Below are 56,848 nucleotides of genomic sequence, written 5' to 3' on the forward strand. Positions count from 1 at the left end.
GCGCAAAACGTTACAACCATCACAAAAACGCGAATGATTGATGTGCCGGTTCGTTCCGGTCAGCGCATTTATGCACCAAACTGTGATCTGATTGTTACAAGCCACGTCAGCGCTGGCGCTGAGCTGATTGCAGATGGCAATATTCACGTATACGGTATGATGCGTGGACGTGCGCTCGCGGGTGCAAGTGGCGATCGGGACGCGCAAATATTTTGTACTCACCTGACGGCGGAACTGGTGTCCATCGCAGGTGAATATTGGCTGAGCGACAAGATCCCAGCCGAATTTTATGGCAAAGCGGCTCGCCTGCTTCTGGCAGACGACGCGTTGACCGTTCAACCGTTGAATTGATCCCTTTTTAACAAGGAATTTCTATGGCACGCATTATTGTTGTTACTTCGGGTAAAGGAGGCGTTGGCAAGACCACCTCCAGCGCGGCCATCGCTACTGGTTTGGCCCAGAAGGGAAAGAAAACCGTCGTTATCGACTTCGATATCGGCCTGCGTAACCTCGACCTCATCATGGGATGTGAGCGTCGCGTCGTGTATGACTTCGTGAACGTCATTCAGGGCGATGCCACGCTGAACCAGGCGCTGATTAAAGACAAGCGCACCGAGAACCTCTACATTCTCCCGGCCTCTCAGACGCGTGACAAAGACGCCCTGACCCGTGAAGGGGTAGAAAAGGTGCTCGACGAGCTGAAAAAAATGGAGTTCGATTTCATCGTCTGTGACTCCCCTGCCGGCATCGAAACCGGTGCTCTGATGGCGCTCTACTTCGCTGATGAAGCGATCATCACCACCAACCCTGAAGTTTCATCCGTGCGTGACTCAGACCGTATTCTCGGGATCCTCGCCTCTAAATCCCGTCGTGCGGAAAATGGCGAAGACCCGATTAAAGAACACCTGCTGCTCACCCGCTACAACCCGGGCCGCGTGAACAAAGGTGACATGCTGAGCATGGAAGACGTGCTGGAGATCCTGCGCATTAAGCTGGTGGGCGTTATCCCGGAAGATCAGTCCGTGTTACGCGCCTCTAACCAGGGCGAGCCAGTGATCCTGGATACAATGGCAGATGCAGGTAAAGCTTACGCCGATACCGTTGACCGTCTGCTGGGAGAAGAACGTCCTTTCCGCTTCATTGAAGAAGAGAAGAAAGGTTTCCTCAAACGCCTGTTCGGAGGATAAGTTATGGCATTACTGGACTTTTTTCTCTCGCGGAAAAAGAACACCGCCAACATCGCAAAAGAACGTCTGCAAATTATCGTTGCGGAGCGTCGTCGTAGCGACGCCGAGCCTCACTACCTGCCGCAGCTGCGTAAGGACATCCTGGAAGTGATCTGTAAGTACGTGCAGATTGACCCGGAGATGGTGACGGTGCAGCTGGAACAAAAAGACGGGGATATTTCGATTCTGGAGCTGAACGTGACGCTCCCGGAAGCGGAAGAGTCGCGTCCGTAGGTTTGTGATTTCGTAGCCCCGGTAAGCGCAGGGCCACCGGGGGAATATGCCGGGTTAACGCCCGGCATATTTTTTATCGCGGATAACCTTCCAGCAACGTATTCAGGCGATCGGCCATCAATTCCCCGCGCCATCCCGCCATCATTTCCGGTACGCCATTCTGCGGCTTCAGCTTCCAGTGCCAGTTCAGCAGCTGATTAATCTGACGGCGTGAGGCGAGCAGCTCCGCGCTCAGCTTGCTTTCCGTGGCCACCGTCTGCACCAGCGCTTTGATATCTTTAAACGCTTTGCGATAGCCCGGCATATCCATCAGGTTCAGCAGCGGTTCCGGCAGCGCGTCGTCGGGTAATTCCTGCGCTTTTGCGACCAGCGCCAGCAGGGTTTTGCCGTGGAAACGGATCTCACTGCCCGAAAGCCCAATGCTGTCCAGCTCGCCAAGGCTGCCCGGCATATAGCGCGCCACCGCCCAGAGATGTTCTTCGCGGACGACAAAGTTAACGGCCAGATCGCGCTCGCGCGCTTTACGCAAGCGCCAGTCTGCCAGCAGCTGCAGGCATGCCAGCTGACGCGTGCGCAGCTGCCAGGCGTTGCTGATGTCGCGCCAGGCCTCTTTCGGATCCACCACTTCCTGACGACGCTGCTGGGTCATACGGCACTCATCCAGCGCTGCCGGGAGCCATCCGGAGGCTTCCGCCTCTTTCATCAGCTGTCCGGCGATCGGCAGCAGGTAAAACACGTCAGCCGCCGCATACTCCAGCTGGCGGGCGGTAAGCGGACGCGCCAGCCAGTCGGTACGGGATTCGCTTTTATCCAGGGTCAGGCCCGTATACTCCTCCACCATGGCGGCAAAGCCCCATGAGAGCGGGCGACCGCTGAACGCCGCGAGGATCTGCGTATCAATCAGCGGCTGAGGCATGATGCCAAAGGTATTCAGAAAGACTTCCAGATCTTCACTGCCTGCATGCAGGTATTTCGTGACGGCGGTATCGAGCAGCAGGTCGCGCATCGGCGTCCAGTCGGTAATGCCGAGAGGGTCGATCAGCGACACGTTTTTACCGTCGTACATCTGAATCAACCCCAGCTGCGGATAGTACGTCCGGGTACGGACAAACTCGGTATCCAGGGCAATGGCAGGAAAGTCGCGCGTCACTTCGCACAGCGAAGCCAGCTCGTCGTTGGTCGTGATCATCTGGTAATTCAAATCGGATTCTCTTTTGTTTGCGCCCATAAAAAACGCCGGCTTAACCGGCGTCTGGGCGATTAACGTGTAGCTCAGGCCTTATTGTCTACTTTGGCACGGGCTTCGTCACGTAATTCTCGTCGTAATATCTTCCCGACGTTGGATTTCGGCAGCTCATCGCGGAATTCCACCAGCTTCGGCACTTTATAGCCCGTCAGCTGACGACGACAAAACGTTACCAGCGCTTCCTCGGTGAGAGAAGGATCTTTCTTGACCACAAATATCTTCACCGCTTCACCGCTGCTGCCGGAAGGCACGCCGACCGCTGCCACTTCGAGTACGCCGCTGTGCTGCATGACCACGTCTTCGATCTCATTCGGATAGACGTTGAAGCCGGAGACCAGGATCATATCTTTCTTGCGATCGACAATGCGCAGGAAACCCTCGTCATCCATCACTGCAATGTCACCGGTATGCAGCCAGCCATCTTTGATGATTTCGTCAGTCGCGTCGGGACGCTGCCAGTAGCCCAGCATCACCTGTGGACCTTTGACGCACAGCTCACCCGGCTCACCCGGCGCAACTTCATTATCGTTATCATCGACCAGTTTCGCTTCAGTGGAAGGAACGGGCAGACCAATGCTTCCGCTGTGGTAGTCGATGTCATGCGGGTTAACGCTGACCAGCGGCGCGCATTCCGTCAGGCCATAGCCCTCCAGCAGATACTGACCGGTGAGCTTCACCCAGCGCTCGGCCACCGCCTGCTGAACCGGCATACCGCCGCCCGCAGAGAGGTGCAGCGTGGAGAAGTCCAGCTGCTGGAACTCTTTGTTATTAAGCAGCGCGTTAAACAAGGTATTTACCCCGGTCATGGCGGTGAACGGGTATTTTGCCAGCTCTTTCACCAGCCCCGGGATATCACGCGGGTTGGTAATCAGCACGTTTTGACCGCCCAGCTCAATAAACAGCAGGCAGTTCATGGTCAGTGCGAAAATGTGGTACAGCGGCAGCGCCGTGATGACCAGCTCTTTGCCGGGATGCAGCAGCGGCCCGTAGGTTGCGTTGACCTGCTCAAGGTTCGCCAGCATGTTGCGGTGAGTCAGCATTGCGCCTTTCGCCACGCCGGTGGTGCCACCGGTATACTGCAGGAAGGCGAGATCTTCTGAGACCACTTCCGGCTTGACGTACTGCATCCGATAGCCCGCATGCAGCGCGCGGCGGAAGGAGATAGCGTCCGGCAGATGGTATTTTGGCACCAGACGTTTGACGTATTTGACGACAAAGTTAACCAGCGTGCCTTTGGCGGTAGAGAGCTGATCCCCCATGCGCGTCAGGATGACGTGTTTCACCTGGGTTTTGTCGACCACTTTTTCCAGCGTGTGGGCAAAGTTGGACACAATGACAATCGCGACCGCGCCGCTGTCGTTCAGCTGATGCTCCAGCTCGCGCGGGGTATACAGCGGGTTGACGTTGACGACGATCATCCCGGCACGCAGGATACCGAACAGCGCCACCGGGTATTGCAGCAGGTTCGGCATCATCAGCGCGACGCGATCCCCTTTTTGCAGCCCCAGCCCTTCCTGCAGATACGCCGCAAACGCCCGGCTGCGCTCCTCCAGCTTACGGAACGTCATCACCTCGCCCATATTCACAAATGCGGGCTGGTCCGCGTAGCGCCTTACCGAGTGTTCAAATAATTCCACCAGGGATTGATAACGGTCAGGATTGATCTCAGCAGGAACATCTGCGGGATAACGGTTAAGCCAAACCTTCTTCAATGCATCACCTCTGAAATGAGTGTTCGTCGTCATCACAACCCCGATAATAAACAGTTTGTTAACATTATATTAACTCAGCGTACCAGTTTATTAATTGTTCAGATTTAAGGTTGCGAAGCGCGTCACTCTTTTTTTTCGTTTTATCCGTAAAAAAACAGAGACAGCGGCTGAGCCGCTGTCTCTTTTCTAGCAATAACAGTAAGTTACTCAGTAACGATCGTCTGTACCTGTGCAGGTCCCGGGTTATACCAGCCCCAGCCCGGGTAGCCGTAGCGATAAGGATGCGGACCCCACATCCACGGATCGATCGGCTGCGGCGGCATAATCACCTGCTGGGCCAGCCGCCAGCGCTTGTATCCGTTGACCTGCATGGTCATAAATTTATACGGCGTGTTGCCGATTTTGCCCTGCACGGCGCCGGTAATCGGCCCGACGACGGTCACCAGTTGTCCGCGAAAATCGACCGGATCGAGGAACCCGCTGACGTCCGCATAGATACGTCCCCGGGAGGCCTCGCCCAGTACAGGCCGCGCGCCGCTGTCCAGCGGAACGGTGGCGATCTCCAGGCGGGTTTTCCCCTGCTGGTTTTGTACGTCAATCACCTTACCGCCAAAGCGCGCTTCCTGGCCCACGTACAGCTCAGGCGCATTCATCACCCGAACCAGATCCTGCTGTGGCGTCGGGCTGCTGCCCTTAATCGCATCAGGAACGGAAACGCATCCGCTCAGTGCTATGGCAACCGCGCCTGCCATAATAAGGCGTACTACTTTAGTCTGAACCGCCATGATGCGACTCCTTTTTCTCAGTTCCTGTTACTGAGATTCACTCGCGGCCCGGAAGTTTCTTCCACGCGACGGTGTTTCGCAAATAAACCGGTTCCGCCTGTTCAACAGCCACGGTTTTGCCTGCTGCGAGCAACTGGCTGGCAATCGGAAGCATATCTTCCGCAGCCGGCAGAAGCATGTTGCCGTCCACCAGCGTCAACCCGGTGTCGTTCGCCATCTCAGGCCACGCTGGCCAGCCCGTGCCGACGGTCGCCCACTCGCCGGACAGCTGCTTCAGTCGTTCTGTCACCGCTTCTGGCTTAAGCACGGCTTCCGTCTCTTCACCGTGCCACACGCCCTGCTCGTCACGGGTGTATTCGGCCCAGTAGACTTCGCCCATGCGGGCATCAATCGCTGCCAGGACGCGCGTTGCCCCGGTCATGCGCCATGCGCCCTGCGCCATGGTGGCGAGGGTAGAGACGCCGATCATCGGCAGTTCGGCGCCCAGGGCCAGCCCCTGCGCAATGCCAATCCCGATACGTACGCCCGTAAAGCTGCCGGGGCCGCGGCCAAAGGCCAGCGCGTCGAGGTCGGTTAAGGAGGTGTTGCCCTGGGTTAAAATGGCTTTTACCAGGGGCAGAATGCGTTGGGTGTGTTCCCGGGGGCACTCTTCGAAATGGGCAGAAATAGCACCGTCGTTCAACAGGGCAACAGAGCAAGCCTCTGTCGCGGTATCAATAGCCAGAATTCGCATCGGTCGTCGCGCTCTCGCAAGGGTCAGTCACAAAATGGCGCGCATCTTAGCACACTCCGGAGTAAATTACTCCGCCGTTGGGTTTGCCAGGAAACGCACCGCGCGTTTTATGTCCCGCGTCCGCGGCGCGGGTGGCAGGCTTGCAAGGAAGGTTGCCCCGTAAGGACGCATCACCAGCCGGTTATCGCAGATGACCAGCACGCCGCGGTCGGTGACGTCACGGATTAAGCGCCCTACCCCTTGCTTAAGCGTAATGACCGCATCCGGCAGCTGAACCTCGTCAAACGGATCGCCGCCGCGCAGGCGACAGTCTTCCATCCTCGCCTTCAGCAGCGGATCGTCCGGGGAGGTAAACGGTAGCTTATCAATGATCACCAGCGAAAGCGTGTCGCCGCGCACGTCCACCCCTTCCCAGAAGCTGCTGGTTGCGACCAGCAGGGCATTACCGGCACTAACGAATTGCTGCAGCAACTGGCCTTTGCTGGTTTCACCCTGCAGCAGCACCGGTAGCGTCATGGTGGCGCGGAACTGCTCGGCGAGGTCGCGCATCATGGCGTGGGAGGTGCAGAGCATAAAGCAGCGGCCGTTATTGGCCTCTATCATTGGCTTCAGCATCGCCGCCAGCAGCCGGGCCGCACCCGGCTGGTTGGGAAGCGGCAAATTGCGCGGCACGCAGAGCAGCGCCTGCTTTTCGTAATCGAACGGGCTGGGCAGAAGCAGCGATTCCGCCTGCTCAATGCCGAGGCGCTCGGTGAAGTGGTGCAGATCGTCATTCACCGACAGGGTTGCCGACGTAAAGATCCAGCTGCCCGGCTTCTGCGCCATCACCTCTTTAAATTTATCCGCCACCGTCAGCGGCGTCAGCGCCAGGGTAAAGTGGCGCGAAGTGCACTCGTACCAGTAGCTGTAACCCGGCTGGTTAATCTCTTTCAGCCGTTTGAGCCGCCCGCGATAGAGCGTGGCGCGCTCGAAGGCCGCATCCAGCAGCGCGGAGCGGCCGAGTGACAGTTTTGCCACGTCGTAGCAGAGCTCAAGCGCATCATCGAGCAGCAGCAGCGCACGCTGGATGTTTTTATCCGCCAGCAGCTCGCGCAGGTTACCGCGATAGCCCGGCTCGCCGAGCTGTAAACGGAAATCCTGCGCGCTCTGCGCCAGACGGTCGGCGCACTTCTGCAGTTGCTGGGTATCTTTGAGTTCGGTCCGGTAAGCAATGGTGAAATCTTTCGCCAGATCCTGCAGCTGACGGCTGGAGAGCGACTGACCAAAGTACTGGCTGGCGATGTCCGGCAGCTGGTGGGCTTCGTCGAAGATCATCACGTCCGCTTCCGGGATCAGCTCGCCGAAACCGCTATCCTTGACGACCATATCCGCGAGGAACAGATGGTGGTTCACCACCACCACATCCGCATCCATCGCCGTTTTGCGCGCTTTCACCACGAAGCAGTCTTTATACAGCGGGCAGTCGCTGCCGAGGCAGTTGTCGTTGGTGCTGGTCACCAGCGGCCAGGCGGGAGAGTCTTCCGGCACGCTCGCGCAGGTGCTGATATCGCCCTCTTCGGTCTGGTTCGCCCAGGCGCGAAGGATAATGACGTCGCTCAGGGTTTGCACCGGCAGGTCGCCGCCCGCCAGCGCCTGCTGCTCAAGGCGTTCCAGGCAGAGATAGTTGGAGCGCCCCTTCAGCAGGGCCAGACGGCCTTTATATTTCAGTGCCTTTGCCACGGTGGGCAAATCGCGGCTGTAGAGCTGATCCTGCAGCGCCTTCGAACCGGTGGAAATAATCACCTTCTTTTTCGCCCGCAGCGCCGGCGCCAGGTAAGCATAGGTTTTACCCGTGCCGGTACCGGCTTCGACCACCAGCGGCTGAGCCTTATCGATGGCGCGTGCAACGGCGTGCGCCATCTGTCGCTGAGGCTCACGGGGTTTGAAGCCGGGGATAGCCTGCGCTAATTGACCTTCAGGGGAAAAATCGTCTGCCACGGTGCTCTCTCACTGTATTTTTGCACAGGGATTATGTCAGCCCATCCACTCATGTGCCACCCCAAATAGTGACGACAGATGAACAATATGGCAGTCTTGCCGCCTGACGACGAAAAATAACGAGGAAACGTTTATGACAATTGTGCGCATTGATGCCGAAGCCCGCTGGTCTGATGTGGTGATCCATAACCAGACGCTCTACTACACCGGCGTCCCGGCTAACCTGGACGCGGATGCGTTCGAGCAGACGGCTAATACCCTGGCGCAGATTGACGCGGTGCTGGAAAAACAGGGTAGCGACAAATCCCGCATTCTGGATGCGACGATTTTCCTGGCAAACAAAGATGACTTCGCGGCAATGAACAAAGCCTGGGACGCGTGGGTGGTGGCGGGTCACGCGCCTGTACGTTGCACCGTACAGGCCACGCTGATGAAGCCGGAATACAAGGTAGAGATTAAGATTATCGCGGCGGTTTAAGCCCGATCACTCTTCATCTTCATCCTCGAAACGCGCCACGATCCGCTCGCCGGTATGCGTGGCGCGCAGTTCTTCTGCCACCTGGGAAATCGCCTGTCCGCTGCTCATCCCCTGGGACATCAGTTCCTGAATTCGCTCAACCGCTTTCTGCTGCTGTTCATGGCTCAGAGAAGGTAAACCTGCAAACATCGTCAACTCCTGCTAAATTATTCGCGCTAATTATTTCACGCTGCCCGGTAGTATGCCACACATGAACATGCGCTTCCCCACTGTTATTACCCTGCCCTGGCGGACAGACGCCGCTGAATACTGGTTTGCCCGCCTGAGCCATCTTCCGTTTGCGATGCTGCTGCACTCCGGCCATGCGGACCATCCCTATAGCCGCTTTGATATTCTGGTCGCCGATCCGCTGAAGACGCTGACAACCGATGACCTGTCGCTGACGGACGAGCCGCTGATGCAGCTTCAGCACGACATTGACGCGCTGGGCTTATCTGCCACACCCAACCCGGATCTTCCTTTTCAGGGGGGCGCGCTGGGCCTGTTTGGCTACGATTTGGGTCGCCGTTTCGAAACGCTGCCCGAGCATGCGCAGGTCGATATTCACCTGCCCGACATGGCCGTGGGGCTGTATGACTGGTCGTTAATTGTCGATCACCAGAAAAAAACGGTTTCCCTGCTGAGCCATCGTGACGTGCAGGCGCGTCTGGCCTGGCTTGAGGCGCAACAGGCTGCACCCGCAGAGACGTTCACGCTGACCTCCGGCTGGCGCTCCAACATGAGCGCCGCGGAATATGCCGAAAAATTCGCGCGCGTTCAGGCGTATCTGCAAAGCGGCGACTGCTATCAGGTTAACCTCGCCCAGCGCTTCGAGGCGACCTATCGGGGAGATGAGTGGCAGGCGTTTACCCGTCTTAATGCCAGCAATAAGGCACCGTTCAGCGCCTTTGTGCGTCTGGAACAGGGGGCGATCCTCAGCCTGTCGCCCGAGCGTTTTATTCATCTGGCCGAGGGCACCATTCAAACCCGCCCGATTAAGGGCACGCTTCCACGCCTTGCCGATCCTGATGCCGATCGCCAGCAGGCGGAAAAACTGGCCGCATCGACAAAAGACCGCGCCGAAAACCTGATGATTGTCGATCTGATGCGTAACGACATTGGCCGGGTGGCCGTGCCGGGCAGCGTCCGCGTGCCGGAACTGTTTGTCGTTGAGCCTTTCCCGGCGGTGCATCATCTGGTCAGCACCATTACCGCGCGGCTGCCTGACTCGCGCACGGCCTGCGATCTTCTGCGCGCCGCGTTCCCGGGCGGCTCCATTACCGGTGCGCCGAAGGTGCGGGCAATGGAGATCATTGATGAGCTGGAGCCACACCGCCGCAACGCCTGGTGCGGCAGCATCGGCTATATCAGCCTGTGCGGCACGCTGGATACCAGCATTACCATCCGCACGCTGACCGCCTGCGACGGAAACCTTTACTGTTCGGCCGGGGGCGGCATTGTTGCCGATAGCCAGGTCGATGCGGAATATCAGGAAACCTTTGATAAAGTTAACCGTATCCTGAAACAACTGGAGTAAACACGGGTGGAAAAAGAGGATCTGACGCTGGATGACTTTTTATCTCGCTTTCAGCTACTAAGACCGCAGGTCAACCGCGAAGCGCTGAATCAACGTCAGGCGGCCGTGCTGATCCCGGTTGTGCGTCGCGCGCAGCCGGGCCTGCTGCTCACCCAGCGTTCCGCCCATTTACGCAAGCACGCGGGTCAGGTCGCTTTTCCGGGGGGCGCGGTAGACAGCTCAGACGCCTCGCTGATTGCCGCCGCGCTGCGCGAAGCGCAGGAAGAGGTTGCCATTCCGCCGGAGGCCGTTGAGGTCATCGGCGTGCTGCCGCCCGTCGACAGCGTCACCGGTTTTCAGGTCACGCCGGTGGTCGGCATTATCCCGCCGGGCCTGCAGTATCACGCCAGCGTCGATGAAGTCTCCGCGGTGTTTGAAATGCCGCTGGAAGAAGCCCTCCGACTGAGTCGTTATCACCCGCTGGATATTCAGCGTCGTGGGCATGACCATCGGGTCTGGTTGTCCTGGTATCAGCATTATTTTGTCTGGGGCATGACGGCGGGCATTATTCGTGAGCTGGCGTTGCAAATCGGCCTGAAGCCTTGACTATACTTTACATTCCGCCCTCTTCTGCCAGGTTTGCGATCTGCGTCGCGCTATTAGCAAAACCCATCGTTAACCATTAGTTTAATTCATGTGAATAGTTAAGCCGAGGTCGGTGTTCCCTCTTACACTATGCGCAGTTATAACATCGTTACTGGAACCCCGGTAACCCTGTCAGGAGTGTGAAAGTGATTAGTATATTCGACATGTTCAAAGTGGGAATTGGCCCTTCGTCTTCCCATACTGTTGGCCCGATGAAGGCCGGTAAACAGTTCGTCGATGATCTGGTCGAAAAAGGATTACTGGAAAGCGTTACCCGTGTCGCCGTGGATGTTTACGGCTCGCTGTCATTAACGGGTAAAGGCCACCACACCGATATCGCCATTATTATGGGTCTGGCAGGCAATATGCCAGATACCGTTGATATTGATGCCATCCCGGCATTCATCCGCGACGTGGAAACACGCGGCCGCCTGCTGCTGGCAAACGGCCAGCAGGAAGTTGATTTTCCGCAGGATGACGGCATGCGTTTCCGTAGCGACAACCTGCCGCTGCATGAAAACGGCATGACCATTCACGCTTATAGCGGTGAAAAAGAGATCTACAGCAAAACGTACTACTCCATCGGCGGTGGTTTCATCGTGGATGAAGAGCATTTTGGCAAAGACAGCGTCGGCGACGTCAGCGTACCGTACCCGTTCAAATCGGCGACCGAGATGCTGGGTTACTGCAAACAGACCGGTCTTTCCCTGTCCGGCATGGTGATGCAGAACGAACTGGCCCTGCACAGCAAACAAGAGATTGAAGACTATTTTGCCAACGTCTGGCAAACCATGCGCGCCTGTATCGATCGCGGGATGAACACCGAAGGGGTTCTGCCGGGTCCGCTGCGCGTGCCGCGTCGTGCATCTGCTCTGCGCCGTATGCTGGTGACCACGGACAAATTCTCCAACGACCCGATGAACGTGGTCGACTGGGTGAATATGTTTGCACTTGCGGTTAACGAAGAGAACGCCGCCGGTGGCCGCGTCGTGACGGCGCCAACCAACGGCGCGTGCGGCATTGTTCCTGCGGTGCTGGCGTATTACGACCACTTTATTGAGCCCGTGACGCCGGACATCTATATCCGTTATTTCCTGGCAGCAGGTGCCATCGGCGCGCTGTACAAGATGAATGCCTCCATTTCCGGTGCGGAAGTGGGCTGCCAGGGTGAAGTCGGCGTGGCCTGCTCCATGGCGGCAGCAGGTCTGGCAGAGCTGTTGGGTGCAAGCCCTGAGCAGGTCTGCGTGGCGGCTGAAATCGGTATGGAACATAACCTCGGTCTGACCTGCGATCCGGTCGCGGGCCAGGTGCAGGTGCCGTGCATTGAGCGTAACGCGATTGCCTCGGTGAAAGCCATCAACGCCTCACGTATGGCGATGCGCCGTACCAGCGAACCTCGCGTATCGCTGGATAAGGTGATTGAAACCATGTACGAAACGGGCAAAGACATGAACGCGAAATACCGCGAGACGTCCCGTGGTGGCCTGGCCATTAAGGTGCAGTGCGACTAATACTGCCTTTCGCCCATCTGCAACGGATGGGCGAATTTCCCTCCTCTTCCTCGTCTCCTTCTGCTTTCCCCACTACACTTTCACTGTTGCGTCCGGCTTTTGTGGCTGGTGGCTTATCAGGCGACCGTTCATGCAAACTGCACAAACGATCATTAAAAACTATCGCCGAAAACGCGTTATCGTCTGTGTGACGGTTGCGCTCCTCACGCTCATCCTGACGCTGGGCATTCGCTTTATTTCCCAGCGCAACGTTAACCAACAGCGGATCCTCGATTTCACCAGCCATACCGTTCGCGCCCTTGATAACGTTCTGCTTTCGCTGGAAAACCACCGCAACGTGCTGCAGCCGCTGGTGGGACAGCCCTGCCCGCAGGTGCAGCTGGCGCTGCGACAGCAGGCAGCCATTTTGCAGACGGTACGTTCTATCGCCCTGATTAAAGACGGTATCCTGTATTGTTCGAGTATTTTCGGCAGCCGCAGCGAGCCTGTCCGTGACTTCCTTCAGGAACTCCCCGCCAGCACGGCGAAGCTGATTTTATCGACCGACCAGTGGCTGCTTAAGGGCAGCCCTGTTTTGATCCAGTGGTATCCCGTCTCCCAGGACGGTGAAGAAGGCGTCGTCGAGATTATTAATATCGACCTGATCGCCAGAATGATCCTCGAGCCCCAGCGTCCGCTCATTAATGACGTGGTACTGACCGTCGGCGATCGTTTTTTACGCTACGGTCAACGCGTCACCGACAGCCTGACGTTTGATGAAGACAGCGCCCTTTTCCAGCAATCATCAACCCGAAATCCTTTCACCATTACGGTCAGCGGACCTGGCCCCGGTGAGTTAGCCTTAAAAAGCCTGCCCGCCCAGCTGCCGCTGGGGCTGATGCTCAGCCTGCTGCTGGGCTATCTCGCCTGGCTGGCGACGGCAAACCGGATGAGCTTTACGTGGGAGATCGATATGGGCATTGCGGCGCGGGAATTTGAGCTTTTCTGCCAGCCGCTGGTGAATGCCCGCACCCAGGCGTGCACGGGCGTTGAGATCCTGCTGCGCTGGAATAATCCCCGTCAGGGCTGGATCACCCCGGAGGTGTTTATCCCTCTGGCAGAAGAACATAACCAGATTGTCCCCCTGACCCGCTATGTCATCGCCGAAACGGTGCGCCAGATAGGCTACTTCCCGTCCAGCGCCGGTTTCCACATCGGCATTAACGTTGCAGCCAGCCATTTCCGCCACGCTGTACTGGTACAGGACCTGAATCGTCTCTGGTTCAGCGCCAATCCGCGACAGCAGCTGGTGATTGAACTCACGGAACGGGATGCGCTGCTGGACGCGGATTATCGCATCGTGCGCGAACTGCATCGCAAAGGGGTGAAGCTCGCTATCGACGATTTTGGCACCGGGAACAGCTCCCTCTCCTGGCTTGAAAAGCTGCATCCGGACGTCCTGAAAATTGACCAGTCCTTTACCACCGCCATTGGCACGGATGCCGTGAATTCAACGGTGACGGACATGATCATTGCGCTGGGCCAGCGGCTGAATATCGAGCTGGTTGCGGAGGGGGTCGAAACGGAAGAGCAGGCGCGTTATTTACGCCGTCACGGCGTTCCAGTCCTGCAGGGCTTTTTCTATGCGCGGCCGATGCCGCTACGGGACTTTCCAGACTGGCTGGCGGGAAGTGCTCCCCCGCCAGCGCGTCATAACGGGCACATCGTACCCTTAATGCCGCTGCGTTAAGCAGACTTACTCATCTTCGTCGTGGGCAGATTGTTCTTTAACAATACGGACCATATCAACGCGATAGTCGTTGGCTTCGACAATGGTAATGTGCAGCGGCGGCAGCTCGATCACATCGCCAACACGCGGGATCTGGCCGTTTACGGCGATGACCAGACCGGCAACGGTCGCGATGTCTTCTTCATCGTTGACCACGTTTTCCAGCCCCAGCGTGTGCGAGAGCGCGTGCAGGTCGGTGGTACCTTTAACCAGCCAGCCTTCGCCATCGGCAACAATTTCCGGCGTTTCGTCTTCATCCGGGAATTCACCGGCGATCGCTTCCAGCACGTCCAGCGGTGTCACCAGCCCCTGCACCACGCCAAACTCGTTGGTGACAATAACAAAGCTACCGCGAGCGCGGCGCAGCACCCCGAGCAGGTTGATCGGATCCAGCGTTTCCGGCACCACAATCGCAGGCGATGCAGCAGCAACGGCTTCGACGTTAACGCCCTCTTCCAGGGCGACCAGCATCTCTTTCGCCCGCACCACGCCGATGATCTCATCCAGTTCACCACGACATACCGGGAACAGGCTGTGCGGTGAAGAGAGCAGCTGCTGGCGAATTTCATCAACGCTCAGGTTAGCATCGACCCAGCTGATCTCCCCGCGCGGCGTCATGATGCCGCGCAGCGAACGGGAGGCCAGAGAGAGCACGCCGTTAATCATGTAGCGTTCCTGTTCCACAAACGCCCCTTCCGGGACCGGAACCGGGTTATGGTTGTCGGAATCAGACTGCACGTTCACCTGACGACGGCCGCCCATCAGGCGCAGAATGGCATCTGCGGTACGGGCGCGCAGCGGCTGATTTGACTGCTGCTTGATAAAGTTACGGCGCGCAATCTGGTTGAACAGCTCGATCAGGATCGAGAAGCCAATCGCGGCGTACAGGTAGCCTTTCGGAATATGGAAGCCAAAGCCTTCCGCCACCAGACTCAGACCAATCATCAGCAGGAAGCTCAGACACAGTACCACCACCGTTGGATGCTGGTTCACGAAACGCGTCAGCGGCTTCGACGCCAGCAGCATGACCGCCATCGCAATAACCACCGCAGCCATCATGACCGGCAGATGGTTCACCATGCCGACCGCCGTGATCACCGCATCCAGCGAGAAGACCGCATCCAGCACCACGATCTGCAGTACCACGACCCAGAAACTGGCATAGCCTTTACCGTGCCCATCATCGTGCTGACGGTTTTCCAGCCGCTCGTGAAGTTCTGTCGTCGCTTTGAAGAGCAGGAATATCCCCCCGATCAGCATGATTAAATCACGGCCGGAGAAGTTGTAATCCATGACGGAGAACAGCGGTTTGGTCAGCGTGACCATCCACGAGATGACGGAGAGCAGCCCCAGTCGCATGACCAGCGCCAGCGAGAGACCAATCAGACGCGCTTTATCACGCTGTTTTGGCGGCAGCTTATCCGCAAGGATGGCGATAAACACCAGGTTATCAATGCCGAGAACGATCTCCAGCACCACCAGCGTGAGCAATCCCACCCAGATTGACGGGTCCATTAAGAATTCCATGACAAGCTCCTGCTAAAGGAATGACGAAACGGTGCCCCACTCAATGTGGGCAAAACAGAGGCAGACAGAGTCGTTACGTGGCGAGGATCGCCGGTGAAAAAGGCGCGAAATGGCCTGGAAGATGACTGACGTCGGTGACGGTCCATATAGTGGGCTGGAGCCCTATACTCCTGAACAATTAAACGGAGGCTAAACATATCAGAGAGACTGTGTTTTTAGCAAAGATTTACGTTCCTTTGCAAAGTTCTGTAACACAGCGGCTTTACGCTACAGATAATTCTGTAACGCGTGGCTAAATTACGGATCTTCATCACATAAATTATTTTTTCACTATCTAAAATAATTCGCGGAAGTCTTAGTTTTTTGAACTCTAACCCTTATCTGAATCGATTCGGTTCGCCAATACGATTCTCAGTACGACTGCCTGGCAGGCGTATTAATGATAATAAAAGGAGGTAGCAAGTGACCATTGCTATTGTCATAGGCACACATGGTTGGGCTGCTGAGCAGCTACTCAAAACGGCAGAGATGCTGTTGGGCGAGCAGGAAAACGTCGGCTGGATCGATTTCGTTCCCGGTGAAAACGCCGAGACGCTGATAGAGAAGTACAACGCTCAGCTCGAGAAGCTGGATACCAGCAAAGGCGTGCTGTTTCTCGTTGATACATGGGGCGGCAGCCCGTTCAATGCTGCCAGCCGCATTGTCGTCGATAAAGAGCACTATGAAGTTGTCGCCGGGGTCAATATTCCCATGCTGGTGGAAACCCTCATGGCACGCGACGACAATCCGTCCTTCGATGAGCTGGTTGCACTGGCCGTTGAAACCGGCCGCGAAGGGGTTAAGGCCCTGAAGGCACAGCCGGTTGAAAAACCTGCCCCTGCGCCTGCAGCGGCATCGAAAGCGGCGGCACCGGCAAAACCGATGGGCCCGAATGATTACATGGTGATCGGCCTTGCGCGTATTGATGACCGCTTAATCCACGGTCAGGTTGCCACGCGCTGGACCAAAGAAACCAACGTTCGACGCATTATCGTGGTCAGCGACGAAGTGGCCGCTGATACCGTACGTAAAACCCTTCTGACTCAGGTTGCTCCTCCTGGCGTTACCGCGCACGTTGTGGATGTCGCCAAGATGATTCGCGTATACAACAACCCGAAATATGCGGGCGAACGCGTGATGCTCCTGTTCACTAACCCGACAGACGTTGAGCGCATTGTTGAAGGCGGCGTGAAAATCACCTCCGTTAACATTGGTGGTATGGCATTCCGTCAGGGCAAAACGCAGGTCAACAACGCCATTTCAGTCGATGCGAAAGATATCGAAGCATTCAACAAGCTGAATGCACGCGGTATTGAGCTGGAAGCCCGTAAGGTTTCCACGGACCAGAAACTGAAAATGATGGATTTGATCGGCAAAGTTGGGAAATAAGCCCGCGCCGGTTTTTCACATAATGCTTATGTAATAGGAGAAGTACAATGGAGATTACCACTCTTCAGATTGTGCTGGTGTTCGTGGTCGCATGTATTGCGGGTATGGAATCCGTACTTGATGAATTTCAGTTCCACCGTCCTCTGGTGGCCTGTACGCTAATTGGGGCCGTTCTGGGTGACATGAAAACCGGTATCATCATCGGTGGTACCCTGGAAATGATCGCCCTGGGCTGGATGAACATCGGTGCGGCGGTTGCGCCCGATGCCGCGCTGGCCTCTATCATTTCTACCGTTCTGGTTATTGCCGGTCACCAGAGTATTGGTGCAGGTATCGCCCTGGCAATCCCGCTGGCAGCCGCAGGCCAGGTTCTGACCATCATCGTTCGTACTATCACCGTTGCCTTCCAGCACGCGGCGGATAAGGCGGCCGACAATGGCAACCTCACGGCACTGTCATGGATCCACGTTTCATCCCTGTTCCTGCAGGCGATGCGTATCGCAATCCCGGCGGTTATCGTCGCGATCTCTGTGGGTACCAGTGAAGTCCAGAGCATGCTGAACGCCATTCCTGAAGTGGTCACCGGCGGCCTGAACATCGCGGGCGGTATGATCGTGGTCGTTGGTTATGCGATGGTCATCAACATGATGCGCGCAGGCTACCTGATGCCGTTCTTCTACCTCGGCTTCGTGACCGCGGCCTTCACCAACTTCAACCTGGTTGCACTGGGTGTGATCGGTGCGGTGATGGCGATTCTCTACATCCAGCTCAGCCCGAAATATAACCGCGTTGCGGGTGCCCCAGCGCAGGCTGCTGGTAACAACGATCTCGATAACGAACTGGACTAACAGGTGAGCGAAATGGTTGATATGACAAAAACTACCACCGAGAAAAAACTCACTCCGGGTGATATTCGTGGCGTGTTCATCCGTTCTAACCTGTTTCAGGGTTCATGGAACTTCGAACGTATGCAGGCGCTGGGTTTCTGCTTCTCCATGGTACCGGCGATCAAGCGCCTGTACCCGGAAAACAACGAAGCACGCCGTCAGGCCATCAAGCGTCACCTGGAATTCTTTAACACCCATCCTTACGTTGCTGCCCCTGTACTGGGCGTAACGCTGGCGATGGAAGAGCAGCGTGCAAACGGCGCAGAGATTGACGATGGTGCCATCAACGGTATCAAAGTCGGTCTGATGGGTCCGCTGGCCGGTGTCGGTGACCCTATCTTCTGGGGGACCGTGCGTCCGGTCTTCGCGGCACTGGGTGCCGGTATCGCGATGAGCGGCAGCCTGCTTGGCCCGCTGCTGTTCTTCATCCTGTTCAACGCCGTGCGTCTGCTGACCCGTTACTACGGCGTGGCCTACGGCTACCGTAAAGGGGTGGACATCGTTAAGGACATGGGCGGCGGCTTCCTGCAGAAACTGACTGAGGGGGCGTCAATCCTCGGCCTGTTTGTCATGGGCGCGCTGGTAAACAAGTGGACGCACGTGAACATCCCGCTGGTGGTATCGACCATCACCGGACAGGATGGTCAGACCCGCGTCACCACCGTGCAGACGATTCTGGATCAGCTGATGCCGGGCCTGGTCCCGCTGCTGTTGACCTTCGCCTGTATGTGGCTGCTGCGTAAGAAAGTGAATCCGCTGTGGATTATCGTTGGCTTCTTCGTCATCGGTATTGCGGGCTACGCCGTCGGCCTGCTGGGCCTGTAAGTTTCAATGCTATAGGCCGGGGGCTTGCCCCCGGTTTTTTTTATCTGGAGGATGAATGACTGTCACGGACATCGTACTGGTTTTATTTGTTGTTGCCCTTCTGGCTTACGCGATCTATGACGAGTTCATTATGCCCCGCCGTCACGGCGAGACGCTGCTCTCCCTTCCCCTGCTACGACGCGGGCGCGTGGATGCCTTTATCTTCGTGGGTCTCATCGCCATTCTTATTTACAATAACGTCACCAGCCATGGTGCATTATTAACCACATGGTTATTATGTGCGCTGGCATTAATGGCGATTTATCTGTTCTGGATCCGCACGCCAAAAATCATTTTTAAATCCCACGGATTCTTCTTCGCCAATGTATGGATAGAATATAACCGTATTAAAGAGATGAATTTATCCGAAGACGGCGTGCTGGTGATGCAATTAGAACAACGCCGCCTGCTTATTCGGGTGAAGAATATTGATGACCTGGAAAAGATATACAAGTTACTCGTTAAAACTCAATGAGTTAGCTATATAGCAACGGCTATATCCTGTGTTTATTTTGCGCAAGAAATATAGCCGAAGCTATATCCCCACCGCTAATTTGAACGCTATTTGTTAACGATATTTTCACGATCAAAGACAAATGAAAATCGTTATCAACAAACGTTTTAAATAATGCCTTTTCATTGTTGTTTTATATTCTCAAAATATGTTAAGGTTGCGCCCGTCGTTGGGGAGTAGCCGATTTCCTGTTCACAGGAAATGTACGTGTCAACATACTCGTTGAAAAACGTGGCACGTACGGATCGCTTACCGCACATCTTATGTGCATTGCGATCAGGCGAGACCATAGATACATCAACTGCTGTTTACTGGGGGCAGTGATGTGTCATATGGATATCCCCGGTCTGGACGCTGTTATGAATATCTCCGCTACGATCCTTCTCGCTTTTGGCATGTCCATGGACGCCTTCGCTGCTTCCATCGGAAAAGGCGCCACACTACACAAACCTAAATTCTCAGAAGCCCTGCGTACCGGCCTGATTTTTGGCGCTATCGAAACGCTGACCCCGCTTATCGGCTGGGGACTTGGCATGCTCGCCAGCCAGTTCGTGCTGGAGTGGAACCACTGGATTGCCTTCGTCCTGCTGGTGTTCCTCGGAGGCCGAATGGTCATTGAAGGTTTTCGCGGCGGTGATGATGAACACGAGGAGCCGCAGCATCGCCACGGCTTCTGGCTGCTGGTCACCACCGCCATTGCCACCAGCCTTGATGCGATGGCCGTTGGTGTGGGTCTGGCATTTCTGCAGGTCAATATTATCGCCACCGCGCTGGCTATTGGCTGTGCAACCCTGATTATGTCCACGCTGGGCATGATGGTCGGACGGTTTATCGGCCCGCTGCTGGGTAAACGCGCCGAGATCCTCGGGGGAATAGTGCTGATTGGCATTGGCGCCCAGATCCTCTGGGCACACTTCGCCGGTTAATCTTCGCGCTGCCAGATGTGGATGCTGAAGTCCGTCTGGCAGCGAAATGTTGAATGTGCCGCCAGCGTTTCCCACACCTCCGGTTTTGCCCGCCACGCGAACGGCGTCATCTGCAATAACGCGACGGCCTCTTCCCCTTTCAGCGTCATTTCGTACGCCACTGATTCCGCCTGCTTCAGGGTAAAACCGCCCAGCTGCTCTGAATGCGGGGCATGCAGACGCACTTCGTCGTAGATCAGCCCTTTCAGCTCCATCAGATGACGCGGGCCTGGGGTCACGGTGACCACCGATCCACCCGGCTTCACCACGCGCGCCAGCTCCTCTGCCTTACACGGCGCGTAGATACGGATAACCGCGTCCATGCTGGCATCGTCAAACGGCAACCGGTGGCTGGAGGCCACGCAGAACGTCACGTCGGTATAACGCTTTGCCGCCGCGCGTATGGCCACTTTCGACACGTCCAGACCGAATGTCTGCGCGCCCTTCTCACGAGCAACCTCCGCAAACCGTGCGGTGTAGTATCCTTCCCCACAGCCGATATCGAGCATGGCGGTGGCTGAAGCAGGCAGAATGTCATTGAGCATCTGCGCGACGGCCTCCCGCAGCGGCAGATAGTGTCCGGCATCGAGAAACGCGCGGCGCGCCCGCATCATCTCAGCACTGTCGCCAGGATCGCGGGAACGCTTATGCTGGACCGGCAGAAGATTCACGTAGCCTTCTTTTGCCCGGTCAAACTGATGCCCCTGCGGGCAGGTATACCGTTTATCTGAGTGCGTCAGGGGGGCGTGGCAAAGGGGACAGCTGAAGGACATGGCAACTCCGGAGCATAATCAAAGGGCGAAGTGTACCGCTATTCGCCCCTGTTATAAACGCCCGGTTAGCGCATGACGATAAGGTGATCGGATCCCGCCGGTAACCCATCAGGTTTGATATTCTCCAGACGCAGCACGTTACCCATAATCTCACTGAAGACAGGGGCAGAGACGGCCCCGCCGTAGTAAGCCCCGTTTTGCGGATCGTTAATCACCACCACCAGGGCAAAACGCGGATTGCTGGCAGGGGCAACCCCCGCCGTGTAGGCGACGTATTTATCGACATACTTCCCGCTATCATCAATTTTCTTTGCCGTACCGGTTTTCACCGCCACCCGGTAATCACGCACGGCAGCCTTAACGCCTCCGCCACCCGGCAGCGCAACGCTCTCCATCATGTGCTCCACTTCATGGGCAATCTCTTCCGGCATGACGCGATGCCCGATAACGGGGGGATCGATGCGGGTGATCGAGAGCGGACGCTCAAGCCCGTACCCACCAATCGTGGCGTAGACGTGGGCCAGCTGGAGCGGCGTAACCATCAGCCCGTAGCCGAAGGCAAAAGTCGCGCGATCGAGCTGGCTCCAGTATTTACGCTGTGGCAACAGCCCCGAGCTTTCCCCCGTTAAGCCAAGCCCCGTATTGGTGCCAAAACCAAAGTTTCGATAGGTATCGATGAGATGCTGGACAGGCATCGCCAGCGAAAGTCGGGAAACGCCGGTGTCGCTCGATTTTTGCAGGATCCCGGTCATCGTCAGCTCAGGGTAAAAGCCCACGTCGCGAATGCGATGCCCGTCAAGGGTATACGGGTGGGTGTCAATCACGCTGTCCGGCTGGACCAGCCCCTGCTGCAGAGCCGTCATCAGCACCAGCGGCTTGACGGTTGAACCGGGTTCGAACGTATCGCTGATTGCGCGGTTGCGAAAATCGTTTATCGTCGCCCCTTCACGATTATTGGGGTTAAAATCCGGGTAGCTCGCCATGGCGAGGATTTCCCCGGTTGGGATATTAATGAGCACCGACGCCCCCGACTCGGCCTTGTTCCAGGCCACGGCATTGTCGAGCGCATCTTCGGTGATGGTTTGCAGCCGCTCGTCAATACTTAACTGGATGTTATGCGCCGGTGCGGGCGCAATTTCGGTCAGGTTTTCAACCACACGTCCATAGCGATCTTCCCTTACCTGACGCACACCCGGCTTGCCGGTGAGTTGCGCGTTGAAGCTCTTTTCCACACCTTCGATGCCCTGCCCGTCAATATTGGTGAAGCCAATCAGGTTCGCTGCCACATGGCCAGCAGGATAAAAACGGCGGGACTCATCGCGCAAATTGATGCCGGGCAGATTCAGTTTGTCGATCCACTTTGCCTGCGCAGGATCGACCTGACGGGCAAGGTAAATAAAACGGCCCTGCGGATTGGCGTTGATGCGTGCCGAGAGTGTGCCGAGGGAGAGATGCAGCGCGCTGGCCAGCGCCTGCCAGCGCTCATCAAGGCCGACGCCCCCTTTTGCCAGCACCGTTTTAGGATCGGCCCAAACGGCCTGGACAGGCACGCTCACCGCCAGGGGGCGACCCTCACGATCCATTATCATACCGCGCGGCGCATCAATCGCCAGCTGACGGAGGGATCGCATATCCTCCTGCTTCACCAGATTGTCAGGCTTGATGATTTGCAGCCAGGCAACGCGCCCCAGCAGAAAAGCCAGACTACAAAAAATAGCTAAACAGAGCAGAGCAAAACGCGCCGGCGTGAAATTTCCAGTTGCTGTTATCAATGTCTTCTTCACCTGAACCCCAGGGCTGTAAAACAACGCCCTGATTTAACGGGAAAAGACGGCGAGAAGGTGGCGAAACAGTGCTACTAACCTCGCAGCTTTGCAACAAGTTACTAACAAGACCGCGGATGGTAATATTTTGAAAGATAAGGGACATAAAAAAGCCCCGCGACAGGCGAGGCTTTATGTCTGAGAGTGAAGTGCCGGGCACTTCAGTCAGCAGCGGTTCGATCAGATAGCAGTTACGTTAACTGCAGCTGGGCCTTTCTGGCCGTCCTGAATTTCGAACTCAACGTTCTGGCCTTCAGCCAGAGTTTTGAAGCCGTTACCCTGGATTGCAGAGAAGTGTACGAACACGTCTTTGCTGCCGTCAGCAGGAGTAATGAAACCAAAACCTTTAGACTCGTTGAACCACTTAACTTGACCTTTAATCTTTGCCATTTTGCAAAATTCCTTAGAGTGTTTTCTTAGCCCGCAGGCATTAACTGAGATAAAACTGAGACATTACTGCATGAGGCACTAATATAAGGTTCGGCAGAGAAGCGGTATTCAACGACAACGTGTTTACTCAGGACTTCTTTACTGAAAATGCCACACATAAACAGAACTGTACCTCGTTTGACCCAAAACGTGTTATCACACACTATGTTTAATATGGCAAGCCATTTTTAAACATGTCTCGATCCGCCGCACAAATTCGAACAGTGCCTGTCAGGTTTTGCACAATTATGCGCATCACGTACAGACAGCCCTGCTGCGTAACAAAGACCCAGCGTTGCTTTCACAACCGCTGTAATCTAAGACTTTTTTAACATAGCTCAATCATTACGAACCGTCCAGCAAACAGGAAAAGAAATCTTACGTCTTGATTGAGTTAGAACAATTTGTGAAAACTTATGCTTAAATCATTGTAACGCGACCAAATTGTTTCAGAGAAAAAACAGTGTTAATAACCCGCGTCCAGCTGTATTAAAATGCACCAGCGAATAAACAGCGTTATGCACCAAAATAATGAAATTTTTATGACTCTGCATCAAAAGAAGGCAAGCAAAACGTTTCGATAAAAATAAAACATTCCTGCGTGCGCTTACATCAACAATATATGCAACAATTTATCGCTTCGTTTATAAGGATAAATATTCACCAATTTTCAGTATCCTGAAAGAATGGTTAACTGGTGCTAAATTATCGAGTGCGTGAGTTAACTCCTGCACAGGTTCATCTAAGGATTCATCTGCCAGTTCAAACACGCCCCAGTGAATAGGGAACGCCAGAGGTGAGCCCAGCTGCTGCCACAATGCCACCGCAGATTGCGGATCCATATGATGGACAGCCATGAACCATCGTGGGGCATAGGCACCAATCGGTAACGCGGCGGCATCTATCTGGCCCAGGCGTTCAGGAATCAACAGCAGCTCAGGTGAATAACCGGTATCACCGCTGAACCAGAAACGGTGATGCCGTCCTTCCATCACCCAGCCACACCATAAGGAACGATTGCGGTTCCATGGCGTGCGCATGCTCCAGTGCTGTGCCGGTACGGCGGTCAGCGTCATCCCCTGCCAGGTGAAACTCTGCCACCAGTCGAGTTCGACCACGCGTTTTGCTCCCCGGCGACGAAACCAGTCGGCGAGGCCCAAAGGAACAAAAATACTGACGTCGGGAAAGCGTTTGAGGATTCGGCGAAGGGTTGCGTCATCAAGATGATCGTAATGATTATGGGAAATGACGACCGCATCCAGCTGATGAAGTTGCGCGACAGACAGTACGGGGGGTGTCTTACGCTGGGGTCCCAGGAAAGGCAGCGGAGAAGCGCGTCGAGAAAACACCGGATCGGTAAGGATGATATTGCCGTCCAGCTGCAGCAACACGCTCGCGTGTCCGAGCCACCATACCCCATCTTCCTGAGGTTGCGTAAGCTCAACCGGTTGCCACCACTGGCGGATAAAGTCTTCATAACCCAGCGCGGGCGGCTTCGGTAATCCGGCCTCTTTACGCGCTTTACGCCAACGGTCAAGGTCGCCGGGTTGATGTCCGACAGGATCGGTATTACAAAAACCGTTTGGGGTGTGATGTTTCAGGGAGGGGTCATACCAGGGATTTTTCCAGACCACAGCCACCTCCCAGGACAAAAAGATTAACGCTCAGCCACCAGGCGGATAAAGTCGTCTTCGTCTTTGTTATCTTCAGCGACCGCGTCTTTCGGCGCGTCTTTCTCTTCCGGTTCGTTAGCCTCACACAGACGGCGTAGCAGCGCATTCTGACGTTTTTGCTGATCGAGCAGCGCTTCCAGCAGTTCGATCTGCTCGTTAGTACGGGAACTGGCGCGGTTCACGAAAAACCAGATGACCAGCCCCACAAGCAGAACCACCAAAGAAATCATCAGGGATGCTATATTCAGCAGCCCTGAATTCAGTAACTCACCCATTTCACCACCTCAATAAAAACGTCTATTTTACCACTGGCGCGAAGGAAGGAAATCACGTTGAGAAAAAATGTCTATTACCACGGAATAAACTTGTTTATTGCGCAAACGCCGCTAAAAAACTGTACATCCTGATCGCACATCACATTGATCGTCTGCGTCCATAACACCACGCACGCTATCAGCACGATAATCAGAATTACCCAGCGTATTTTTTTCACTCCACACTCCGTCTAAGGACCTGATGTAACGAGATTATCACGCTTATCTTAAACAAGGACTAACTGTGCCTCCATCGCGCTTTTTTTCAGAATCCTGCACTTGTTTCATCGCGTAAACGCTTTACGCTAGCATTACGATAACAACGATAAAAGAGGTAATGATGCGATTCATTATTCGAACAATTATTGCACTGGCCCTTGTCTGGATTGGCCTTCTGTTAACGGGCTATGGCGTGCTCGTGGGGAGCACCGAAAACGCAGCCGGGCTAGGCATTCAGTGTAAATATCTCACAGCACAGGGAATGAGCACTGCCCAGTATCTGCATACTGACAGCGGGATCGTTGGTTTAACCCACTGCCCTGTACTGCGTAAAACATCCGTCGTGATTGATAATGGCTAATCAGCCTGGTGAATGACATACAAAAAACGCCGCATCAGATGCGGCGTTTTTCTCTACCAGCAGGGATTAAAACGGGTAGTCGTGATATCCCATCTGTTCAGAAATTTTCCGTGCCGCAGTGTGCAGAATAGCCACATACTCATGCAGACGCTCTTCGGAGAAGCGTAAGGTTGGGAAGGAGATACTCAAGCCCGCGATCACCACGCCAAAGCGGTCAAATACCGGAACGCCGATGCAGCGCAGCCCCTCTTCCTGCTCTTCGTTATCTTCGCCATATCCCTGCTCGCGCACGCGGTCAAGCACCGTCAGCAGCGCATCCGTGCTGGTAATGGTTCGTGAGGTACTTTGCTTGTATTCCACGCCTTCAAGGATCTGCTTCACTTCCTCGCGATCGCGCCACGCCAGCAGAACTTTACCAATGGCGGTACTGTAGAGCGGGTTGCGTCGACCAATGCGCGAATACATGCGCAGATTGTACATGGAGTCGATTTTATGGATGTAAACGATGCTGTCTTCATCCAGCGCACCGAGATGAATGGTCTCTTTGGTCAGGCGAGAGATTTCACGCATCTGAATGTCAGCGCTGCGGATCAGGTCAACATTTTGTAGCGCACGCGCACCCAATTCAAACAGCTTAAGCGTCAGAGAATACTTTTCAGATTCGCCTTCCTGCGCAACGTATCCCAGGGACTTCATGGTTTGCAAAAAGCGATAAACGGTGCTTTTTGACATCATCACGCGCTGCGACAGCTCTGTAATACCTATTTCACGCTCTTCTCCAAGCGCCTGTAAGATGCCAAACACCTTCAGCACGGAAGAAACAGAATCTGGCTGTTTATCCAAATCCGCAATAGCCATTTACCACCTCATAGCGAGTGTTTTATAAAAATCAGAACCGGTTTTTATTATAAGTTCCCGTCATGTCACCTGCAATCAATCCGCGTTTACTTCGTTACAAATCTGCGACATATCGCGGCTGTAACAATGCTAAAATAGTTACCCTGAGAATAATTTCACGCTGAGCTTTTTACTCCTGATGGAAAAAAATCTTTCTGATGGCCTGCCATTACCCCAACGGTATGGCGCAATAGCGACCATCATTATCGGTATCTCAATGGCCGTCCTTGACGGCGCGATTGCGAACGTTGCCCTGCCAACCATCGCCAGCGACCTGCATGCCTCACCCGCCAGTTCGATTTGGATTGTTAACGCCTACCAGATTGCGATTGTGGTGTCACTGCTCTCGTTCTCTTTCCTCGGCGATATGTTCGGCTACCGCCGGGTATATCAGTGCGGCCTGGTGGTTTTCACTTTTACCTCCCTGCTCTGTGCCCTTTCAGATTCACTGCATACCCTGACGCTTGCGCGTATTGCGCAGGGTTTTGGCGGCGCGGCGCTCATGAGCGTAAACACGGCGCTGATCCGCTTGATTTATCCGCAGCGTCATCTGGGGCGCGGAATGGGGATAAACTCGTTTATTGTCGCCGTCTCTTCTGCCGCCGGGCCAACCATTGCGGCGGCGATCCTCTCCGTTGCGTCATGGCAATGGCTGTTCGCCATTAACGTGCCACTGGGTATCGTCGCCATCTTTTTTGCCCTGCGCTTTCTCCCCGCTAACGGCCCCAAAAGCAGCATGCCGCGCTTCGACGTGGCAAGTGCGGTGATGAATGCCCTGACCTTCGGCCTGCTGATTACGGCGCTAAGCGGCTTTGCGCAGGGACAATCTCTGGTGCTTACCGCCGCGGAGCTCCTCGCCCTGCTGGCGATCGGCTTCTTCTTTGTACGCCGCCAGCTCACCCTGCCAGTTCCTTTGCTGCCCGTTGACCTGCTGCGTATTCCCCTCTTTTCGCTCTCCATCTGCACGTCTGTCTGCTCGTTCTGCGCCCAGATGCTGGCTCTGGTCTCCCTGCCCTTCTTTCTGCAGAGCGTAGTTGGCCGTTCAGAAGTGGAAACCGGGCTGCTGCTCACCCCCTGGCCGCTGGCGACAATGGTGATGGCACCGCTGGCAGGTTATTTAATTGAACGCGTTCATGCCGGTTTATTGGGCGCTTTGGGGCTGGCGGTGATGGCGACAGGCCTTTTCGCGTTAGCATTGTTGCCCTCGTCGCCTTCGGATCTGGACATCATCTGGCGCATGATCCTCTGCGGCGCAGGGTTTGGCCTGTTCCAGTCCCCCAATAATCACACCATTATCACCTCAGCACCACGGCATCGCAGCGGTGGGGCAAGCGGTATGCTGGGAACCGCGCGTCTGCTGGGCCAAAGCAGTGGTGCGGCACTGGTCGCCCTGATGTTTAACCTTGCCGGACAAAACGGTAACCACCTTGCGCTCCTCACCGCAGGCGCCCTTGCCACCCTCGCGGCGGTCGTCAGCGGCCTGCGGGTGACCCAGCCCAGGGTTCAGGCATAAAAAAAGCCGGGCGGAGTGTTCTCCCGCCCGGCTTTTTGTGTTTTGTTGCGTTACTTCAGGTATTCCCCACTGCGCAGCGCTTCAATACGCTTATCCAGCGGCGGGTGAGACATAAACAGCTCGCTCAGCGATTTGGATTTACCGTTAATGCAGAAGGCCATCATGCTGTTCGCTTCCTGCGGCTCGTAGGAGGTTTTCAGACGCTGCAGCGCGGCAATCATCTTCTCACGACCAACCAGCTTCGCAGAGCCGGCATCCGCGTGGAATTCACGGTGACGAGAGAACCACATGGTGATGATGCTCGCCAGAATACCGAATACCAGTTCCAGAACCATCGACACAGCAAAATAGATCAGCGGGTTGCCGTTGCTCTCTTCACCTTCGTCGCGGTTGCCGCCCATGAAGCCCGCGGCAATCTGCGCCAGAATACGGGAGATAAAGATCACGAAGGTGTTTACCACGCCCTGAATCAGGGTCATGGTCACCATGTCACCGTTGGCGATATGGCTGATTTCGTGGGCGATAACCGCTTCGGCTTCGTCACGGCTCATGTTCTGCAGCAGTCCGGTGCTGACAGCAACCAGTGACGCATCGCGACGGGCCCCCGTGGCGAACGCGTTGATATCCGGAGCATGGTAAATGGCCACCTGCGGCATGGCGATCCCGGCCTGACGGGACTGCTGAGCCACCGTATTCATCAGCCACTGTTCCATATCGTTACGGGGTTGCTCAATGACCTCACCCCCTACCGATTTCAGTGCCATCCACTTCGACATCAGCAGGGAGATGAACGAGCCACCAAAACCAAACAGCAGCGCCATAATCAACAGACCCTGAACGCTGCTCGACTGAATTCCTGTCAGGCTTAGCACGAGCCCGAAAACCACCATCACCGCGAGGTTGGTGAGCAGGAAGAGCGCGATTCGCATCATAATTTTCTTTTTACCTCAGTTTAACAAAACGCACTATGCGATTACCCACATCGTATGGGTATTGCGGCTATTTTCAAGCATCCTGAGGGCGTAAGTCACCAGAAAGACACAACTTTACACAATTGAAAATCTGGCTGACGGAAGGATAAAGTACAAAAAGAAACAGGCACAATGTCTTGTGCCTGTTGGGAGGTTATTTTGCCGGAGCGGGCTGTACGGCAGGTTTCTCTTTTTCCTGATTCGCCAGGTCGAGAGCGATATGCACCGTCTCGTCGAGATACGGATCCGGCTCCTGGTAATCTTTTGGCAGATCGTCCAGTTTCTTGAGCAGAGGCTTGCCTTCACGCTTGAAGCGATCGTTGATACGCGCCAGGCGGGTTGCATCATCTTCGTTGTTCTCTTTTTCACGCTGAGCGTAATTAAGAGAAACAATATTCCGCTTATCCTTCAGAGCATTGAATCGCGCAATGTCCTTCATGATGTACTGGAACTCCGGATCTTTCGCGATGCGGTCGTTATGCGCCTTCAGCAACTCAGGGCCAAACTGCGTCATATCACCCGCTTTCACGTAGGTCGCGGCATTGATGCTGTCCCACGGCAAGGCGTTATCTTCAAACTTCTCGCCGGTTTCCGTCTCCTGGGTGCCAGTCGGCATGATGATGTCCGGCGTGACGCCCTTACGCTGCGTACTGCCGCCGTTTACGCGGTAGAATTTCTGAATGGTGTACTGAACCGAGCCCAGCGCAGGCCATTCCGGACGCAGCATCTGATCGTAAATACGATTCAGAGAGCGGTACTGCTGAACAGTGCCTTTCCCGAAGGTTGGCTCACCGACGATCAACGCGCGGCCGTAGTCCTGCATGGCTGCGGCAAAGATCTCAGACGCGGAAGCGCTGAAGCGGTCAACGAGAACAACCAGCGGGCCTTTGTAGTAGACCACACCGTCATTGTCCGCATCTTCGCGCACTTTACCGTTGTTATCGCGCACCTGAACCACCGGGCCAGATGGGATGAACAGGCCAGAGAGAGAAACCGCTTCCGTCAGTGCCCCGCCGCCGTTACTGCGCAGGTCGATGATGATGCTGCTGACGTTCTGCTTTTCAAGCTTCTGCAGCTGAACTTTCACATCGTCAGTCAGCCCGACGTAGAAGCCAGGAATATCCAGGACGCCCACCTTCTCTTTACCCACGGTTTTCACCGACATTTTCACCGCGCGGTCTTCCAGACGGATACGCTCACGGGTCAGGGTAACGATACGGGTTTTGGTGCCTTTTCCGGCTGGCAGAATTTCCAGACGAACCTTGCTGCCTTTCGGACCTTTGATCAGCGCAACCACGTCATCAAGACGCCAGCCGATCACGTCGACCATGTTCTGGCCGGTTTGTCCCACACCCACAATACGATCGCCTACGCTAATCGCTTTGCTTTTAGATGCCGGGCCACCCGCGACCATCGAATTGATCACCGTGTAATCATCGTCCATCTGCAGCACCGCGCCGATACCTTCCAGAGACAGGCTCATTTCGGTATTGAACTGTTCGGTGTTGCGTGGTGAGAGATAGTTGGTGTGCGGATCGATTTCGTGCGCAAAGGCCGTCATGGCCAGCGAGAAGACATCCTCACTGTTGGTCTGGGCCAGGCGACGAATGGCAAATTTGTAACGACGCGTCAGCGTGTCACGGATCTCTTTTTCGTCTTTGCCGGTGAGCTTAAGGCTCAGTTCGTCGTATTTAACTTTGCCGTCCCACAGCGCATTCAGCTCGGCTTCATCTTTTGGCCAGGGCGCTTTGCTGCGGTCCAGATTGAAGGTGTCGTTGCCGGTGAAGTCCATTGGACGTTCCAGCACTTTCAGCGCGTACTGATAGCGTTCGAAGCGGCGCTTTTGCGACAGGTTGTAGAGATCGTAGAACAGATCCAGCTTGCCTGAACGCAACTCATCACCCACCTCGGATTTTCGCTTAGCGAACTGCTCGACATCGCTGGCGAGCAAAACGTTATGGCTGTAATCCAGCAAGTTCAGATAGCGGTCAAAGATTTTGGCCGAAAAGGCCTGATCGAGATCGAACTGACGATAGTGCGAACGGGTGAAACGTGAGGTCACGCGCTCGCTCACCGTCGCGTGCTGCGTCTCCTCCTTGAGTACCGGAATTTGATCAACACGCGTGATATCGTCCACTGCAAAAGCGTGACCTGTTATAGCAAACAGACCCGCCAGCGCGGTGAGCTTAAAAAAAGTGTTCATGCCAGGCTTGGCCTCCGTTTCAGAACAACAAGTGTTCTGCGCGTACAATCATTGACATACCAGAAGTCAGCTGTACACGAACGCCATCTTTGGTGATTTCCAGTACGGTGGCGTCCATAGCATTGTTACCCGCTTTTACCTTCAGTGCCTGACCGACGCTCAGGGCGTTAATGTCAGAAACCGGAGTATGGCGCGGCTCTTCACGAGGCGCACGTGGGGCTTTTGCTGCTGGTTTGTCTGCACGCGGTTTGCGATCGTTATTATCGTGACGACGCGGCGCAGGGCGTGGTTTACGCTCACGACGAGGCGCTTCTTCCTGGCCGTTTGCCGCGGCGGCTTCGCGTTTTTTCGCTTGCTGTTCCGCACGTTGTGCCTGAACGCGTGCTTTGGCTTCTTCCAGCTGCTTGCGCGCATGCTCAACGTGCTGCTCGTCCAGCTCACCGCAAGGGTTGCCGTCGAGATCCACGCGAGTCGCGCCAGGTTTGATACCGTACAGGTAACGCCAGCTCGAAGTATAAAGACGTAAGGCGGAACGCAGCTGAGTTTTGCTGAGGTTCATTTCCCCTTCAACACGCGCCACCAGATCCTGAAAAATACCGACTTTCAGGGGACGAGCTTCGCCTTCCGCGCTGAAGCACTGCGGGAAACGCTCGGCCAGAAATGCGATAACTTCTTTACTGCTATTCAACTTAGGTTGATTTTCCATGAAATTTCCTGATTACAACGGACGTTGCCAACAAGCGCAGGCATGAACAGGCGTCATTATAATGACGCTATCAGTAAATGCTACGTTATCCGTTGATTATCCTGCGACGCTCGCAAAGAATTTTTGATAATCGGTTGCTGCGAGTACGTTTTCCAGATTCGCCACCAGCTCGCGCAGCCCCTGTTCGTCCTCGGTTGTAAAGCGACTGAAGACCGTACTGTCGATGTCCAGAACGCCAATAATCTGATTTTTGACCACCAGCGGCAGAACGATTTCAGAATTACTGGCAGCATCACAGGCAATGTGTCCGTCAAACGCATGAACGTCTTCCACACGCTGGACCTGATTCTCGGCCACCGCCGTGCCGCATACGCCACGCCCAACCGGGATACGCACGCACGCCAGCTTTCCCTGGAACGGACCGAGCACCAGCGTTTCACCTTCCAGAAGGTAAAAGCCCGCCCAGTTTACGTCAGAGAGACGTTCAAACAGCAATGCGCTAGTATTTGCCAGAGTGGCTAAGAAGCTGGTCTCACCCGCCATCAATGCCTTAAAATCGCGGTTCAGATCCGCGTAGAATTCTGTTTTGTTCATTATTCAATCACTTAGTTGTCTTACAAAATTACCGCATAGCCTATTAAAATAAGCATTAAATGCGCTCATGCTCAAGATGAATCCGTTCATGAGTTATTATAACTTTCAACAATACTTATTTGTGCGCAGCTGATGGCCTTAAAAACAACCAAAATTACGCCGACGAGAAAGATAACTGTCCATACGGTAAGCGAAGCTTTGCCTCGTGCACATTATCAGCGTTGCCCCCAGTGCGATACGCTTTTTATGTTGCCGAAGATGAAATCGCACCAAAGTGCCTTCTGTCCCCGCTGCGACGCTAAAATTCGCGATGGCCGCGACTGGTCGTTGACCCGCCTCGCCGCCATGGCCGTCACCATGCTGCTGCTGATGCCCTTCGCCTGGAGCGAACCGCTGCTGAAGCTCTACCTGCTTGGCGTGCGCATTGATGCCAACGTGCTGCAGGGTATCTGGCAGATGACCCGTCAGGGCGATCCAATTACCGCCGCCATGGTGCTGTTCTGCACCGTTGGCGCACCGCTGGTGCTGGTTGCCGCCATTGCCTATCTCTGGTTTGGCAATATTCTTGGCATGAACCTTCGCCCGGTGCTGCTGATGCTGGATAAGCTCAAAGAGTGGGTCATGCTGGATATTTATCTGGTCGGCGTGGGCGTTGCGTCCATAAAAGTCCAGGACTACGCCTTTTTGCAGCCCGGCATTGGACTCTTCGCTTTCATCTGTCTGGTGTTGCTGAGCATCCTGACGCTGATTCACCTGAACGTTGAGCAGCTCTGGGAGCGTTTTTACCCTCAGCGCCCCGCCACGCGCCCCGATGAAAATCTGCGCGTCTGTCTGGGCTGTCACTATACCGGGTTACCCGACCCGCGCGGACGCTGCCCGCGGTGCCACATTCCATTACGGCTGCGGCGCAACAACAGCCTGCAAAAATGCTGGGCCGCGCTGATTGCCTCCCTGGTATTCCTGATCCCCGCCAATATGCTGCCGATTTCCATCATTTACGTGAATGGCGGACGTCAGGAGGATACTATCCTCTCCGGGATTATCTCCCTTGCGCACAGCAATGTCGGGGTGGCGGCGATCGTCTTTATTGCCAGTATCCTGGTTCCCTTTACCAAAGTGGTAGTGATGATTACCCTGCTCATCAGCATTCACTTAAAGTGTGAACAAGGTTTACGGACCCGCATTCTGCTTCTGCGATTCGTCACCTGGATTGGCCGCTGGTCAATGTTAGATTTGTTCGTGATTTCGCTGATGATGTCGCTCATCAATCGCGATCAGTTACTTGCTTTTACAATGGGACCCGCGGCTTTTTATTTCGGCTCTGCGGTGATATTGACTATTCTTGCTGTGGAATGGCTGGATAGCCGCTTACTTTGGGATGCACATGAGTCAGGAAACCCCCGCTTCGCCGACTGAAGCGAGAATTAAAACAAAACGCCGCATTTCGCCATTCTGGTTGCTGCCCGTCATCGCCCTGATGATTGCAGGCTGGCTTATCTGGACAAGCTATGAAGATCGCGGGAGTACGGTCACCATTGATTTCCAGACCGCCGACGGCATCGTCGCCGGACGAACGCCCGTTCGCTTCCAGGGGGTTGAGGTCGGTACGGTTCAGGATATCTCCCTTGGAAAAGGGCTGAACAAGATTCAGGTGCGGGTCAGCATTAAATCTGACATGCAGGATGCCCTGCGCAGCGAAACGCAGTTCTGGCTGGTGACGCCCAAAGCCTCTCTGGCCGGTGTCTCCGGGCTGGATGCGCTCGTGGGCGGGAACTATATTGGCATGATGCCGGGCAAAGGCGAGCCGCAGGATCACTTTGTTGCGCTGGATACGCAGCCCAAATACCGTCTTAATAACGGCGATTTGATGATTCATCTCCAGGCGCCGGACCTCGGTTCCCTGAACAGTGGCTCCCTGGTCTATTTCCGTAAGATCCCGGTGGGCCGCGTGTACGATTACTCGATTAACCCGAACAAACAGGGCGTCACCATTGATGTGCTGATCGAGCGTCGCTTCACCAATCTGGTGAAAAAGGGCAGCCGCTTCTGGAACGTGTCCGGCGTGGATGCCGACCTCAGCCTGAGCGGCGCCAAAGTGAAGCTGGAAAGTCTGGCCGCCCTGGTGAACGGCGCCATTGCCTTTGACTCCCCGGAAAACTCGAGCCCTGCCACCGCTGATGACACGTTCGGATTGTACGCCGACCTGGCGCACAGCCAGCGCGGCGTGATCGTCAAACTTGCCCTGCCCGATGCTAAGGGGCTAAAAGCGGGTTCAACGCCGCTGATGTATCAGGGTCTGCAGGTCGGCCAGCTCACCAAAATGACGCTCAACCCGGGCGGGTCGGTCACCGGCGAAATGACGGTCGATCCGAGCGTGGTCGATCTCCTGCGCGAGAAAACGCGCATCGAAATGCGCAGTCCAAAGATCTCGCTGAACGATACCAGCCTCAGCACGCTGTTGACCGGCAATACCTTTGAGCTGATCCCGGGTGAAGGACAGCCCAGCAACAGCTTCGTGATTGCTCCGGCGGATAAAGCTCTGTTGCAAAAACCGGGCGTGGTGACGGTTACCCTGAATGCGCCTGAAAGCTATGGGATTGAAGCCGGTCAGCCGTTGATTTTACACGGCGTGCAGGTGGGACAGGTGCTGGAGCGCAAGCTCTCCGCAGAGGGGGTGCAATTCTCCGTCGCCATCGACCCGCAATACAGAGACCTGGTGCACGGTGACAGTAAATTCGTGGTGAACAGTCGCGTCGACGTGAAAGTGGGTCTGGACGGCGTGGAGTTTCTCGGTGCCAGCGCCAGCGAATGGGTCAACGGCGGTATCCGCATTTTACCAGGGGATAAAGGCCCCGTGCGCGACAGCTACCCGCTGTATGCTAACCTGGAGAAAGCGATTGAAAACAGCCTGAGCGATCTTCCTACCACCACGCTGACGTTAAGCGCCGAGACCCTGCCGGACGTTCAGGCGGGCTCCGTGGTGCTGTATCGCAAGTTTGAAGTCGGGGAAGTGATTACCGTACGCCCGCGTGCCGACGCCTTTGATATCGAACTGCACATCAAGCCGGAGTACCGCAAGCTGCTGACGCCAAACAGCGTCTTCTGGGCCGAAGGCGGCGCGAAAGTTCAGCTTAACGGTAACGGACTGACCGTGCAGGCCTCTCCGCTGTCACGCGCGCTGCGGGGGGCGATTAGCTTCGATAACCTCAGCGGTGCGGGCGCGAATCTGCGCAAGGGCGATAAACGTATTCTCTTCCCGTCCGAGACCGCCGCCCGTGCTGTGGGTGGGCAGATTACCCTGCACGCGTTTGACGCCGGTAAGCTGGCGGAAGGTATGCCCATCCGCTATCTGGGTATTGATATCGGGCAGATCCAGAAGCTGACGCTGATCACCTCGCGTAACGAGGTGCAGGCCACCGCCGTACTTTACCCGGAATATGTGCAGACCTTTGCCCGGACGGGTACGCGCTTCTCGGTGGTCACGCCGCAGATCTCGGCCGCAGGCGTTGAGCATCTCGATACCATTTTGCAGCCGTACATCAACGTGGAGCCAGGCCAAGGCAATGCCCGTCGTGATTTCGAGCTGCAGGAAGCCACGATCACCGACTCGCGCTACCTTGGCGGCCTGAGCATCGTGGTGGAAGTGCCGGAAGCGGGCTCGCTGAGCATCGGCACCCCTGTGCTGTTCCGCGGTATTGAAGTAGGTACGGTCACGGGCCTGACGCTCGGTACGCTCTCCGACCGCGTAATGGTGGCGTTGCGCATCAGTGAACGCTACCAGCACCTGGTACGTAATAACTCGGTATTCTGGCTGGCATCCGGCTATTCGCTGGACTTTGGCCTGACGGGAGGCGTGGTGAAAACCGGCACCTTCAACCAGTTCATTCGCGGTGGCATTGCTTTTGCCACGCCGCCGGGAACGCCGCTGGCACCGAAAGCGCAGCCGGGTAAACACTTCCTGCTGCTCGAAAGCGAACCAAAAGAGTGGCGCGAATGGGGAACCGCCCTGCCGCGTTAATCTGCAAGGCTCCGGTGTCAACGCACCGGAGCCTTTATGCTACACTGCGCACCTGAACTTTTCCCTGTGGTGTGCCCGTGGCTCAAAACTCCGTATTTCTTCCTGAACAATTCCTCGCGCAGATGCGCGAGGCGCTTCCTTCTCACCTGTCGTTAGACGATTTTATCGCCGCCTGCCAGCGTCCGTTACGCCGCAGTATTCGCGTCAATACGCTGAAAATCAGCGTCGAGGATTTTCTGGCGCTGGTCGCGCCCTACAGCTGGCAGCTTACGCCGGTACCGTGGTGCGCAGAGGGGTTCTGGATCGAGCGCGATGACGAAGACGCCGTGCCGCTGGGAAGTACCGCGGAACATCTGAGCGGTCTGTTCTATATCCAGGAGGCCAGCTCAATGCTGCCGGTGGCTGCCCTGTTCGCAGAGGGCAACGCGCCCGCTCGCGTGATGGATGTGGCCGCGGCGCCTGGCTCAAAAACCACGCAAATTGCCGCCCGCATGGGTAACCGCGGTGCGATCCTCGCCAACGAGTTTTCCGCCAGCCGCGTGAAGGTATTGCATGCCAACATCAGCCGCTGCGGTATTCATAATGTTGCCCTGACGCACTTCGACGGACGCGTGTTTGGCGCCGCCTTGCCGGAAGCCTTCGACGCCATCCTGCTGGATGCCCCTTGCTCCGGCGAAGGGGTGGTGCGTAAAGATCCCGATGCGTTAAAGAACTGGTCCGTGGAAAGCAACCTTGAGATCGCCGCCACGCAGCGGGAGCTGATCGAGAGCGCATTCCATGCCCTGCGCCCTGGCGGCACGCTGGTCTATTCAACGTGTACCTTAAACCGCGATGAAAACGAAGACGTCTGTTTGTGGCTGAAAGCGCAATACCCGGATGCGGTCGAGTTCCTGCCGCTCGACGATCTGTTTGCCTCAGCACAGGAGGCGGCCACCCCTGAGGGTTTCCTTCATGTGTTCCCACAGATTTACGACTGCGAAGGCTTCTTTGTGGCGCGTCTGCGTAAAACACAGGCAGTTGCTCCCCTGCCCGCACCTAAATTCAAGGTCGGCAACTTCCCGTTTGCCCCCCTCAAAGGTCGCGATGCAGCACAGCTTGTCGCCGCCGCCGAAAAAATTGGCCTGGTCTGGGATGAGAGCCTGCGCCTCTGGACCCGTGATAAAGAGGTATGGCTGTTCCCGGCTGAGATCGAACCGCTCATCGGAAAGGTCCGTTTTTCCCGAATCGGGATCCGCCTGGCGGAAGTGCATAATAAAGGCTATCGCTGGCAGCATGAGGCCGTCATCGCCCTTGCCGGGCACGAAAATGCCTTTGCCCTGACGCATCAGGAAGCCGAAGAGTGGTACCGTGGTCGCGATGTCTATCCTGACAGCACGCCATCAGGCGATGAAGTGATCGTGACGTATCAGGGATACCCGCTCGGGCTGGCAAAAAAAGTCGGTTCACGACTGAAAAACAGCTATCCGCGCGAGCTGGTTCGCGATGGACGGCTGTTTACCGGTAACGATCGCACGGCCTGAAAAAAAGCGCATTTTTTTACTGGCGATTTTGCTCTCCTTGTCTACGATCAAAAATGGGTGGCCGCACTGGTCATACCAGATTTTGACAACCGACCCGGAGAGCACTATGACGAAAACCAGCGTGCGTATTGGCGCTTTTGAGATCGACGACGCAGAGCTGCGCGGCGAAGCACAAGGCGATCGAACGTTAAGTATTCCCTGCAAATCCGACCCGGATTTGTGCATGCAGCTCGATGCATGGGATGCAGACACCAGCGTCCCGGCAATACTTGATGGCGAACACTCAGTCCTTTACCGTGAGCATTACGATAGTAAAACCGATGCCTGGGTCATGCGTCTTGCCTGACCTAAAGAGAACCCGCCCGAAGGCGGGTTATTTATTACTGCAGCTGCGCCAGCGTAAAGTAACCGTCAAATACGGCGCCCGTATCAATGTAGTGAAGATTGTCAAAATCATACCTTCTGTCGACAGGCGTATGTCCGAACCAGAAATGATCCGCACCGCTGATGCCCTGCCCTTTGCCCACCATAAACCCCATCAACCGATCGCGGTCCCATAAAACGCGATGGGCACTGACCGGTTTTTGCCAGCAGTATTCCGCTGCCGGATAATCCGCATGGGCAATCACGTTCAGACCGTTCGCACAGGTTATCTCAATGATATGCGGTAAATCGCGACAGGCCTCGAGCAACGACAGCGCAAGCTGTTGCTGGTCGCGTTCAAGTTGCGCAAACCACATTCCGCCATTCATCATCCAGAGAGAAAAATCGTTATTATCCAGACCGTCGAGCGCCATTTGCTCATGGTTGCCCCGGACGGCACGAAACCATTTTTCATGAATTAACTGCAGGCATTTCACGCTATCAGGCCCACGATCGATCATATCCCCAACAGAAATAAGCAAATCCTCATACGGGTTAAAATGGCGGCGTTTAAGCTCCTCCATAAGCCACTGATAACAGCCATGTATATCACTGACAACCCAGACGTGGCGCCACATCCCACCTTCAATTCGCTGATACATAGTCCCTCCTGTTAACAGTATAGCCGCCGCAGAAAATGCAACAGGCGGGCGTGGTCCTCATGAAGTGAAACAAACGGTAAACCAAACAGAAATAAAGATCCTCGCGCTATTAATCCCTTTTTCCTGGCTCTTTAGAATAAAGGGAGAAAAAAAGAGGGGTCTTCACGTGTCTAATACGCACCTGCATAACGATGTTTTCTATCCGCATCGCACAAATATTATTTCCGAGCTGGTGAACGGCAAACGCGTCCCGGGACCGATCTGGCGCAAACGCGAATATCGCCTGAAGTTCCTGTTACGTTCGCTGGTGTTCTGGTCTTCTACCCATCGCATGCTTGAGGCGCTTTCTGGTCGCGACGATTTCGACAAACTGCTGGCCTCTCAAATTACATTACCAAGCAAAACCCACCGGCAGTACCTGATGCGCGGCCTGACGGCTAACGATCGCGCCGACGCGATCGTTAGCCATTATTACTGGATTGATAGCCTGAAAGAGAGCTGCCTCGCCCAGGCCCTGACCAGCCCGCAGGAGCAACCCGTTGCGCAGTTCCATGCAAAAGACGGTGTTATCTATACGGTCAATGCGTCCTCTGCGGGGAAAGCCGAGCGTGAAGGTGAAAGCACGCTGTGGCTTCGCGACAACGAGGATACGCTGCTGGCCAGCCTGACCTTTAGCGTCGCGCGCAGCAATGGTCAGCAAGTCATGGTCATTGGCGGGCTTCAGGGTCCCCGCCGCAGCGTAACGCGTGACGTGATTAAACAGGCCACCCGCGCCTGCCACGGCTTGTTCCCAAAGCGCGTGTTGATGGAAGTGCTTTTCCAGCTGGCTGCACAGTCCTCTGTCCGGGCGATTTTTGCCGTCAGCGATGAGGGCCACGTGTTCCGCGCGTTGCGCTATCGCCTCAGCAAAAGCCGCCATTTCCACGCCAGCTATGATGAATTCTGGGCATCTCTGGACGGTAAAAAACTCTCCGCTTTCTCCTGGCAGCTGCCGCTGCAGATGGCGCGCAAATCCCTTGAAGAGATCGCCAGTAAAAAACGCGCTGAATACCGCCGTCGCTTTGAGCTGCTTGATGAAATTGAGGCGTCGGTTCGGTCTCACTTCTAAGTCATAAATAACGACTGACAACGTAACTGCCCTTAAAGGGCTGTTACGTTCTTCAAATCTGAATACGTTATTATCGTCAGGATCGTTCTGAAAATAAAAAGGCACATTGTTCGATTTCCGTATCGAATATTAATGTCACAAGTTCGCACCATGTCGAACCGGGTTCTTTTACCCTCTTCTCAACGACTGGCTTTTTCATCTGAAAATCGAGCGTTGACCTGCGGTTGAAAATGGCCTCTTTCGGGGCATGAATAATATGTCCGCGACTGGTGTTGGTCAGCGGATATTTTGATACCACACCGCTGTGAGCATTAAACCCCGGAAGACTCATCAAAACGTCCACAGGAACCGTTTCATTTGTTTGTGAATCGCCACGGCGGTAAAGCCGCCGCCACATTTACAGGCAAACTCTTTAAGGCTGAAATGCGGGGATACATGACCCATTTTTACTTATCTCCTGCAGGCCTAACCCTGCCTTGCGTTTAACGAAAAATTTAATGATTCCATTGACCATATGCGCACCCAGTAACGAAATGGCGATTGCAATCGTGCCACGCGGCACCTGCATACTAAAGATTGTCTGCATGACCGGAATGAACGGCTTGATACAGTAGAACATCAGCACTTCAGACAAAGTGTGTTTGTAGGGCATGGGATTTCGCCCATAAAAAAATCCCACTTAACGGCGGGCATCAGGCTGGTTTATTATTTAATTTATTCCCATAAATCATACCGATAGTGGTTAATCGCAAGTCACCATTCCTTACATAAATGCCTAACTTATTGGCGTAATGTTTTTTCCAGTTACTCATTCAATTGACTAGGAAAACATTATGTGGAATGCAAATAGCGCCGTTTCGTATGCTCGCCAGCATGCCGGCGCTCATAGTCAAAAAAGATGTGCCGAATTTGTCTCGAAGGCCATTCGCGCAGGCGGTGCGAATATTCACAACACGCATTACGCTAAGGATATGAAAAGCAATTTGATTGCTGCCGGTTTCCATCTCGTTTACGGGACACCCATTAAAGGTGACGTGGCAGTTATTCAGCCTATCCCCGGACACCCCTGGGGCCATGCGTGCATCTATAGCGGAAGCGGTGTCTGGTATTCTGATTTTGTTCAGTCTTCGATGTACCCAGGAAAGGGGTACAGAGACATACAACCCGCATACGAAATTTACAGGCATAACTAATATGAGAAAAATTATCCTGACAGCCTTTTTACTTCCCTTGATAGCGTCAGCTGCGGGGAAGTTACCACCAGAAGTGGATGCAGCGTTGCAGTTTAATAAATGGTACATCTCGCAGATCATGAGCGACAAGCAGCCAGAGGCCGATTATGCCGCACTGGGTAAGTACGTAACCCGCGACACCATCCACAAACTCGAAGCCATGGATAAGCTTGATCCCAATGAATACGACGTTCCCGATGTTGATATGTTCATTAAGTCTCAGGATTATTACGATGACTGGGATGTTGTCAGCGCCGTGGGACTCGATTTCGATGCAGCATGCATGCAGGTTTATATTTCTTTCGGCAAAAAGAAAGATCACACCGTGATTGATTGCATGGTTAAAGAGGATGGAACCTGGAAAATACAGTCCGTTGCAGGCGCGGACGTACCAGACAATTTAAGCGCTAAATGATAACGACCACATGACAGGGGTACTGATGCAATGCATCTTCGCAAATCCCCCTGCCGTATCGCCGGAAAGCAGCACCGGGCCTGCGGCTATCAACAGTGAGCGATTGCTGCCGCCTGGTTAGCCGGTGCGATTTTTTTGATAAGCCCAGGGATCCGAAAAAACAGCCAGAACGGCAGTATAAATCTGGATAGTCTTACGAAAGGATTTGTAAAGGCGAGGAATTATTCATGGCTTGAGTTTATGGACAGGCCACCGTCATTTCATGAGATCCGAAGCCTGTCGAGGAGGAGGTACGAGAAGGAGTTTGTTCAGCGGCTGTTCGGTCACAAGTCAGAAAAAATGACCACAAAGTACCTGGACCGCAGGAAAAAAGAATTCATGATGATTTGATAAATTTGCGTGTAAATGAATTGTGAATGTTAAAAACGGTATGGTATAACGAGAAATGCCGGATATTGAAGTTCGGACAATTTTATGACATTTTCGGACGGAGCGCCGTAAGTGACTGAAATAAAATGCAGATAAAAAGAGACCGAATACGATTCCTGTATTCGGTCCAGGGAAATGGCTCTTGGGAGAGAGCCGTGCGCTAAAAGTTGGCATTAATGCAGGCTAAGTCGCCTTGCCTTTTAAGAATAGATGACGACGCCAGGTTTTCCAGTCCACAGCTAAAGCGGTCGGAAAAAAAGCGCCAGAGCATCATAAAATGTGAAAAACCGCAGTGCTTTCGCAAGCATCTGCGGTTTTTTATTGGAAACCTGAACAGTTAGCAGAGCTTGTCGGCGCGCTCGATAAACGGGGCCAGACTCATTTTCTGGCCCGGATTCGCCGGGTCATCGATCTGAATAATGCTAATCGGCTGGCCGCTGCTTTTTCCGCTGGCCACCTGCTGCTCGGCGGTTTCATTTAACGGGTATTGCACCAGCGTGCTCGGGTTGATGGCATACAGCGCATGGCCCGGACGGCAGGTCAGCATCACCTCTTCGCGGTTGAACGCCCATTTATCCTTACCCACTTCAAAACGGCTGACGGTGATAACCTGCGGTGCGGCAAACGCGCTCCCCGTGCAGGCCAGCAATATGAGAGAAAGTACTGTCTTTTTCATATGATATTTAACCTTGTCAGAAGGGTTCCCAGGTGGCGAACAGACTGACCGTTGCCAGTACCAGCACCCCCAGCACCACTTCTGCCTGTGTCATCCTGATAAAAATCTGTTGTGCTCGCCCGCTCTCCGGACGAAACCGTGGCACCAGAAAATACCGATTTGCCAGCGCAATTACCACCATCAACGCCACCAGTGCACATTTGAACAACAAAAACTGCACGTAGTCAGCCTGCCAGGGAATATGGACGCCCAGTATCATGAGCGTATTGATCGCTCCGCTGAGCAGCACGCCCGCGACGGCATAATGGCCCACGCGCGAGAAGCGCATCATGGTATAGATGGCGGCATTCTGCCAGCGCCCTTTCGCCAGACGCATACAGAACAGCAGGGGCAGTAATCCGCCCAGCCAGGCTGCGGCACAGATCAGGTGAAAGGCGTGATTAAGGCGCTGCAACGCCCCCATCGGACCGTCGTTCATCGCCGCGTGCCCTACTCCCGCCAGCAGGATAAGCTGGCCCATGGCGAGCAGCAGCAGCCGCGAACCTTTCAGCGGCGCGAGCCATGCTGCAGCGACCGTCATCGCAGCGAGAATTATTTGCCACAGCCAGACGCCGCCAAACTGTGTCCTCATCACGCCGTACCAGACCTGCGGGGCAAACACATCTCCCCAGCCGTTACCCATCAATCCGCCCTGAAGCATAAACATCAGGAGTGCAGCCGCCAGGCTCACTAAGGCCGCCACTTTCTGCTGCAGCTGGAAACGCCGGGACATCAGCCGCTGGAGAGAGGAAGGGGCAAACCAGACGCTGTAAAGCGCGTTGCCAAAAACCAGCATCAGCGCCCCGAAATGGATAAAGCGCAACCCGATATAACACAGCGCCAGCATGCTATTTCACGCTAAAGTGATAGCTGCCTTTGGTTTTATGACCGTCTACAGAGACGACATGCCAGTCTACCTGGTACGTCCCTGACGTCAGCGTTTGTTCCAGCGGAACGGTGAGTTGCGCCTTGTTCTTTTCATCTCGCGTAGCGGTACCCGTTTTGATGACCTGCTTTTGTGCGTCCGTCACCACCACACCGCTAAATCCCGGTTCGATGCCTTCTGAAAAATGCAGTGTAAGTGCCTGCGGAGCGCTCACCACGCTGTCCGCTGCCGGGATCGGCTGCTTAAGATGCGCATGCGCCAGCGCGGAGGAGGTCATCATTGTAGAGGTCAGAAAAACCAGTGCGCATACCGCGCGGGAAGCGGAGAAACCCATCGCAATCATTCCTTTTTGTTATGTCTGTATGCTAAAGAATAACGCTGTATAATAAACGAGTCGAGGAACATCCTGCCTCCGCTTGTCATCGTCGTGCAATCGCGGTAACGTTGCCGCCGCAGAAAAAGGAGAAGGTAATGAAGATCAATCTGGCCGCCCTTCCACAGGACGAGATGGATAAAGTGAATGTCGATCTCGCTGCCGCTGGCGTCGCGTTCAAAGAGCGCTACAACATGCCTGTCGTGGCTGAAGTCGTTGAACGGGAACAGCCCGCCCATCTGCGCGACTGGTTTCGCGAAAGACTCATCGCCCACCGTCTCGCCTCGGTTAACCTCTCCCGTTTACCGTACGAACCGAAAGTTAAATAAGCTTAACGAGCCGTTACACTTCCTTACGCTGAATCTGGCAGGATAAGAAAACCCTGATAAATTTAGGTGTATTCTTAAATCTCTGCGACTCAGTGTATAAGGAAGTCACGATGTCACATTGGAATATAGCGGCAGCCCAGTATGGTGGGCTGCATCAGAGTGTCGATGACCATATCACGCACCACCTGCGCTTCATCGCCGAAGCAGCACGGCAGCGGTGCGATCTGCTGGTGTTCCCTGAACTCTCATTAACAGGCTCGGGTAACACTACGCTACCTCCCCCACCCGATGACGCGCAGCTGGAACCGCTGCTGGACGCGGCGCATTTTTACCGGATTACCGTGATTGCCGGGCTCCCCCTGGAACGGAACGGTCAGCGCCAGAAAGGCCTCGCGCTCTTCACGCCCGCCCGTCACCGCATCCTGCGCTACCCGCAAGGTAGTGGTGCCAGCCTGGTGCCGGGGGAGAAACAGCTCAGCATTATTGATGCGCATGCCGATTCCCCCAATCTCGATCCCAGAGCGTCGCTGTTTACCAGCAGCCAGTCCGTGGAGGATCACCGCTGGCGGCAGTCCATCAGTACCCTGCAGCGCTTCGCGCATAAATATGCCATTGCGGTGCTGATGGCGAACGCCTGCGGCGGTAGCGCGCTGTGGGATGAAAAAGGTCAGCTGATCGTCCGCGCCGATCGGGGCGAGCTGCTGTTGACCGGCACGCTTGGCGGAGAGGGTTGGCAAGGCGATATCATTCCTTTAGGCTAGGCGTTTTAAGCTCAGGAGTGTTCAATGCTGCGCGTCATCGATACCGAAACTTGCGATCTTCAGGGCGGAATTGTGGAAGTGGCCTCTGTCGACGTGGTTGATGGTAAAATCGTCAACCCTATGAGCCATCTGGTGCGTCCCGACCGCCCCATCAGCCCTCAGGCGATGGCTATCCATCGCATTACCGAATCGATGGTGGCGGACAAGCCGTGGATCGAAGAGATCATTCCCCACTATTACGGTAGCCCCTGGTACGTCGCGCATAACGCCAGTTTTGACCGCCGGGTGCTACCTGAGATGCCGGGGGAATGGATTTGTACCATGAAGCTGGCGCGTCGCCTCTGGCCGGGCATTAAATACAGCAATATGGCGCTGTACAAGTCCCGCAAGCTCAGCGTCCGCACGCCTGAAGGGCTTCACCATCACCGGGCCCTGTATGACTGCTATATCACCGCCGCGCTACTCATCGATATTATGAACACCTCGGGCTGGACGCCGGACGATATGGCAACGATTACCGGACGCCCCGCACTGCTGACCACGTTTACCTTCGGTAAATACCGGGGCAGAGCGGTGTCGGATATTGCGGATAAAGACCCGGGCTATTTACGCTGGCTGTATAACAACCTCGACAAAATGAGCCCGGAACTGCGCCTGACGCTGAAGCACTATCTGGGCGAAGCTTAACGCTCCGCACGGCCTGGCAGCGTCTCCTGCGCCAGGCCAATCAGGAAGGCATATTCCAGAGCAACCCCTTCGTAGGATTTAAATCGACCCGATTTCCCGCCGTGTCCGGAGTCCATATCGGTACACAGCAGCAGCAGGTTGTCGTCGGTTTTCAGCTCCCGCAGTTTCGCCACCCATTTTGCCGGCTCCCAGTACTGCACCTGAGAATCATGCAGACCGGTGGTAACCAGCATGTGGGGATAGGCTTTCGCTTCCACGTTATCGTACGGGCTGTACGTTTTCATATAGCGGTAGTAAATCTCATCCTGCGGATTCCCCCACTCTTCAAACTCCCCTGTTGTAAGCGGGATGGATTCATCGAGCATAGTCGTCACCACATCGACAAACGGCACCTGCGCGACAATTCCCTTAAAGCGCTCGGGGCGCTGGTTGATCACCGCCCCCATCAGCATGCCTCCCGCGCTGCCGCCCATGCCAAAGCAGAGCTGCGGATCGCCATAGCCCTGCTCAATCAGCGCGTCGCAGACGTCGAGGTAGTCATTGAAGGTGTTTTTCTTTTTCAGGAATTTCCCGTCCTCGTACCAGTGCTGCCCCAGCTCACCGCCGCCGCGAATATGGGCGATGGCGAAAACAAAGCCGCGGTCGAGCAGGCTTAATCGGCTGCTGCTGAAATCGGCATCCATGCTTGAGCCGTAGGAGCCGTACCCGTACACCAGGATCGGGTTTTTGCCTTTCTGGAAATGGGCTTTGTGATACACGAGCGAGACGGGGACCTCGACGCCATCCCGGGCGGTGACCCACAGGTGCTCGCTGCGGTAGTTTTCAGACTCAAACCCTTTGACCTCGGTCTGTTTAATCACCTGGCGCTGCCCGGTATCCATGTCCAGCTCAAACAGGGTGTCCGGTGTGGTCATCGATGAGTAGCCGTAGCGCAGCCGCGAGGATTCAGGTTCCGGGTTGAAACCAATCCACGTCACATAGGCCGGGTCGTCGAACGCGATCCCCACCACTTCCCGCGTTTTACGGTTGATTTGCCGGATACTGGTCAGCCCGCGCTGACGCTCCTCCACCACCAGCCAGTCGGTGAACAGGGTGAACCCTTCCAGCATCACCTGATCCCGCGCGGGGATAAGCACCTCCCATTTGCGCTCATCGCGCACTTTGGTTTTATAGAGACCAAAGTTTTTACCCTCGCGATTCGAACGCAGATAAAAGCTGTGCTGGAAGTGATCCAGGCTGTACTCATGATCCTTCCGGCGCGGCAGGAAACAGAGCGGCTGGGCGTCGGGCAGCTCGGCATCCAGCAGCAGGACTTCCGACGTCGTGGCGCTGGCCAGGAAGATAATCACATAATGGCGCGAGGAGGTTTTATGCAGGCTGACATAGAACGTTTCGTCTTTCTCTTCATAGACCAGCTCGTCGTCTGCAGAGTCTGTTCCCACGGTATGCCGCCATACCTGATAAGGCAGCAGCGTAGAGGCATGCTTTTTGACGTAGTAAACCGTCTCGGAATCATTCGCCCAGACAAAATCCGGGGAGACGTTTTCCAGCATTTCAGGATACCAGTTGCCGGTGTCCAGATTGCGAAAACGCAGGCCGTACTGGCGACGCGAGAGATAATCCTCCGCCAGCGCCATTACTGCGTTATCCGGTGAAATGGACATGCCGCCCAGAGTATAAAACTCGCTGTGCGCGGCGCGCTGGTTAGCATCCAGCAGAATATCCCACGCATCCCATTCGGCGCTGAGCACCGACTGACGCTGGTAGATGGGATACTCGTTGCCGGGCTCGTAAATATGGCGGTAGCGATAGCCGTTTTTGGTCCAGGGCGCCGAGATATCGCGCTGAGGAATGCGCTGCACCATCTCATTCAGCAGTTGGTCCTGAAGCGTCTGCTGGCTGGACATGACCTTGCGGCCGTAGTCATTTTCCTCGTGCAGGTAGTCGAGCACCTCTGGCCGGGAGCGCGAATCGTCCCGTAGCCAGTAATAGTTGTCTATACGCGTATCGCCATGCGTGGTGATCGCATAAGGTATACGTCGGGCTTTCGGTGGCATGTCATCATTCTTTTTAGTTTTACACCCTATAAGGTTGGCAAAACCCACGCATGATGCAAGCGAAACCGGATCGCAACGGCGAGCACTAGCCCTGTAACGCCTGTTTTTGTTCCCGGATATCCCGCTCAATGCCCTCACGCACGTCCTGGGGGATCTTCAGCGCGTCTCCAAGCGCATTCAGGTAGCTGCGTTCCATAAAGTGATCGATATCGATGGCGGCACAGCTGAGGAAATAGAGTTCAAGCGCCTCTTCCTCATTTTTCACGCTTTGCGCCAGACGCTGCGGCTCCAGAGGCTGTTCGATGGCCTGTGCCACCAGCGCTCTGCCCTTCTCTTCAACGCCAGCTTCACGCAGTTGCTGTTCAATCGCCAGTCGTTCCTTATCGTCAATATGCCCGTCACTTTTCGCGGCAAAAACCAGCGCCAGGATCAGCCGTTCAGTACGCAGATCCAGCGGCGAGGTATGCTCGCCATAATGCGGTTCGTCGCTGTGCGCGGTCCGGACCCTGTCCTTGTATTTATTCCACAGAACGGTGCCCGCAATCACGCCCCCACCGGCCAGCAGCGCGCCTGTCCCGTACTTTGCCAGCAGCTTGCGCGAGGATTTATTCGCGACCAGCAGGCCAGCCAGCCCGCCGAGCGCCCCGGGTACCAGCAGTTTACTGAGGTCCCGCTCGCCGGAAGACGATGTTTTCTGCCCTAACAGTGATTGCAATTGATTTAGCCAGCCAGACATGATTTCCCTCACTTAACGGTGAATATGTTCCACAGCGTAAGCGAGCAGGCGTCAGGAAATGTCTGGCCGGGCTAAAGAAGCGCAAATTTCTTCCTCCCGCGCTTAGCGGTGCACAAGACAGACGCAAACGTTTTCGTTTATACTGCCCGCAACTTTTTCAGGGGGATTGTTATGATTCGTTTAGGAACCGCGCTGCGACCTGCGGCGACGCGAGTGATGCTGTTGGGATCGGGCGAGCTGGGAAAAGAGGTCGCCATTGAGTGCCAGCGTTTAGGCGTGGAAGTCATTGCCGTAGATCGTTACGCCGATGCGCCCGCCATGCACGTCGCCCATCGTTCTTATGTGATTAACATGCTGGATGGCGATGCCCTTCGCGAGCTGATTACGCGCGAGAAACCCGATTTCGTTGTACCGGAAATTGAAGCCATCGCCACCGATACGCTGATTGCGTTTGAGCAGGAAGGCCAGCGCGTGGTGCCCTGCGCGAAAGCCGCAAAGCTGACCATGAACCGCGAGGGCATTCGTCGCCTGGCGGCGGAAGAACTGGAATTGCCCACCTCGAGCTATCGTTTTGCTGGCGATAAGGCCGCATTCCTGCAGGCCGTAGAGGAGATTGGTTACCCGTGCATCGTTAAGCCGGTGATGAGTTCCTCCGGTAAAGGACAGAGCTTCATTCGCGACAGCAGCACGCTGGACAAGGCGTGGGATTACGCCCAGCAGGGTGGCCGCGCCGGTGCCGGTCGCGTCATCGTCGAAGGCGTGGTGAAGTTTGATTTCGAGATCACCCTGCTGACCGTCAGCGCCGTTGACGGCGTCCATTTCTGTGACCCGATTGGCCACCGCCAGGAGGATGGCGATTACCGCGAATCCTGGCAGCCGCAGCAGATGAGCGCTCTGGCGCTGGAACGTGCGCAGGCGATCGCCCGTAAAACCGTCCTGGCGTTGGGCGGCTATGGCCTGTTCGGCGTGGAGCTGTTTGTGTGCGGCGATGAGGTGATCTTCAGCGAGGTCTCCCCGCGCCCGCATGACACCGGCATGGTCACGCTCATTTCGCAGGATCTTTCCGAGTTCGCTCTGCACGTGCGTGCCTTCCTCGGCCTGCCCGTCGGCGGTATCCGTCAGTACGGCCCGGCCGCCTCGGCGGTGATCCTGCCGCAGTTAACCAGCCAGAACGTTACGTTTGATAACGTCGACGCGGCGGTGGGTGCCGGGTTACAGGTACGTTTGTTCGGTAAGCCGGAGATCGACGGAACCCGTCGTCTTGGCGTGGCATTAGCCACCGGGGATAACGTTGACGACGCCGTGGCGAGAGCGAAAGCGGCCGCAGCAAGCGTTAAGGTAGAGGGATAAAAAAAACGGGCCGAAAGGCCCGTTTTTCATGCGACGAATGACTTACTGCTTCGCGCCTTCCACCGCTTCGCGAGCCAGTTTGGTGATGCGATCCCAGTCGCCCGCTTCCAGCGCATCCGCCGGAACCAGCCATGAGCCACCGATGCACAGCACGCTTTTCAGCGCCAGGTAGTCACGGTAGTTGGCAGGAGAAATACCGCCCGTCGGGCAGAAGCGTACCTGGGAGAAAGGACCGGCAATGGCCTGCAGCGCTTTGGTGCCGCCGTTCGCTTCCGCCGGGAAGAATTTAAACTCTTTCAGACCGTAGTCCATGCCCAGCATCAGTTCAGAAACGGTGCTGATGCCCGGGATCAGCGGAATAGTGCCTTCGGTCGCGGCCTTCAGCAGCGACTCGGTCAGGCCCGGGCTGATAGCAAACTGTGCGCCCGCTTCAGTCACTTCAGCCAGCTGTTTTGCGTTCGTCACGGTACCCGCACCAATGATGGCGTCCGGCACTTCTTTGGCAATCGCACGAATAGCATCCATCGCGCAGGCGGTGCGCAGGGTGACTTCCAGAACGCGAACGCCGCCCGCAACCAGCGCTTTCGCCATCGGTACGGCGTGCTCCAGCTTGTTTACCACGATAACCGGCACGACAGGGCCCGTGGTCAGGATTGCTTCTGCACTTGTTTTCCAGTTTTTCATCAGAGTTTTCTCTCGCCAGATCGTTAAAATCAAGTCGTCTTAAAACGTAATACAGGTTGCGCCCTGCTCAGCACCGGAGAGTTTCTCACGCAGCGCGCCAAACATTTCGCGTCCTGTTCCCACGCGCGACGCGCTCAGGTCAGGAATATGGGGCTGACGTGCCCCCAGTTCGGCATCATCCACCAGCAGGGTTAACTCGCCTGTCTGACCGTTAACGCGGATCATGTCACCGTCACGCACTTTCGCCAGCAGGCCACCGTCGTACGCTTCCGGCGTCACGTGGATGGCTGAAGGCACTTTACCTGAGGCGCCAGAGAGGCGTCCATCGGTCACCAGTGCAATTTTGAAACGGCGGTCCAATAATACACCAAGTGGTGGCATAAGTTTATGTAATTCTGGCATCCCGTTGGCTTTAGGCCCCTGATGACGCACCACCACCACGCAGTCTTTATCGAGCAGACCGGCGTCAAAGGCAGGTAATACGTCGTGCTGGCTTTCAAATACCACCGCCGGCGCTTCGATAATCTGGTTCTCTTCCGGTACGGCAGAGGTCTTCATCACCGCGCGACCGAGGTTACCGCTGAGCACTTTGGTGCCACCGTGAGGAGAGAACGGTTTGTCGATGGTGGCGATAACCTGCGCATCAAGAGACGCGCTCGCCCCATCACGCCAGTCCAGCTCGCCGTTGTTCAGCCATGGCTCCTGGGTGTAGCGCTGCAGGCCAAAGCCCGCCACGGTGTTGACATCTTCATGCAGCAGACCGCCTTTCAGCAACTCGCGCATCAGCAGCGGTACGCCGCCTGCGGCCTGGAAGTGGTTGATGTCCGCCGGGCCATTCGGGTACAGGCGTGCCATCAACGGCACCACGGAAGAGATCTCGGAGAAGTCATCCCAGTTAATCAGAATGCCCGCAGCACGCGCCATGGCCACCAGGTGCATGGTGTGGTTGGTTGACCCACCGGTTGCCAGCAGCGCGACAATCCCGTTGACGATGACCTTTTCGTCGACCATTTTGCCCATCGGCATCCATTCGTTGCCGTTGCCGGTAAGACGCGTGACCTGACGGGCCGCAGCCTCGGTCAGCGCTTTGCGCAGCGGCGCGTCCGGCTGGATAAAGGATGAGCCCGGAAGCTGCATCCCCATAAACTCCACCACCATCTGGTTCGTGTTCGCGGTACCGTAGAACGTACAGGTGCCCGGTGCATGGTAGGACGCGGCTTCCGCCTCCAGCAGCGCCTGACGGTCTGCTTTCCCTTCCGCGTACAGCTGGCGGATACGGACTTTTTCTTTGTTCGGCAGTCCGCTTGCCATTGGGCCCGAGGGCACGAAGATCGCAGGCAGATGACCAAACGACAGCGCGGCCATCACCAGGCCCGGAACAATCTTGTCGCACACGCCGAGATAGAGCGCGCCATCAAACATGTTGTGTGACAGGCCCACCGCCGCGGACATGGCAATCACTTCGCGGCTCAGCAGGGAGAGCTCCATACCGTCCTGCCCCTGCGTTACGCCGTCGCACATGGCGGGTACCCCACCCGCCACCTGGCCGACCGCATTCACGCTGTGCAGCGCTTTACGGATGATATCCGGATAAACCTCATAGGGCTGGTGCGCGGAGAGCATATCGTTATAGGCGGTAATGATGGCGATATTGTTACGCAACATGCTTTTCAGCGACGCTTTATCGTCAGGCTGGCAGGCGGCGAAGCCGTGCGCCAGGTTACCGCAGGCCAGCTGGGAGCGGTGAACGGTGTTGCTCTTCGCCTGTTCAATCCGGGCGAGGTAGGCCGAACGGGTCTCTTTCGAGCGCTCAATAATGCGCTGTGTTACGCGTAACAATGTCGGATTCATAAAAGCTCCTCTCATTTATCTGTCCGGGCTCGGGAGTTTACAAAGTCGCTGGCAGTTGTTAACAACGCTGAAACGCTTGCTGTCCGGAGCTCAGGGGCAAAATCACTTCCGGCAGTGTAATAAAAAAAGCTCCGCGGGTGAATCCACGCGGAGCTTAAAAGTTGAAAATTGTGCCGCGAGCTGTGTTAGATCATGTTACCGGTAAAATAACACTTTCGGGCTAGCGGATTATCTTACTCAAACTCATTCCAGGAGCGGCCATCGCGGGTGATCATCGCCACCGACGCGACAGGTCCCCAGGTACCCGCCTGATACGGTTTTGGCGCATCCTGATCGGCAGCCCAGGCTTCGGTGATGGAGTCGACCCATTTCCACGCCTCTTCCACTTCATCGCGACGCACGAACAACGCCTGAATACCGCGCATGGTTTCCAGCAGCAGACGCTCGTACGCATCGGCCAGGTGCGTCTGGTTGAAGGTTTCGGAGTAGCTCAGATCCAGCTTGGTGGTCTGCAGGTTGTGTTTATGATCCAGGCCCGGCACTTTGTTCAGGATCTGGATATCCACGCCCTCGTCCGGCTGCAGACGAATGGTCAGCTTGTTCTGCGGCAGCTCCTGCCAGGACTCTTTGAACAGGTTCAGTTCCGGGTTCTTAAAGTAGACAACCACTTCGGAACATTTCGCAGGCAGACGCTTACCGGTGCGCAGGTAGAACGGAACACCCGCCCAGCGCCAGTCGTCGATGTCCACGCGGATCGCCACGAACGTCTCGGTGTTGCTGGACTTGTTCGCGCCCTCTTCTTCAAGGTAGCCCGGCACTTTTTTGCCCTGCGCAAACCCGGCGGTGTACTGGCCGCGAACGGTCTTCTCACGCACGTTGGAGCGGTCGATGCGGCGCAGCGATTTCAGCACTTTCACTTTTGCGTCACGAATGCTGTCCGCCGTCAGGTCAGACGGTGGAGACATGGCAATCATGCACAGAATCTGCAGCAGGTGGTTCTGGATCATGTCGCGCATCTGGCCGGCCTGGTCAAAGTAACCCCAGCGGCCTTCAATACCCACCTCTTCTGCCACGGTGATTTCCACGTGGTCGATAGTGCGGTTGTCCCAGTTATTCACAAACAGGGAGTTGGCAAAACGCAGGGCCAGCAGGTTCAGTACCGTCTCTTTACCGAGATAGTGGTCGATACGGTAGACCTGGCACTCTTCAAAGAACTCGCCCACCTGGTCGTTGATTTCACGCGAGGTTGCCAGCGACGTACCCAGCGGCTTCTCCATCACGACGCGCGCCGGTTTGGCGTTCAGTTTGGCTTCGCCCAGGCCTTTGCAGATGGCGCCGAAGGTGCTTGGCGGCATGGCGAAATAGTTAATCGTGACACGGTTTTTCTGATCCAGCATCGCGCCTAAGCGGGTAAACGCGCTGACGTCATTAACGTCCAGGTTGCAGAAATCGAGACGTCCACTCAGGGTATCCCACAAACTTTCATCAATTTTTTCCTTCATGAAAGTTTCGAGCGCCTCGCGGACAACTTTGGTATAAGCGTCCTTGTCCCAGTCGGCGCGCCCTACACCCAGGATACGGGTATCCGGATGAATTTGGCCCGCTTTCTCCAGTTGATACAGGGAAGGCAGCAATTTTCGGCGTGCAAGATCGCCTTTCGCGCCGAAAATGACCAGGTCACATGCCTGGGCTGTTTGCGTTACCGCCATGTCATTCTCCTCAGTTGGATCACCTGGTACTTCTGCCAGGTATCGTTGTAATTTTATTACAATGCACTGTACTGCTTTTACGTCATTCCCGAAACCATTAGCGCTTATCGTCGCGTGCGATACCGCGATTTTTCACCCTTCGGATGATTTCGACGGCTTAATGACGCAACAACCGTCGTTTCTTTGCGCAACAGGGTCATAGCAAAACCCGACACCGATCAAGTAATGAAAAAAAACAACAACATTATCTTGTCGATTGTTACCCTTAATGTAAGCCACAAGGGTAATATCGGCTAAATCGAATCACGATTTCATCAATTTATGAAATCGTTTACACCCATGAGCATCCTGTTAACATGAACATGCTGGAAAAAATCCAGTTTCAACTGGAACACCTTAGCAAATCCGAGCGAAAAGTGGCCGAGGTCATTCTCGCCTCTCCCGCTCAGGCGATTCATTCAAGCATCGCCGCTCTGGCACAGGAAGCGGGTGTTAGCGAACCCACGGTCAATCGCTTTTGCCGCAGCCTGGAAACGCGCGGCTTTCCTGATTTTAAACTGCATCTGGCGCAAAGTCTGGCTAACGGCACCCCTTATGTTAATCGTAATGTGGATGAAGACGACAGCGTTGATGCCTATACCGCGAAAATTTTTGAGTCGGCCATGGCTTCGCTCGACCACGTCCGTCAGTCACTGGACATGAGCTCCGTGAATCGCGCGGTGGATTTACTCACCCAGGCCAAGCGAATTGCGTTCTTTGGGCTCGGGTCGTCGGCAGCCGTCGCGCATGACGCCATGAACAAATTTTTCCGCTTTAACGTCCCGGTGATTTATTCCGATGACATTGTCTTGCAACGCATGAGTTGTATGAATTGCAGTGAAGATGACGTCGTGGTACTGATTTCGCATACCGGCCGCACCAAGAGTCAGGTTGAGCTGGCGCAGTTGGCCCGTGAAAACGATGCCATGGTGATTGCCCTCACAACGGCAGGCACGCCGCTGGCGCGTGAGGCAACACTGGCGATCACCCTCGACGTGCCGGAAGACACCGACATTTATATGCCGATGGTCTCCCGCCTGGCCCAGCTCACCGTGATTGACGTGCTCGCGACCGGTTTTACCTTACGTCGGGGGGCAAAATTCCGGGATAACTTGAAGCGGGTCAAGGAAGCGCTGAAGGAATCGCGTTTTGATAAAGAATTGCTTATAAAGAGCGATGTTCCCTGATAGTTGATAACGAAGACGTCACGAATAATGACGATGTAACGATTTACGGCATTCGGTCCCCTCGCCGCTGCCTTGCAGCAGATGAAGGCCGATTCAATGTTCACGCAACACCAAAGTTGTTTCAGTCAACGGAGTATTACATGTCCAGAAGGCTTCGCAGAACCAAGATCGTAACCACCTTAGGCCCGGCCACCGATCGCGATAATAATCTCGAAAAAATTATCGCCGCCGGTGCCAACGTGGTGCGTATGAACTTCTCTCACGGTACGCCAGAAGACCATAAATTACGTGCCGATAAAGTGCGTGAAATCGCAGCAAAACTGGGCCGCCACGTTGCTATCCTCGGCGATTTGCAGGGTCCAAAAATTCGTGTCTCCACCTTTAAAGAGGGGAAAGTTTTCCTCAATATCGGCGACAAATTCCTGCTGGATGCCAACCTGGGCAAAGGCGAAGGCGATAAAGAAAAAGTCGGTATCGACTATAAAGGCCTCCCGGCTGACGTCGTACCTGGCGATATCCTGCTGCTTGATGACGGCCGCGTACAGCTGAAAGTGCTGGAAGTTCAGGGCATGAAAGTGTTCACCGAAGTTACCGTCGGCGGCCCGCTCTCCAACAATAAAGGCATCAACAAACTGGGCGGCGGCCTCTCTGCAGAGGCGCTCACCGATAAAGACAAAGCGGACATCGTGACGGCTGCGCTGATCGGCGTTGATTACCTGGCTGTCTCCTTCCCGCGCTGCGGCGAAGATCTGAACTATGCGCGTCGCCTGGCACGCGATGCAGGCTGCGATGCCAAAATCGTCGCCAAAGTTGAGCGTGCAGAAGCCGTTTGCGATCAGGATGCCATGGACGACGTGATCCTCGCGTCTGACGTGGTGATGGTTGCGCGCGGCGACCTGGGTGTGGAAATCGGCGACCCTGAGCTGGTCGGTATTCAGAAAGCCCTGATTCGTCGCGCACGTCAGCTGAACCGCGCGGTGATCACCGCGACTCAGATGATGGAATCGATGATCACTAACCCGATGCCAACCCGTGCAGAAGTCATGGACGTGGCAAACGCCGTGCTGGACGGAACCGATGCGGTGATGCTCTCCGCAGAAACCGCAGCGGGCCAGTATCCGGCAGAAACCGTGGCCGCCATGGCGCGCGTCTGCCTGGGCGCTGAAAAGATCCCAAGCATCAACGTCTCTAAACATCGTCTGGACG

General features: G+C 55.4%; 57 protein-coding genes, 1 pseudogene and 1 riboswitch (2 of these 59 running past the window's edge). Of the genes and pseudogenes, 28 read left to right on the forward strand and 30 right to left on the reverse strand.

What is annotated here, in order from left to right:
* The 3 genes in view from minC to minE are tightly spaced (at most 23 nt apart) and all read left to right on the forward strand, a layout consistent with a single transcriptional unit that may run on beyond the window.
* A protein-coding gene (gene minC / locus F3J31_RS02905) for a septum site-determining protein MinC (protein ID WP_045908243.1) crosses the window boundary here: on the forward strand, window positions 1-351 show its 3' portion. The gene continues 357 nt to the left of window position 1, outside the view; only the last 351 of its 708 coding nucleotides appear in the window; its start codon lies beyond the left edge, outside the window; it ends in the stop codon at window positions 349-351.
* A 23-nt stretch (window positions 352-374) separates the two neighbouring features.
* Entirely contained in the window at window positions 375-1,187 is an 813-nt protein-coding gene (gene minD, locus F3J31_RS02910; RefSeq protein WP_008500505.1) for a septum site-determining protein MinD, read from the forward strand.
* A 3-nt stretch (window positions 1,188-1,190) separates the two neighbouring features.
* Window positions 1,191-1,460, forward strand: a complete 270-nt coding sequence (gene minE, locus F3J31_RS02915; RefSeq protein ID WP_008500504.1) for a cell division topological specificity factor MinE — start codon at window positions 1,191-1,193, stop codon at window positions 1,458-1,460.
* Between the two features lie 73 nt (window positions 1,461-1,533).
* Here the strand turns inward: minE and rnd are convergent, their stop codons facing one another.
* From rnd to F3J31_RS02940, 5 genes are all read right to left on the reverse strand, one after another.
* Window positions 1,534-2,661, reverse strand: a complete 1,128-nt coding sequence (gene rnd, locus F3J31_RS02920; RefSeq protein WP_111967062.1) for a ribonuclease D — start codon at window positions 2,659-2,661, stop codon at window positions 1,534-1,536.
* Window positions 2,662-2,732: 71 nt separating this feature from the next.
* Window positions 2,733-4,418, reverse strand: coding sequence for a long-chain-fatty-acid--CoA ligase FadD (fadD, locus tag F3J31_RS02925; protein WP_074180385.1), 1,686 nt, complete (start codon window positions 4,416-4,418; stop codon window positions 2,733-2,735).
* A gap of 203 nt (window positions 4,419-4,621) precedes the next feature.
* Window positions 4,622-5,203 carry a Slp family lipoprotein gene (locus tag F3J31_RS02930; RefSeq protein ID WP_028018678.1) on the reverse strand — a complete coding sequence of 194 codons (582 nt, stop codon included), beginning with the start codon at window positions 5,201-5,203 and terminating at the stop codon, window positions 4,622-4,624.
* A gap of 37 nt (window positions 5,204-5,240) precedes the next feature.
* Window positions 5,241-5,936, reverse strand: a complete 696-nt coding sequence (tsaB, locus tag F3J31_RS02935) for a tRNA (adenosine(37)-N6)-threonylcarbamoyltransferase complex dimerization subunit type 1 TsaB (RefSeq protein ID WP_167211245.1) — start codon at window positions 5,934-5,936, stop codon at window positions 5,241-5,243.
* A 66-nt stretch (window positions 5,937-6,002) separates the two neighbouring features.
* The gene (locus F3J31_RS02940; protein WP_023325496.1) at window positions 6,003-7,913 is read right to left on the reverse strand and encodes an ATP-dependent DNA helicase; all 1,911 of its coding nucleotides are present in this window, start codon (window positions 7,911-7,913) and stop codon (window positions 6,003-6,005) included.
* 133 nt (window positions 7,914-8,046) lie between these two features.
* Here F3J31_RS02940 and F3J31_RS02945 point away from each other — a divergent pair, with 133 nt between their 5' ends.
* Complete coding sequence (locus F3J31_RS02945; protein WP_008500498.1) at window positions 8,047-8,391, forward strand: RidA family protein; 345 nt, start codon at window positions 8,047-8,049, stop codon at window positions 8,389-8,391.
* A 6-nt stretch (window positions 8,392-8,397) separates the two neighbouring features.
* Here F3J31_RS02945 and F3J31_RS02950 read toward each other — a convergent pair whose 3' ends face one another.
* The gene (locus F3J31_RS02950; RefSeq protein ID WP_008500497.1) at window positions 8,398-8,580 is read right to left on the reverse strand and encodes a YoaH family protein; all 183 of its coding nucleotides are present in this window, start codon (window positions 8,578-8,580) and stop codon (window positions 8,398-8,400) included.
* A gap of 61 nt (window positions 8,581-8,641) precedes the next feature.
* Between F3J31_RS02950 and pabB the strand changes: the two genes are divergently transcribed.
* The 4 genes from pabB to F3J31_RS02970 all read left to right on the forward strand — a co-directional run bounded on the left by pabB (window position 8,642) and on the right by F3J31_RS02970 (window position 13,831).
* Entirely contained in the window at window positions 8,642-9,967 is a 1,326-nt protein-coding gene (gene pabB / locus F3J31_RS02955) for an aminodeoxychorismate synthase component 1 (RefSeq protein WP_167212025.1), read from the forward strand.
* Between the two features lie 6 nt (window positions 9,968-9,973).
* Window positions 9,974-10,552, forward strand: a complete 579-nt coding sequence (locus tag F3J31_RS02960) for a CoA pyrophosphatase (RefSeq protein ID WP_167211248.1) — start codon at window positions 9,974-9,976, stop codon at window positions 10,550-10,552.
* A gap of 185 nt (window positions 10,553-10,737) precedes the next feature.
* A complete protein-coding gene (gene sdaA, locus F3J31_RS02965; protein WP_008500494.1) occupies window positions 10,738-12,102 on the forward strand; it encodes an L-serine ammonia-lyase in 1,365 nt (454 codons plus the stop codon).
* A 130-nt stretch (window positions 12,103-12,232) separates the two neighbouring features.
* Window positions 12,233-13,831: a cyclic diguanylate phosphodiesterase gene (locus F3J31_RS02970; RefSeq protein ID WP_167211251.1), complete on the forward strand. Its 1,599-nt coding sequence runs from the start codon at window positions 12,233-12,235 to the stop codon at window positions 13,829-13,831.
* A gap of 6 nt (window positions 13,832-13,837) precedes the next feature.
* Here F3J31_RS02970 and yoaE read toward each other — a convergent pair whose 3' ends face one another.
* Window positions 13,838-15,397, reverse strand: a complete 1,560-nt coding sequence (yoaE, locus tag F3J31_RS02975; protein ID WP_167211255.1) for a CNNM family cation transport protein YoaE — start codon at window positions 15,395-15,397, stop codon at window positions 13,838-13,840.
* A gap of 462 nt (window positions 15,398-15,859) precedes the next feature.
* On the opposite strand from yoaE, the gene manX reads away from it, so the two are divergent.
* The 5 genes from manX to mntP all read left to right on the forward strand — a co-directional run bounded on the left by manX (window position 15,860) and on the right by mntP (window position 20,016).
* On the forward strand, window positions 15,860-16,825 hold the full coding sequence (gene manX, locus F3J31_RS02980) for a PTS mannose transporter subunit IIAB (protein WP_167211258.1): 966 nt from the start codon (window positions 15,860-15,862) through the stop codon (window positions 16,823-16,825).
* Between the two features lie 47 nt (window positions 16,826-16,872).
* Window positions 16,873-17,673 carry a PTS mannose transporter subunit IIC gene (gene manY, locus F3J31_RS02985; protein ID WP_024909729.1) on the forward strand — a complete coding sequence of 267 codons (801 nt, stop codon included), beginning with the start codon at window positions 16,873-16,875 and terminating at the stop codon, window positions 17,671-17,673.
* Between the two features lie 12 nt (window positions 17,674-17,685).
* Window positions 17,686-18,537 (forward strand): PTS mannose transporter subunit IID, encoded by an 852-nt coding sequence (locus F3J31_RS02990; RefSeq protein ID WP_006810994.1) that lies wholly within the window; start codon window positions 17,686-17,688, stop codon window positions 18,535-18,537.
* Between the two features lie 55 nt (window positions 18,538-18,592).
* Window positions 18,593-19,051, forward strand: a complete 459-nt coding sequence (locus tag F3J31_RS02995; RefSeq protein ID WP_048029444.1) for a DUF986 family protein — start codon at window positions 18,593-18,595, stop codon at window positions 19,049-19,051.
* 198 nt (window positions 19,052-19,249) lie between these two features.
* Window positions 19,250-19,439, forward strand: a riboswitch (yybP-ykoY riboswitch).
* Between the two features lie 10 nt (window positions 19,440-19,449).
* A complete protein-coding gene (mntP, locus tag F3J31_RS03000) occupies window positions 19,450-20,016 on the forward strand; it encodes a manganese efflux pump MntP (protein WP_045908281.1) in 567 nt (188 codons plus the stop codon).
* Here mntP and rlmA read toward each other — a convergent pair.
* From rlmA to mgrB, 7 genes and pseudogenes are all read right to left on the reverse strand, one after another.
* Entirely contained in the window at window positions 20,013-20,828 is an 816-nt protein-coding gene (gene rlmA, locus F3J31_RS03005; protein ID WP_048029443.1) for a 23S rRNA (guanine(745)-N(1))-methyltransferase, read from the reverse strand. The two genes, mntP and rlmA, sit on opposite strands and share 4 nt — an antisense overlap.
* Before the next feature lie 65 nt (window positions 20,829-20,893).
* On the reverse strand, window positions 20,894-22,612 hold the full coding sequence (gene ftsI / locus F3J31_RS03010; protein ID WP_045908232.1) for a peptidoglycan glycosyltransferase FtsI: 1,719 nt from the start codon (window positions 22,610-22,612) through the stop codon (window positions 20,894-20,896).
* Window positions 22,613-22,831: 219 nt separating this feature from the next.
* Complete coding sequence (gene cspE / locus F3J31_RS03015; RefSeq protein WP_001062678.1) at window positions 22,832-23,041, reverse strand: transcription antiterminator/RNA stability regulator CspE; 210 nt, start codon at window positions 23,039-23,041, stop codon at window positions 22,832-22,834.
* 13 nt (window positions 23,042-23,054) lie between these two features.
* Window positions 23,055-23,199 (reverse strand): annotated as a pseudogene (locus tag F3J31_RS03020) (DUF2627 domain-containing protein).
* Window positions 23,200-23,724: 525 nt separating this feature from the next.
* Entirely contained in the window at window positions 23,725-24,714 is a 990-nt protein-coding gene (locus F3J31_RS03025; RefSeq protein WP_167211260.1) for an MBL fold metallo-hydrolase, read from the reverse strand.
* Between the two features lie 23 nt (window positions 24,715-24,737).
* Window positions 24,738-25,028, reverse strand: coding sequence for a YebO family protein (locus F3J31_RS03030; RefSeq protein WP_024909723.1), 291 nt, complete (start codon window positions 25,026-25,028; stop codon window positions 24,738-24,740).
* Window positions 25,029-25,102: 74 nt separating this feature from the next.
* A complete protein-coding gene (gene mgrB, locus F3J31_RS03035; RefSeq protein ID WP_006175995.1) occupies window positions 25,103-25,246 on the reverse strand; it encodes a PhoP/PhoQ regulator MgrB in 144 nt (47 codons plus the stop codon).
* 161 nt (window positions 25,247-25,407) lie between these two features.
* Here mgrB and F3J31_RS03040 point away from each other — a divergent pair, with 161 nt between their 5' ends.
* Window positions 25,408-25,647 (forward strand): YobH family protein, encoded by a 240-nt coding sequence (locus tag F3J31_RS03040; protein ID WP_045908230.1) that lies wholly within the window; start codon window positions 25,408-25,410, stop codon window positions 25,645-25,647.
* 66 nt (window positions 25,648-25,713) lie between these two features.
* Here F3J31_RS03040 and kdgR read toward each other — a convergent pair whose 3' ends face one another.
* Window positions 25,714-26,505: a DNA-binding transcriptional regulator KdgR gene (gene kdgR, locus F3J31_RS03045; protein WP_023312208.1), complete on the reverse strand. Its 792-nt coding sequence runs from the start codon at window positions 26,503-26,505 to the stop codon at window positions 25,714-25,716.
* 178 nt (window positions 26,506-26,683) lie between these two features.
* On the opposite strand from kdgR, the gene F3J31_RS03050 reads away from it, so the two are divergent.
* Entirely contained in the window at window positions 26,684-28,057 is a 1,374-nt protein-coding gene (locus tag F3J31_RS03050) for an MFS transporter (protein ID WP_167211263.1), read from the forward strand.
* Window positions 28,058-28,107: 50 nt separating this feature from the next.
* On the opposite strand, the gene htpX is transcribed toward F3J31_RS03050, so the two are convergent.
* From htpX to F3J31_RS03070, 4 genes are all read right to left on the reverse strand, one after another.
* Entirely contained in the window at window positions 28,108-28,989 is an 882-nt protein-coding gene (gene htpX / locus F3J31_RS03055; protein ID WP_014884290.1) for a protease HtpX, read from the reverse strand.
* Between the two features lie 193 nt (window positions 28,990-29,182).
* The gene (gene prc, locus F3J31_RS03060; protein ID WP_025910096.1) at window positions 29,183-31,231 is read right to left on the reverse strand and encodes a carboxy terminal-processing peptidase; all 2,049 of its coding nucleotides are present in this window, start codon (window positions 31,229-31,231) and stop codon (window positions 29,183-29,185) included.
* A 19-nt stretch (window positions 31,232-31,250) separates the two neighbouring features.
* Window positions 31,251-31,937, reverse strand: a complete 687-nt coding sequence (gene proQ, locus F3J31_RS03065) for an RNA chaperone ProQ (protein WP_014884292.1) — start codon at window positions 31,935-31,937, stop codon at window positions 31,251-31,253.
* A gap of 96 nt (window positions 31,938-32,033) precedes the next feature.
* Window positions 32,034-32,531 carry a GAF domain-containing protein gene (locus F3J31_RS03070; protein WP_008500476.1) on the reverse strand — a complete coding sequence of 166 codons (498 nt, stop codon included), beginning with the start codon at window positions 32,529-32,531 and terminating at the stop codon, window positions 32,034-32,036.
* A 132-nt stretch (window positions 32,532-32,663) separates the two neighbouring features.
* On the opposite strand from F3J31_RS03070, the gene yebS reads away from it, so the two are divergent.
* The 4 genes from yebS (at window position 32,664) to F3J31_RS03090 (ending at window position 38,415) form a co-directional block, all read left to right on the forward strand.
* Complete coding sequence (yebS, locus tag F3J31_RS03075) at window positions 32,664-33,947, forward strand: membrane integrity lipid transport subunit YebS (protein WP_045908227.1); 1,284 nt, start codon at window positions 32,664-32,666, stop codon at window positions 33,945-33,947.
* Window positions 33,916-36,549: a PqiB family protein gene (locus tag F3J31_RS03080; RefSeq protein WP_164712082.1), complete on the forward strand. Its 2,634-nt coding sequence runs from the start codon at window positions 33,916-33,918 to the stop codon at window positions 36,547-36,549. The genes yebS and F3J31_RS03080 overlap by 32 nt, the downstream gene beginning before the upstream one ends.
* Window positions 36,550-36,626: 77 nt before the next feature.
* Window positions 36,627-38,069, forward strand: a complete 1,443-nt coding sequence (rsmF, locus tag F3J31_RS03085) for a 16S rRNA (cytosine(1407)-C(5))-methyltransferase RsmF (protein ID WP_167211266.1) — start codon at window positions 36,627-36,629, stop codon at window positions 38,067-38,069.
* Between the two features lie 106 nt (window positions 38,070-38,175).
* A complete protein-coding gene (locus tag F3J31_RS03090; RefSeq protein WP_008500472.1) occupies window positions 38,176-38,415 on the forward strand; it encodes a YebV family protein in 240 nt (79 codons plus the stop codon).
* 34 nt (window positions 38,416-38,449) lie between these two features.
* On the opposite strand, the gene pphA is transcribed toward F3J31_RS03090, so the two are convergent.
* Window positions 38,450-39,094 carry a protein-serine/threonine phosphatase gene (pphA, locus tag F3J31_RS03095; RefSeq protein ID WP_048223724.1) on the reverse strand — a complete coding sequence of 215 codons (645 nt, stop codon included), beginning with the start codon at window positions 39,092-39,094 and terminating at the stop codon, window positions 38,450-38,452.
* Window positions 39,095-39,260: 166 nt separating this feature from the next.
* Here pphA and F3J31_RS03100 point away from each other — a divergent pair, with 166 nt between their 5' ends.
* On the forward strand, window positions 39,261-40,202 hold the full coding sequence (locus F3J31_RS03100; protein WP_167211268.1) for a VirK/YbjX family protein: 942 nt from the start codon (window positions 39,261-39,263) through the stop codon (window positions 40,200-40,202).
* 76 nt (window positions 40,203-40,278) lie between these two features.
* Here F3J31_RS03100 and F3J31_RS03105 read toward each other — a convergent pair whose 3' ends face one another.
* Together F3J31_RS03105 and F3J31_RS03110 are read right to left on the reverse strand one after the other, a co-directional pair.
* Window positions 40,279-40,533, reverse strand: a complete 255-nt coding sequence (locus tag F3J31_RS03105; protein WP_167211271.1) for a hypothetical protein — start codon at window positions 40,531-40,533, stop codon at window positions 40,279-40,281.
* Window positions 40,534-40,614: 81 nt separating this feature from the next.
* Window positions 40,615-40,854 carry a hypothetical protein gene (locus tag F3J31_RS03110; protein WP_167211274.1) on the reverse strand — a complete coding sequence of 80 codons (240 nt, stop codon included), beginning with the start codon at window positions 40,852-40,854 and terminating at the stop codon, window positions 40,615-40,617.
* 181 nt (window positions 40,855-41,035) lie between these two features.
* On the opposite strand from F3J31_RS03110, the gene F3J31_RS23365 reads away from it, so the two are divergent.
* Together F3J31_RS23365 and F3J31_RS03115 are read left to right on the forward strand one after the other, a co-directional pair.
* Window positions 41,036-41,395: a hypothetical protein gene (locus F3J31_RS23365; protein WP_045908221.1), complete on the forward strand. Its 360-nt coding sequence runs from the start codon at window positions 41,036-41,038 to the stop codon at window positions 41,393-41,395.
* Window position 41,396: 1 nt separating this feature from the next.
* Entirely contained in the window at window positions 41,397-41,849 is a 453-nt protein-coding gene (locus tag F3J31_RS03115; RefSeq protein ID WP_167211277.1) for a DUF3828 domain-containing protein, read from the forward strand.
* A gap of 766 nt (window positions 41,850-42,615) precedes the next feature.
* Here the strand turns inward: F3J31_RS03115 and F3J31_RS03120 are convergent.
* From F3J31_RS03120 to yobA, 3 genes are read right to left on the reverse strand one after another with little or no spacing between them, the layout of a single operon-like run.
* Window positions 42,616-42,954: a YebY family protein gene (locus tag F3J31_RS03120; protein ID WP_008500468.1), complete on the reverse strand. Its 339-nt coding sequence runs from the start codon at window positions 42,952-42,954 to the stop codon at window positions 42,616-42,618.
* A 16-nt stretch (window positions 42,955-42,970) separates the two neighbouring features.
* Window positions 42,971-43,840, reverse strand: coding sequence for a copper homeostasis membrane protein CopD (copD, locus tag F3J31_RS03125; protein WP_167211280.1), 870 nt, complete (start codon window positions 43,838-43,840; stop codon window positions 42,971-42,973).
* Window position 43,841: 1 nt separating this feature from the next.
* Window positions 43,842-44,213, reverse strand: a complete 372-nt coding sequence (gene yobA, locus F3J31_RS03130; protein WP_048029432.1) for a CopC domain-containing protein YobA — start codon at window positions 44,211-44,213, stop codon at window positions 43,842-43,844.
* 137 nt (window positions 44,214-44,350) lie between these two features.
* Between yobA and F3J31_RS03135 the strand changes: the two genes are divergently transcribed.
* From F3J31_RS03135 to exoX, 3 genes are all read left to right on the forward strand, one after another.
* Window positions 44,351-44,581: a DNA polymerase III subunit theta gene (locus F3J31_RS03135; protein ID WP_008500465.1), complete on the forward strand. Its 231-nt coding sequence runs from the start codon at window positions 44,351-44,353 to the stop codon at window positions 44,579-44,581.
* 110 nt (window positions 44,582-44,691) lie between these two features.
* Window positions 44,692-45,342: a carbon-nitrogen hydrolase family protein gene (locus F3J31_RS03140; protein ID WP_167211283.1), complete on the forward strand. Its 651-nt coding sequence runs from the start codon at window positions 44,692-44,694 to the stop codon at window positions 45,340-45,342.
* 24 nt (window positions 45,343-45,366) lie between these two features.
* Entirely contained in the window at window positions 45,367-46,029 is a 663-nt protein-coding gene (exoX, locus tag F3J31_RS03145) for an exodeoxyribonuclease X (RefSeq protein ID WP_008500463.1), read from the forward strand.
* Here the strand turns inward: exoX and ptrB are convergent.
* On the reverse strand, window positions 46,026-48,086 hold the full coding sequence (ptrB, locus tag F3J31_RS03150; RefSeq protein WP_045908214.1) for an oligopeptidase B: 2,061 nt from the start codon (window positions 48,084-48,086) through the stop codon (window positions 46,026-46,028). The two genes, exoX and ptrB, sit on opposite strands and share 4 nt — an antisense overlap.
* 85 nt (window positions 48,087-48,171) lie before the next feature.
* Window positions 48,172-48,822 carry a tellurite resistance TerB family protein gene (locus F3J31_RS03155; RefSeq protein WP_167211286.1) on the reverse strand — a complete coding sequence of 217 codons (651 nt, stop codon included), beginning with the start codon at window positions 48,820-48,822 and terminating at the stop codon, window positions 48,172-48,174.
* 171 nt (window positions 48,823-48,993) lie between these two features.
* Between F3J31_RS03155 and purT the strand changes: the two genes are divergently transcribed.
* Window positions 48,994-50,172, forward strand: a complete 1,179-nt coding sequence (gene purT / locus F3J31_RS03160) for a formate-dependent phosphoribosylglycinamide formyltransferase (RefSeq protein WP_167211289.1) — start codon at window positions 48,994-48,996, stop codon at window positions 50,170-50,172.
* A gap of 42 nt (window positions 50,173-50,214) precedes the next feature.
* On the opposite strand, the gene kdgA is transcribed toward purT, so the two are convergent.
* From kdgA to zwf, 3 genes are all read right to left on the reverse strand, one after another.
* Window positions 50,215-50,856 carry a bifunctional 4-hydroxy-2-oxoglutarate aldolase/2-dehydro-3-deoxy-phosphogluconate aldolase gene (kdgA, locus tag F3J31_RS03165; RefSeq protein WP_008500459.1) on the reverse strand — a complete coding sequence of 214 codons (642 nt, stop codon included), beginning with the start codon at window positions 50,854-50,856 and terminating at the stop codon, window positions 50,215-50,217.
* 39 nt (window positions 50,857-50,895) lie between these two features.
* Window positions 50,896-52,707: a phosphogluconate dehydratase gene (gene edd / locus F3J31_RS03170; protein WP_167211292.1), complete on the reverse strand. Its 1,812-nt coding sequence runs from the start codon at window positions 52,705-52,707 to the stop codon at window positions 50,896-50,898.
* 233 nt (window positions 52,708-52,940) lie between these two features.
* The gene (gene zwf, locus F3J31_RS03175; protein WP_023312228.1) at window positions 52,941-54,416 is read right to left on the reverse strand and encodes a glucose-6-phosphate dehydrogenase; all 1,476 of its coding nucleotides are present in this window, start codon (window positions 54,414-54,416) and stop codon (window positions 52,941-52,943) included.
* 356 nt (window positions 54,417-54,772) lie between these two features.
* Between zwf and F3J31_RS03180 the strand changes: the two genes are divergently transcribed.
* Window positions 54,773-55,642 (forward strand): MurR/RpiR family transcriptional regulator, encoded by an 870-nt coding sequence (locus tag F3J31_RS03180; protein ID WP_023312229.1) that lies wholly within the window; start codon window positions 54,773-54,775, stop codon window positions 55,640-55,642.
* 140 nt (window positions 55,643-55,782) lie between these two features.
* Window positions 55,783-56,848, forward strand: the 5' portion of a protein-coding gene (gene pyk / locus F3J31_RS03185; RefSeq protein ID WP_008500455.1) for a pyruvate kinase. The gene runs 377 nt beyond the window's last position; the window shows 1,066 of its 1,443 coding nt (coding positions 1-1,066); it begins with the start codon at window positions 55,783-55,785; the stop codon falls past the right edge of the window.

It is taken from the genome of Enterobacter sp. Acro-832, assembly GCF_011752745.1.
Classification (GTDB): Bacteria; Pseudomonadota; Gammaproteobacteria; order Enterobacterales; family Enterobacteriaceae; genus Enterobacter; species Enterobacter quasiroggenkampii.

Excerpts from the sequence above, each read along its gene's own strand:
- minD (WP_008500505.1), top strand. The coding sequence starts at position 375 with ATGGCACGCATTATTGTTGTTACTTCGGGTAAAGGAGGCGTTGGCAAG.
- minE (WP_008500504.1), top strand. The coding sequence starts at position 1,191 with ATGGCATTACTGGACTTTTTTCTCTCGCGGAAAAAGAACACCGCCAAC.
- F3J31_RS02930 (WP_028018678.1), bottom strand. The coding sequence starts at position 5,203 with ATGGCGGTTCAGACTAAAGTAGTACGCCTTATTATGGCAGGCGCGGTT.
- tsaB (WP_167211245.1), bottom strand. The coding sequence starts at position 5,936 with ATGCGAATTCTGGCTATTGATACCGCGACAGAGGCTTGCTCTGTTGCC.
- F3J31_RS02945 (WP_008500498.1), top strand. The coding sequence starts at position 8,047 with ATGACAATTGTGCGCATTGATGCCGAAGCCCGCTGGTCTGATGTGGTG.
- F3J31_RS02950 (WP_008500497.1), bottom strand. The coding sequence starts at position 8,580 with ATGTTTGCAGGTTTACCTTCTCTGAGCCATGAACAGCAGCAGAAAGCG.
- pabB (WP_167212025.1), top strand. The coding sequence starts at position 8,642 with ATGAACATGCGCTTCCCCACTGTTATTACCCTGCCCTGGCGGACAGAC.
- F3J31_RS02970 (WP_167211251.1), top strand. The coding sequence starts at position 12,233 with ATGCAAACTGCACAAACGATCATTAAAAACTATCGCCGAAAACGCGTT.
- yoaE (WP_167211255.1), bottom strand. The coding sequence starts at position 15,397 with ATGGAATTCTTAATGGACCCGTCAATCTGGGTGGGATTGCTCACGCTG.
- manY (WP_024909729.1), top strand. The coding sequence starts at position 16,873 with ATGGAGATTACCACTCTTCAGATTGTGCTGGTGTTCGTGGTCGCATGT.
- F3J31_RS02990 (WP_006810994.1), top strand. The coding sequence starts at position 17,686 with ATGGTTGATATGACAAAAACTACCACCGAGAAAAAACTCACTCCGGGT.
- F3J31_RS02995 (WP_048029444.1), top strand. The coding sequence starts at position 18,593 with ATGACTGTCACGGACATCGTACTGGTTTTATTTGTTGTTGCCCTTCTG.
- mntP (WP_045908281.1), top strand. The coding sequence starts at position 19,450 with ATGAATATCTCCGCTACGATCCTTCTCGCTTTTGGCATGTCCATGGAC.
- rlmA (WP_048029443.1), bottom strand. The coding sequence starts at position 20,828 with ATGTCCTTCAGCTGTCCCCTTTGCCACGCCCCCCTGACGCACTCAGAT.
- cspE (WP_001062678.1), bottom strand. The coding sequence starts at position 23,041 with ATGGCAAAGATTAAAGGTCAAGTTAAGTGGTTCAACGAGTCTAAAGGT.
- F3J31_RS03030 (WP_024909723.1), bottom strand. The coding sequence starts at position 25,028 with ATGGGTGAGTTACTGAATTCAGGGCTGCTGAATATAGCATCCCTGATG.
- F3J31_RS03040 (WP_045908230.1), top strand. The coding sequence starts at position 25,408 with ATGCGATTCATTATTCGAACAATTATTGCACTGGCCCTTGTCTGGATT.
- kdgR (WP_023312208.1), bottom strand. The coding sequence starts at position 26,505 with ATGGCTATTGCGGATTTGGATAAACAGCCAGATTCTGTTTCTTCCGTG.
- F3J31_RS03050 (WP_167211263.1), top strand. The coding sequence starts at position 26,684 with ATGGAAAAAAATCTTTCTGATGGCCTGCCATTACCCCAACGGTATGGC.
- htpX (WP_014884290.1), bottom strand. The coding sequence starts at position 28,989 with ATGATGCGAATCGCGCTCTTCCTGCTCACCAACCTCGCGGTGATGGTG.
- prc (WP_025910096.1), bottom strand. The coding sequence starts at position 31,231 with ATGAACACTTTTTTTAAGCTCACCGCGCTGGCGGGTCTGTTTGCTATA.
- proQ (WP_014884292.1), bottom strand. The coding sequence starts at position 31,937 with ATGGAAAATCAACCTAAGTTGAATAGCAGTAAAGAAGTTATCGCATTT.
- F3J31_RS03070 (WP_008500476.1), bottom strand. The coding sequence starts at position 32,531 with ATGAACAAAACAGAATTCTACGCGGATCTGAACCGCGATTTTAAGGCA.
- yebS (WP_045908227.1), top strand. The coding sequence starts at position 32,664 with ATGGCCTTAAAAACAACCAAAATTACGCCGACGAGAAAGATAACTGTC.
- F3J31_RS03080 (WP_164712082.1), top strand. The coding sequence starts at position 33,916 with ATGAGTCAGGAAACCCCCGCTTCGCCGACTGAAGCGAGAATTAAAACA.
- F3J31_RS03090 (WP_008500472.1), top strand. The coding sequence starts at position 38,176 with ATGACGAAAACCAGCGTGCGTATTGGCGCTTTTGAGATCGACGACGCA.
- pphA (WP_048223724.1), bottom strand. The coding sequence starts at position 39,094 with ATGTATCAGCGAATTGAAGGTGGGATGTGGCGCCACGTCTGGGTTGTC.
- F3J31_RS03105 (WP_167211271.1), bottom strand. The coding sequence starts at position 40,533 with ATGAGTCTTCCGGGGTTTAATGCTCACAGCGGTGTGGTATCAAAATAT.
- F3J31_RS03110 (WP_167211274.1), bottom strand. The coding sequence starts at position 40,854 with ATGCCCTACAAACACACTTTGTCTGAAGTGCTGATGTTCTACTGTATC.
- F3J31_RS23365 (WP_045908221.1), top strand. The coding sequence starts at position 41,036 with ATGTGGAATGCAAATAGCGCCGTTTCGTATGCTCGCCAGCATGCCGGC.
- F3J31_RS03115 (WP_167211277.1), top strand. The coding sequence starts at position 41,397 with ATGAGAAAAATTATCCTGACAGCCTTTTTACTTCCCTTGATAGCGTCA.
- F3J31_RS03120 (WP_008500468.1), bottom strand. The coding sequence starts at position 42,954 with ATGAAAAAGACAGTACTTTCTCTCATATTGCTGGCCTGCACGGGGAGC.
- copD (WP_167211280.1), bottom strand. The coding sequence starts at position 43,840 with ATGCTGGCGCTGTGTTATATCGGGTTGCGCTTTATCCATTTCGGGGCG.
- yobA (WP_048029432.1), bottom strand. The coding sequence starts at position 44,213 with ATGGGTTTCTCCGCTTCCCGCGCGGTATGCGCACTGGTTTTTCTGACC.
- F3J31_RS03135 (WP_008500465.1), top strand. The coding sequence starts at position 44,351 with ATGAAGATCAATCTGGCCGCCCTTCCACAGGACGAGATGGATAAAGTG.
- F3J31_RS03140 (WP_167211283.1), top strand. The coding sequence starts at position 44,692 with ATGTCACATTGGAATATAGCGGCAGCCCAGTATGGTGGGCTGCATCAG.
- exoX (WP_008500463.1), top strand. The coding sequence starts at position 45,367 with ATGCTGCGCGTCATCGATACCGAAACTTGCGATCTTCAGGGCGGAATT.
- ptrB (WP_045908214.1), bottom strand. The coding sequence starts at position 48,086 with ATGCCACCGAAAGCCCGACGTATACCTTATGCGATCACCACGCATGGC.
- F3J31_RS03155 (WP_167211286.1), bottom strand. The coding sequence starts at position 48,822 with ATGTCTGGCTGGCTAAATCAATTGCAATCACTGTTAGGGCAGAAAACA.
- purT (WP_167211289.1), top strand. The coding sequence starts at position 48,994 with ATGATTCGTTTAGGAACCGCGCTGCGACCTGCGGCGACGCGAGTGATG.
- kdgA (WP_008500459.1), bottom strand. The coding sequence starts at position 50,856 with ATGAAAAACTGGAAAACAAGTGCAGAAGCAATCCTGACCACGGGCCCT.
- edd (WP_167211292.1), bottom strand. The coding sequence starts at position 52,707 with ATGAATCCGACATTGTTACGCGTAACACAGCGCATTATTGAGCGCTCG.
- zwf (WP_023312228.1), bottom strand. The coding sequence starts at position 54,416 with ATGGCGGTAACGCAAACAGCCCAGGCATGTGACCTGGTCATTTTCGGC.
- F3J31_RS03180 (WP_023312229.1), top strand. The coding sequence starts at position 54,773 with ATGAACATGCTGGAAAAAATCCAGTTTCAACTGGAACACCTTAGCAAA.